Genomic DNA, 57,671 nt, shown 5'->3' with positions numbered 1-57,671 from the left:
AAACCTGTAGGAAGGCAATACCGCCAGGCCGTAAACATTCTCTCCCAGAGAGGTCCCCACCACGCGGAAGCCGGACATGAGTTCCGTCACCATGGAAAATTTCCCCCGGGACATGACCCAGTCCACCGCCGCCACATCCCGGGCGCCAAGCCCGGAGTAATAGGAATCCTCCGGCAGGGAGCGCCCCGCGTAATGGGTGAAGTTGTGGGCATACGTCAGCCAGACGCGGCTTTTCTCCCCCGGCAGAAAGCCGCGGGCGTCCAGATGGACGGAGGCCTTGGCAAAGGCATTGTCCGCCGTATTAAACCTGATTTCATGCGCCAGGCTGTCGCTGGTGTCGTTCAGGAAGACGGAAGCCTCCCACCCCACGGGCACGTCCTGCCGCGGGTTTTCCAGCACAACGCCCCAACTGGAGATGGTCCCGAGCTGGTTGACCAGGTCGGACCGTTCCAGGGTCTTGAGTTCACTGGCCGTCTCCCGGAATTCCGCCGTCATCTTGGAGGTGATTTTCCCGACGCGCGCAAAGAAGGAGGGATTGACCTTGTATTTCAGGTAGAGTTCAAAGATGCTCCAGTCCGTCTTCGTTCTTCTCCAGCGGCCATCCTCCACCTTGTACATGCCGTCCAGCTCCCCCATGTTGGTCAAACTGTGCAGCGTCAGGCGGTTTTTGAAGAAAACGGCTTCAAACCCTATCTGGAGCCTCCGCCATTCGTTTTCCCTGCCATGAGAGCCCTTGCGGAACCGGTTGGCTCCGGAAGGGGAGACCTGAGCCCCCTGGTACTGCCCCGTCAGCAGCAGCTTGAACTGGTTCAGGAACTCCGCGTCCTTGTTGTCATAGAGATAGGGCATCTTCTTCAGACGGGAGTACAAGCCATCCTCCGCCGGATGGGAAGGAGCCCTTACGGAGGCTCCGGGGCCCGCAGGCCCGGACGCCTGCCATGCCGAACCTTCCGCCCATACAGAGCCGTACCCCCCAGCCAGCGCGATCAGGAAAAAACAGCATACGCGGGCAAACATGTCTCATGAAAAGACATGTTCCGGACCGCTACGTGTTGAAGGTATGCCGGAGGATGCCACGCATGCGGCCCAATGCTCCGGACCGGGTTAATGCGGCGTGTGGGGCTCCAGCATCTGCTGGCGTTCCCGTTCCTTGTCCTTGGCCAAGCGGCGGGCCTCCTTGGTCAGGTACTGCTGCAAACGGAAGGCTTTCTGGCCCTTTTTCCGAACGACGTGCTCGGAAGTGCCGTCAGGCAAAATATTGCAGGCCTGCACGTTGTCCCTGAAACAGGCGTCCAGGATGGATTTGAGGCGGCGCGCCAGCTTCCCGTTGGTGACGGGCACCATGAGCTCCACCCTCTTGTCCAGATTGCGGGTCATCCAGTCCGCGCTGGCAATGAAGAGCTGGTGGTTGCCGCCGTGGTGGAAGAAGAAGATGCGCGCGTGCTCCAGATAGCGGTCCACAATGCTGACCACGCGGATCACCTTGCCGTTGGGCCGGGGGCCCGTTTTCAGGCAGCAGATGCCGCGCACGTTCAGTTCAATGTCCACCCCGGCGTCCGCGGCCCTGTACAGGGCGTCAATGATTTCCACATCCTGAAGGCTGTTCATCTTGGCGGAGATGCGGGCCGGTTCCCCCTGCCGTGCGCGCTCCGCCTCCCCTTCAATGAGTTCAATGAGGCGAGCCTTCATCAGCACCGGCGAGGGGTACAGCTTGCGGAAGCGCATGAGCTTGGTGCGTCCCGTTACGGAGTTGAAGAACTGGGAGGCATCCGCCCCCAATTGGTCGTCACAGGTGAGGTAGGAGATGTCCGTGTAAATCTTGGCGGTTGTTTCATTGTAGTTCCCCGTGCCGAAGTGGCAGTAACGCCGCAGCATGCCCTGCTCCCGGCGCACCACCAGGCATATCTTGGCATGGGTTTTCAGGCCCTTGACGCCGTAGACCACCTGCACGCCGGAACGCTGCAGTTCCTCCGCCTTTTCCAGGTTGCGGGCTTCGTCAAACCGGGCTTTCAGTTCCACCAGCGCCGTCACTTGCTTGCCGCTTTCCGCCGCCTTTTTCAAGGCGGCTACGATGCGGGAGTTTTTGGCGGTCCGGTACAGGACCTGCTTGATGGCGATGACGTCCGGGTCTTCCGCGGCTTCCTCCACCAGGCGCAGGACGGGTTCAAAGCTTTCATAGGGATGGTTGAGCAGGATGTCTCCGTTGGCGATGTTTTCAAAGATGCTGACGGCAGGGTCCACGGAGGGTGACGGCTGCGGGGACCATTGCTCCACTTTCAATTGGTCATTGCCGGGGGCAAAGGCCATTTCCATGAAGTCGGAAAGCATCAGGGGGCCCTTGAGGTCATACGTTTCCTCCTTCCCCGCGCCGACGATCTGCATGATCCTGTCATGCAGGGGGACGGGAGCGGAGGATTCTATTTCCAGCCTCACGCATTCGGAGAATTTGCGGGCCACCAGCACTTCCTCCATTTCATCCGCCAGGTCCAGGGCGTCCTCCTCCTGCACGGCAATGTCCCCATTGCGCGTGACGCGGAATACCGCGGCGGAGAGAACGGTTTCACCGGGGAAAACGGTGCCGATGCATTCCCGGACCAGGTCCTCCAGCATCACGTAGCGTTCCGTTTCCGCGGAAGGGACGGGCACGCGCCGCGGCAGGCCGTCCGGCAGGGCCACCACGCTGGCGCGGACCTCCCCGGTTTCATTGTCCCGCAGTTCCACGCCCATCAGCAGCTTGAGGGACGGCAGCGCGGGAGCCTCCGGCGCATCCATGTCCAGCGGCGTCAGCAGCGGGAATATCTGGTTGTTGAAGTATTGCTCCAGCGTCAGCTTCTGGGAAGTGCTGAGGTCCTCCATGGCCAGCGGATTGATGCCGTTGATTTCCATCCACGGCAGGATTTCTTCATGAAACAGGCGGTACTGGTCCTCAATCATGCGGCCCACGCGGGTGCGGATGTCCTTGAGCTGGCGGGTTGGGGTCAGCCCGGAAATGTCCTTCACGCGGGAGCCGGAATGCCGCAGCATCTGGAGGCCGCCCACGCGCACCATGAAGAACTCGTCCAGGTTGGAGGCGGTAATAGCCAGGAACTTCAGGCGTTCCAGCAGGGGAAGGTCCGTTCTCACGGCCTGGTCCAGCACGCGCTGGTTGAATTCCAGCCAGGAGAGCTCTCTGTTGATGTATTCGTTAGACATGGAGAAAATAAGGGATGGAAGTTTCTTGAATCAGCCTACCGCTGGGGCACCAGCACGACGTCATAACCGAAGATGTCCGCAAACAGGTCGCCCTTCAGCCGCAGCGCCAGGTCTTCCACGGCGGTTTCACGCACGCCCTGGAGCTCCAGCTCCAGCATCCGGCCCCGGATGCGCGCCCGGACGCCGTTCACGCGCTGGGCATGGCCGCGTTCCAGGGCGTCCGCCACGCGCAGGATGGCAGCCATCTTGGCTACGCGCATGCGGTCCGTCAGCTCCAGCTCCCCGTACATGGGGTCGGAATTGGCGGGCACCTCATGCCGATGGTAGCGGGCCAACAGGGCGATCGTTTCCACGTCGTCCCGGGAAAGGCCGAAGATTTCACTGTTCAGGATGATGTACTGGGAATGGAGCTGGTGGTCCTGCTGGCTGATGAAAGACCCCACCTCATGCAGGATGGAGGCCACCTCCAGCAGCAGCCGGTCGTGCTCGGAAAGGCGGTGCAGGTCCTGGAGCTGGTCAAACATTTCCATGCACAGGCGCGCCACATGCTCGCGGTGCCCCTTGTCCGCCTTGTACCTGTCCGCCAGAATCCCGGCGAAGTGGAGCACCTCCGCCTCCAGGTCCCCCGGATGCTGTTCCGCCCGGATCAGGCTGCTTGAAAACTCCTCATCATAACCGCTTGCGGGAATAATGACGTCATCCAGGTTCAGGCTGCGGGCAATCATTTCCGTCATCAAGACGGCGGGCAGCAGGGAATCCACCCCGGCGAAATCCGCCCCGTAAACGTTCATGCGCTGTTCCAGAGTGGTGCGGGACATCCGCTCCGCCTCCGCCGCCAGAGAGGAGCACGCCACCTTGCCTTCCGGCGTGGGGGCCAGGCGGTCCCGGAGCTGCTGCATTTCCTGGCCGATGACGATCAGGCCCGCCAGGCCCTTCACGCCCCCGTAATCCAGGCAAATCTGGTCCACCTGTCCGCGCATGTGCTCCCGCAGAATGGAAAGCTCCGCCACATCGTCTCCGTACTCGATTTCCCCGACGGCCTCCCCCGTGCGGTGCGTTCCCAGCCTGTAGCAGGAATAACGCACGATGCGCCCCTTCTGGAACAGAAGCACGCGGGTATTGCCCGGCCCCGTATGGACCACAAGCACCTTTTTCTTGCTGAATCCCGGATACTGGGCCAGAGCCTCCTGCACCTTCACGTAGATGAGGCGCGTCATCTTGCCGTCGTCAATGCGGCGCCCCCGCAGGCCGTGTGCCACGTGCATGCGGTTCACGAACACGTCCACATTATCCGCCTCGGAAATGATGTTGGAAATCATGAACCGGACGGAAAGCTTGCTGCCGGCTCCGTATTCCTTGAGAATTTCCAGATAGTCGCCGATAATTTGCACGCAGCGGTCCATGGTATGCCGGGAAATGCGGTGGAACCGGAAAATATCACGCGCCATCGGGACGGGCTGCTGAAGGAAATCCAGCAGGCGAATCCTGTCCCGGACAGCCTCAGCCACCATCAGGCTCATGGAGCTCGGGCCCAGATAGATCACCGCCTGAGTTGATAATTCCGAATCCTGAACCTGCTCGCCTTGAATCATTGCCATACCATGTATTGTTTCCCGGCCGTGGAGCAAGAACGGCAACGTGACAAAAAAGCCGCTTCCACCCCTTCCAGCAAAGGAAAGAATAAGGGATTTGCCTTTTGACGGCAAGAGATAAGCGCGGCTCCCTTCCCGTCCCGGCGGAACGGCTCTTCAAGACGGCTATTTCCCATAGGCCCCCAGCAGGGGAACCAGCCGCGGGGCAAATCTTTTCATGCAGAAAAAAAGCCCCGCCAGCACGGCGAAAATGACCGGAACCAGACAAAGCCAGAGCATGTCCCACGCTTCCCCCTTCCATGTAATCCAGCCGCTTTCACGCAACAGGATGATGACGATGTAATGCGTCCCGAAAATGAAAAAACACGCCGGAGCCAACCCCGCCACCCATCTGGCCGTGCGCGGAAACCATTCCGTGAACAGAATGGCCAGGGACATCAGCCCCAGCATGCCCAGGGCGATGAGCATCGAGTTGTGCTGGTCCCGGTGGCCTGCCAGCCACCAGGTAAGCGCAAGCGTGGCAGCCAGAAAGGGCACAGCGTACCGGCGCACGGCCTCCGTCAGGAACGGGAGGGAATACCGGGAAACATACATTCCCAACAGGAAAAATCCCAGGCTGTTGGCGATGGGATAATCATGATCCGCCAGATCCAGCGCAAAATAGTTCAGGGACAGCATGACCATGCCCGCCCAGAGCAGATAGTCCCCCAAGCGGTAAAGAAGGGGAGCCGCAGCAGTATAAATAATAATATCGCGCAGGAACCACATAGGCGCGTCCACGGGATGCCCGGCAATGCCCAGGCAGCGTCCGAACGCCGCGAGAGCGGGCCAGAACCCGGCGCCCTCCTCCCCTTCCAGCCATTCATACATAGGCCGGTAGGACGCATAATATTCATGCAGGGGAGACCAGCCGATCAGGACGGCCGCAACCAGCCCCCACACCAGATACGGACGGAGAAGAAACCAGCTCCGCCTCCAGAGGAAAAGGCTTCCTCCATCCAGAGGACCGAACGAGCCTCTCCCCACAAAGTAGCCCGCCGCCAGCAGAAAAAAGGGCGTGCGCGCCGCCAGAAACTCCGCCCATATCCACCGGTACAGCTCCGCCGAATAAAAGGCCATGTGATTCGCAATAATCAGGATGCAGGCGACCACGCGGGCCACATCCACCCACACCATCCGGCGGGCGGCGGTCTTCTCCAGAATCACGGGAACGGAAGATACCGGCGGCGTCATTCCCTGGAGGGGGCTGAAGTTACAAAGGAGCAATGCCGAGCTGTTCCGGCAACGCGATGCGGGGGCGGTCCGTCACAATCAGGGGCGCGCCGTCCGTTACGATAACCGTGTGCTCAAAGTGGGCGGAAGGTTTGCCGTCCGCCGTGACGACCGTCCAGCCGTCATCCAGAATTTTAACGGAAGGCCTGCCCGCGTTCACCATCGGCTCAATAGCCAGGGCCATCCCCTTTTTCAGGCGCGGAAGCTTGTAATGAGGGCGGTAATTGGGAATCTGGGGTTCTTCATGCAGGTGGCGGCCTATGCCGTGCCCCACAAAATCCCGAACCACGGTAAAACCGCGGGGACGCACGAAACCTTCCACCGCCGCGCAGACGTCCGCCAGCAAAGCGCCCGGCCTTACCAGTTCAATGGCGCGGAACAGGGATTCCTCCGTCACGGCCAGCAGCCGCAGTTTTTCCGGATCCACCATACCCACCGGAACGGTCATGGCGTTGTCTCCATGCCAGCCGTCCACAACAGCGCCCACGTCCAGGCTCACAATGTCCCCGTTCTGAATGCGGCGGGGACCAGCGCTGCCGTGCACCACCTCCTCATTGATGGAAATGCAGAGCTGGCCGGGAAACCCGCGGTATTGGTAAAAGGAATTGCCTACCTTGTGCTTTTTAAAGATTTCACGCGCGATATCATCTATTTCCCGCGTAGTGCGTCCCACCTGGACTTCGTCCCCGATCTCCATCAAGATTTCCGCCGTTACAGCCCCGGCCTTCTGCATCTTGGCTACCTCGCCGGGAGACTTGATATGGATTCGTTCTGCCATGGGATTATTCTTTCTATTGCCGGTACTCTTCCAGCTTGCGGGCCAGATCCCGGGAAACCTCGGCAGGTTCCCGTTCTTCGGACACCGTCATTTTAACGACCAGGCCGCGGGCCTCGTAGTACCTGGCTGCGGGCAGCGTCATGGCTTCAAAATCCTTCCAGCGGCGGGCGAAAGCTTCCATGTTGTCATCCTTGCGGGAAACCATTTTCCCGCCGCACTTGGAACATTCCTCTTCCGGCGTCTGCACCACGTAACCGCATGTGGAACATTCCCGGCGGCGCATGATGCGCTGTTCAATGAGCTCCCTGGACACATCCATCCAGACGACCACGTCCACAGAGGTTCCCCGCTGGTTCAGAAAATGGTCCAGCGTTTCCGCCTGCGCAACCGTGCGGGGATAGCCGTCCAGCAACCACGCGCCATGGTCCATCTCTGACAACCAGCCGCGCACCATGTCGTTGACAATTTCGTCCGGAACCAGCATGGCCCTGTCCATATAGCTCAAGGCTTTCCGGCCCAGTTCCGTGCAGGATTCCACTTCCCTCCGCAACAGGGAGCCGGTGCTCAGGGAGTGAAGGCCGAAGGTATCAGCCAGAAACCGGCCCTGGGTCCCTTTGCCGGATGCGGGAGCCCCAACCAGAATGAAATGCTTGAGTTCCTTCATATCTTTACTTTCAGTAAAAAAGGGGGGCTTACTGCATGGCGTTGTAGGCGATGGCTCCGGCCAGCACAAGCAGGGCGATAACAATCCACATGACGGTAACGGTGCGGCTGCCCGCAGCGGCGCCGGTACCCTGGATGTGCCCGTATTTGCCCTTAAGCTTGCCTTTTTTCAGGAAACCGTCGTAATTGCGGGAAAGAAGAGTCGTTTCCACCTGGCGCATCATGTCAAGCAGTACGCCCACCAGAATGAGAAGGCTGGTGCCTCCGAAGAACTGGGTGACCAGGTAGGGGATATTGCCCCCGATATTCAGCAGGGAAGGCAGGAAGTAAATGAGGGTCAGGAATGCGGAACCGGCAAAGGTCAGCCTTTGCATGGTCTGGTCCAGGAAAAGGGCAGTGGGGGGGCCGGGACGGATGCCGGGAATATAGCCGCCGTTGCGCTTCAGGTCTTCCGCGATCTGGGAGGGCTGGAACATGGTCGCCACCCAGAAGTAGGAGAAGAAGAAAATCATGAGTCCGGAAATAATGTAATAGCCGGAAGAAGCGGGATTCAGCCAGTCATTCATCTTGGTCGCGATCCACTGCAGCGTAGTGTTGTAGTGGGCGATCTGGGAGAAGAGGACCTGCGGAAGGGAAAGGATGGCCGTAGCGAAAATGACGGGCATCACGCCGGAGTAGTTAAGCTTGAGAGGCAGGTACTGCGTGGCGCCGTTGAACATTTTATTGCCCATGACCCGTTTGGCGTACTGCACGGGAATGCGCCGCTGGGCCTGCGTCACCGTCACGACGAGCGCCACCACGACAATCAGGAAGGCAATCAGGGCCACGAGCAGCATGGCTCCCATGGGAACAACCGCGCCGTCCTTGTACACCAAGGTTTTCCAGGCCAGGGTGACTGCCCCCGGAAGGGCGTGAATAATGTTGACGGAAATGATGAGGGAAACGCCGTTGCCGACGCCGCGTTCCGTAATCTGGTCGCCTATCCACATCAGGAACATGGTGCCCGCCACCATAATGAGCACCGTCATGAGGGCGAACTGGATGCCGGGGTCAATGACAAGCTGGCAGTCCGCAGGAATGTTGAGACCCACGGCCTGCAGGCGTTCCGGATGTTCCAGCGTGCCGACCAGGAACCAGCCCTGCACAAGGGCAATGACGATGGCGATGGCGCGCGTCCACTTGGTCATTTTCTGGCGGCCGCCTTCTTCCCGCACCATCTTGGCCCACTGGGGAACCACCGCAGAAAGGAGCTGGGTCATAATGGAAGCGGAAATGTAGGGCATGATGCCCAGAGCAAAAATGCCGCACTGCTGGAGGCCGCCACCGGAGAAAATGGTCAGCACGGTAGCCAGACCCGCTCCGGGGCCGCTGGCGTTCGTGGAGGCTTCAATCACTTTCTGCAACTCCATGACATCAATGCCCGGCAGGGGAATCTGTACCCCCAGGCGGACGACGACAATCATCGCCAGTGTGAACAAAATCCGGCGCCTGAGCTCCGGTACTTTCATGGAGTTTGCAAATGCGGATATCATGGTCCTGTAATATAAAAGTTGGCGCGCAGCTTGGCTTGCATGTCGCGGCGGTTTGCACCCGGGGCATCCATGGGAACCGCAACAGTAAACACAATGATGCGAACCGGGTCAAGCTGCATGACCCGGTTCGCCAAATGTGATTAGGCTTCGCTAAGCACGGTGACGGTGCCACCGGCCTGGGTTACCTTCTCGCGGGCGCTGGCGCTCACGAAGTCCACGACTACGTTCAGGTTCTTGGTCAGGGTGCCGTTGCCGAGAAGCTTCACGGCGTCGCAGGGACCTTGGACGAGCTTGGCTGCACGCAGGGTGTTTTCATCAACCGTAGCGCCGGCTTCAAACACGCGTTCAAGCTGGGAGAGGTTGACAATGAGGATTTTATCCTGGAAGCGGGTATTGTTGAACCCCTTCTTGGGCAGACGGCGGTGAAGGGGCATCTGGCCGCCTTCAAAGCCCGGCCGAATCGTGCCGCCGGAGCGGGCCTTCTGGCCTTTGTTGCCTTTGCCGCAGGTCTTGCCGAGACCGGAGCTTTCCCCGTTGCCGAGGCGCTTCTTGCGGTGCTTGGCTCCGGGATTGGGCTTAATCGTATGAAGCTGTAACATGTTATTTACAATGGTTGGATTTCGTGGAGGCGGCGGCGCCGGGCCGCCGCCTCCTGATCAGATTAGATGGCCTTTTCCTTCTTCTTGCCGCGGTCGGCAAGAACCTGGTCGCTCGTGCGCAGGGAAGCGAGAGCCTGCAGGGTTGCCTTCACCACGTTGGCGTGGTTGGAGGAACCGAGGGATTTGGCAACAATGTCACGCACGCCCGCTGCTTCCAGCACGGCACGGATGGTGTTGCCGGCAATCAGGCCGGTACCGGGGGAGGCGGGCTTCAGAAGCACCTTGCCGCCGCCGAATTCGGAGTAGACTTCATGCGGAATCGTGCCGTTGGCGATGGAGACCGGGCGAAGCTGGCGCTTGGCGGCTTCCGTAGCCTTGCGGATGGCGTCTGCCACTTCATTGGCCTTGCCGAAGCCGAAGCCTACGCGGCCTTCCATGTCTCCGCTCACGACGAGGGCGGAGAAGGAGAAGCGGCGGCCGCCCTTGACGACCTTGGCGCAACGGTTGATGAACACAACCTTTTCAGCGAGCTGGGGGCCTTCTTCCACGGGAGCTTCAGCCTGAGGGCCACGGCGTCCGTCACGACGGGGTCCGCGGGGTCCGCGGCCATTCTGGCCGTCACGGCGGGGTCCGCGGGGTCCGCGGCCGCCCGTTGCGGGTTGCTGCGCTTGAGCGGGAGCGGCGGCTTCCGTAGCAGGAGCAGTGTTTTCCGTTTCGTTATTCATTTAGGGAATCTTTCAATTAGAATTTCAAACCGGTTTCGCGGGCGGCATCGGCCAGGGCCTTCACCTTACCGCAGAACTTGAATCCACCGCGGTCGAAAACGACTTCAGTGACATTGGCAGCCTTCGCGCGTTCGCCGATCAGATTGCCCACCTTGGTAGCGGTAGCGCAGTTGGCGAGTTTGGAAGGATCGGCGATGGAAGCATCGGCCGTGGAAGCGGAGCAGATAGTCTTGCCCACCGTATCGTCGATGATCTGGGCATAGACGTGGCGGTTGGAGAAATAGACAGCCAGGCGGGGGCGGGAAGCCGTTCCGGAAACCTTTCTGCGGATGCGGCGGCGAACCTTGGCGCGGATGGCTTTGCGATTGATAGTACTCATCGTGTGTAAATATGTTGTAATAGTTATTACCTGAATTACTTACCGACGCTCTTGCCTTCCTTGCGGCGGATAACTTCACCGACGAAACGCACACCCTTGCCCTTGTAGGGTTCCGGGGGATAGTACGCACGGACTTCAGCGGCAAACTGGCCCACGACCTGCTTGTCGATGCCTTCGACCGTCACTTTCGTGTTTTCAGTCACGGTTACCTTGAGGCCTTCCGGGATTACCTGGTTGATCGGATGGGATTTGCCCAGGTTCAGATCCAGGATGTTGCCCTTGACGGCGGCGCGGAAACCGACGCCGACGATTTCAAGGTTCTTGACGAAGCCTTCGGACACGCCGATGACCATGTTGTTCAACAGGGAACGGTTCGTACCGTGCAGGGCGCGAAGCTGACGGCTTTCGCCGACGCGGTCAACGGAGAGCTGATTGCCTTCAACGGTAGCGGTGATGCCTTCCGGAAGCGTCCAGGAAAGCTTTCCTTTGGGGCCTTCCACCTGAACGGAAGAGCCGTTAACCTTTACCGTTACCTTGTCCGGCAATGTGATGGATTTTTTACCAACTCGGGACATATGTTTAGGAAATGTTAATGGTTACCATACAAGGGCGAGAAGTTCGCCGCCAATGCTCTGCTTGCGCGCCTGCGCACCGGTCATCACACCGCGGGAGGTGGAGACGATGGCAATGCCAAGCCCGCTGAGAACGCGGGGAATGTCCTCGGAAGAAACGTACTGGCGGCGGCCCGGCTTGGAGCTGCGCTTCACATCGGTAACGACCGGCTTGCCCTGCGGGGTAAACTTGATCTTCACCTTGATTTGCTTCTTGGAGCCTTCTCCGGTCACTTCATAGTTCCAGATGTAGCCTTCTTCCTGCAGAATCCGGGCGATTTCCACCTTGATGTTGGAGCAGGGAGCGGTAAATTCCTCGTTGCCGGCCAGGCTGGCGTTTTTCAGGCGGGTGAGGAAGTCGGAAATGGGATCACTTAATACGGCCATGGTAAGAAATAGTTAGGCGTTGGCGGTTTGGGTTTCTTCGGCCTTCTTCGGTTCGCGCATGGGGACGCCCAGGGCGCGAAGCAGGTCGCGGCCTTCATCGTCCGTAGGAGCGGAAGTCACGAAAATGATATCGAAGCCGATCTGACGCTTGATCTGGTCAAGCTCGATTTCGGGGAAAATGGACTGGTCGGAGATGCCGACGGCATAGTTCCCGTTGCCGTCAAAGGACTTGTAGGGAAGACCGCGGAAGTCGCGAATGTTCGGAGCCGTAATATTGATGAAGCGGTCCAGGAATTCCCACATGCGGGCGCCGCGCAGCGTTACGCGGGCTCCCAGAGGTTCGCCTTCACGCACCTTGAAGTTGGCCACGCTCTTGCGGGCATAGGTGACGGAGGGCTTTTGTCCGGTGATTTTGGCGATTTCATTAACGGCATCTTCCACGGCCTGCTTGCGGTCCGGGTGCTTGCCCATGCAGGAGGTGACAACAATCTTCTCCAGGCGGGGAATCTGATGCACGTTCTTGTATGCATGCTTCGCTTGAAGGCCGGGAACGACCTTTTCACGGTAGTATGTTTGCAGTGTTGGTGTACTCATTGTTTTAGCGGGTCAGCTCTTTATTAATGATCGATATGGCTTAAGCGCAGGGTCAGACCGGATGGCCTAGCCTACTTTTTTCACGTTGGAGATGTGAATCGGGCCGTTGATTTCCTGAATGCCGCCTTCCGGGTTCTGTTCGGTCGGGCGCACAGCCTTTTTCAGGGTGCGGGCGCCTTCTACGATGACAGTACCTTTGGAAGCATTCACGGCGAGAACGGTGCCGCGCTTGCCCTTGTGGTTACGTCCGGCGATGATTTCCACTTCATCACCTTTTTTCACGTGGGTCTTCATATATGACTATTTCTTACGCGTTTATGCGATTAAGATCTGCCACCCCCTTGGTGGCAGGGCAGGAAGAGTATGATAGGATAGGCCTTTTCGTCAAGCCCGCATCCTAAAAAAATCGTTTTACCGCCCCTGCGCCAATGCGGAACGATGAACGAAGGACCGTTCCCGGATGCGGGAATTCCGCAGGGGGGAACAGCCCGCCAGGAGCCGGGCTTCCGCGACGGTCTATTCATCATCGGAAGGGATCTCCGCCCCCTGCCAGCGCAGCTTGGCCCTCAGCAGGGCGCCGAAATTCTGCTTCCGGAGATGAACCAGGGAAAGCGTTTCCGGCGCCTTCCGGATTACCAGGCTTTCTCCCACTTCAATGGGATAGGCGGAACGGCCGTCCAGGGAATAGACCATGGAGTCAAAACGGCCGCGGCGCTCGCGGGGCCGCAGGCGTATGGTCATGGTGTCAGGAAGCACCACGGAACGATTGGTCAGGCTGTGCGGGCAAATGGGGGTGACGCATACGACACGGGACATGGGCCAGACCAAAGGCCCCCCGGCGGAAAGGGAGTATGCCGTGGAGCCGGTGGGAGTGGAAACCAGAACGCCGTCCGCATGGTAGCGGTTCAGCAATTCCCCGTCTATCTCCGCATCCAGGTCCACCATCTTGCCGGACTGGGCGCGGATCAGGGAAACTTCATTCAAGGCCAGCTTGCGGGGAGGAGCCGCAACGCCGTCTTCCCCTGCCCGTACTACTTCAAGCATGGAACGTTCATCCGTCAGGTAGGAACCTTCCTGAAGGGCATACGCCAGAAGCGGCAGTTCCTGCACGGAACAGGTGGTCATGAATCCCAGCCGGCCCAGGTTCACTCCCGCCAGGGGAACGCGGTGCATGGCCGCCAGGGAAGAGACGGTCAGCATGGTGCCGTCCCCTCCGAAGGTCACCAGCATGCCGCACCGCCCGATAGCCCGTTCCAGGGCATCCGGCGTTTCAATGACGCAGGAGCCCAGCCCGTGGCGGGAAAGTTCCCGGCGCATGATGCGCAACGCTTCCCCCAGTCCCGGTTTTTCCGCCAGCGCGACCAGGCCGATTACCTTGGAAGAATTCATGCGGGAGATCATACTGCATTTTTCCGAGCCGCTCAACTGGTAAACCGCAACCGGGAAAAGATTGTTCCGCCCTGCTCTATTCCTTAAATTTCAACTCTTGTTCCTTTTTTGTTATACAAAATCATCAATATGTGTTAAACGTAAAAAGCGTGAAATGGTTCTTCCCCGTCCTGCTGTTTTTTCTGATGCCGGGCTGCTCCACTACGGAGAAGTGCGCTCAGAAAACGGAGCCGTCCGTTCAGGAGGCAGAGGCGCATGTCAAAAATGCGCCCTACCGGGTGCGTGGAAAAAGGTATACTCCCATGAGCGTGGCGGATGCCCTGCAATACCATGAGACCGGCTATGCCTCCTGGTATGGCGGCAAAGCGCGCCGCCTGAAGACATCTTCCGGAGAGTACATCAATCCCCAGCGTTCCATGACGGCGGCCCACAAAACCCTGCCGATGCCGTGCAAGGTGAAAGTCACCTGCCTGGAAACCGGCAAATCAACCGTCGTCAGAATCAACAACCGCGGGCCTTTTCACAGCAACCGCCTGATAGACCTCACCACCGCCGCCGCAAGCCGCATCGGCCTGCATAGACGCGGCGTATCCAGGGTCCGTCTGGAAGTCATCTCCGTGGGTGACGGCCCGCATGAGGTTTCCGCCCGTTAATCCCATTTCATCCTTTTCCGTATATTTATCATTTTACCCTGCATGATTCCGCTACGCATTGTTCTTGCCTCCCTGGCATGCCTGTGCCCGTTCTCTCTGGCTCAGGAGCCTAAATCGGATCCCGATAAAACGCTGATTATCATTTCTACCAGCGATATCCACGGCAATCTGGACAATTTCCCAAGACTGGCCACACTGGTAAAACAATACCGCGCTAAATATCCGCACGTGCTGCTGGTGGATTCAGGCGATTATTTCATAGGTAATCCCTATGTGGACGACTGTGAAAAACGGGGCGAACCCCTTACCATCCTGATGAATAAACTGGGGTATGACGTAGTGACCATCGGAAACCATGACCTGGACTACGGGCAGGAGGCCCTGCGCGACCATATCAAGGGAATGCCTTCCACCAAGTTTGTCATTACCAACGCCAATCTTTCCCCTACTCTGGAAAACTGTTTCTCTCCGTATGTCAGCATCCCGATTGAAGGCACGTCCGTTTCCGTAGGGTTCATAGGTCTGGCGGACCTTCAAACCACGGATGTGAGGAAGATGGCCGGCATCTCATGGACGCTGCCGGATGAAGAAGATTACAAGGGCATCACGGACAGGTTCCGGCTTCACCACAACACCATTAACGTCATCCTCAGCCATCTGGGATACGGCAATGATCTGAAAATGATGAAGTATTCGCCGAATATCGACGTCATTCTCGGAGACCATACCCATGTCATGCTTCCCAGCGGTCATCTCAGAACAGGCACGCTGCTCAGCCACACGGGACATAGTTTGAGCCACGTAGGAGTTACGGAAATCATTTTCTCCACGGAACATCCCGTCTCCATCCTTTCCAAATCCACCAGGGCCGTTTCTTTGAATGAGGAAATTCCCAATGACCCGGAAGTAAAGGAAATTGTCCGCCGGTTTTCCGGAAATCCGCTTTTCAACCAGCAGGTGGGCGTCGCCGGAGAAGAAATCACGCACGTCACCATAGGCACCCTTTTCTGCAAGGTCATTCAGCAGGCCTCCCATTCGGACATTGCCATTTACAACCGCGGCGGAGTACGGTCCAAAAACCATCTTAACAAAGGACCCGTTACCATCAGGGACATTTACGAGCTGGAACCCTTCCGGGAAAAGATCGTCACCTGCTCCATGAGTAAAGCGGACATTGAGCAACTGATCCTGTCCAAATTCATGTCTCCGACCGATGACGAAGGAGGTATTCTGGAAGTGTACTGCTCCGGATTCTCCTACCAGATCATGGACGGTGTTACGCCCAGCATTACCAGCACTTTGAAAAACGGGGTCATTTATACTGTCGCGATGGGAGACTACCTGTGCAGCAATTTCATATTTCCCCAACGGGGAAACGGCAAACCGACGGGAATAGATGTCCGCAAAGCCCTGATTGATTACCTGAAACAAATCAAGAAGCTGCTCAATCCTCCGCCGTCCAAGCTGCCCATCATCAGAGATACGACGTTCGCCCTGTGAACTACGGCCGCAAGCACACGCTACATTCCTGCCCGCCATGCAGCCGGCCCCCTATCATGCAGTACCGGAAGAGAAACGGAATATCAATGGTTTCCGCATCCTCCCCTCCGGTGCTTTGGTGACGGACACGCCGCCTTTCGACCGTCTGTTTGAAGAAGGAACCGGAAACGGGCTGTATGCCCTGGCGGTATCCAACTGGGAAACCGTTCCGGATCCGGGCGCCTTCTTTATCAAGAACATGGCGCGCCAGGCGCTTACCCGCATGGCGCACGCTGCCGCAGAAAGGCCGGACGAGGTGGATGCCGTTCTGGACCACCTGCTGGCCTCCGCTACGGAAAAAGCCTTTCTGGCGGAGCAATTCCCCCCCGTGCCGGGCGCGGAATATGCCACTCCGGACATCATTGCCGGATGGTTTGAAGATTTGCGGAAGGCAATAGCAAAGGAAATCCGCGCCCGAGGCATTACCCCCGCCGAATGGTTGAACAGCCTGGGCGCGCCCTGGAACCAGATAGGCAAGGTATTTTTCCACCTTGCGGAAAACCGGGATGACGCCACAGGCTCCCGCCCCTTTGCTTTCATGGCTACCTTTGCGCATCAAAGCGCTGCGGACAACCAGGTGCGCCACCTCCCCCTTGCCACCGCCCTGAAACTTCATGAAGGTAATTACACCGCCTTGCTGGCCGTACTCCAGCCCTTGAAAGAAGCGGCACGGGAAAGCCCCCTGCTGAAGCGCCTGCTGGATAACGGAAAAATTTATACGCCGATGGCCTGGAGCGCTCCGGAGGCCCGGGATTTTCTGCAGGACACGCCGCTCTACGAACGCGCAGGCATCATTGTGCGCATGGTGAATCTATGGAAAAAAACCCCTCCCAAACTACAGGTAAAAGTTACGGCAGACGCATCCGGAAGTGAAAAAACGGTCCATTCTTCCGGGCTTTCCGTCCGCAGTCTGCTGAAATTTTCCGTATCCGCCACTCTGGGAGGCAAAGACCTGACCCCGGAGGAGCTGGGGGAACTGCTCAGCAACGGAGACGGCCTGATCCGCTTCAAGGGGGAATGGGTGCGCGTGGACGCCCGGAAGGTCCGGGACTTAATGGACCGGTGGACTCAAGCGGCACGTATGATGAGCTCCCTCGGCATTCCTCTGGTCCAGGGTCTGAGAATGCTGGTTAACGGCCCTTCCGGCCAGCTTGTACAGATTCCGGAACCGGACGAAGACTGTGTCATGGAACCGGGACAAAACCTCCGGCAGACCCTGGACATCCTGGCGGGGAAAGTCCCAGTCTCCATACCGGAGCTTCCTTCCCGGCTGGACGCCCTGATGCGCCCTTACCAGAAAGAAGGGTTCTCTTTCCTTTACCGGATTACGGAACAGGGTTTTGGCGCCTGCCTGGCGGATGATATGGGGCTGGGAAAAACCCTTCAGGCTATTGCGTGGCTGGACACATTGCGGAGAAAAGGCCGGCTGGAGGGCCTGCCGGCTCTGATTGTGGCTCCGGCCTCCCTCCTGTCCAACTGGAAAGAAGAAGCGCAACGCTTCGCCCCGGAGCTTATCCTGCGCATCATGCACCCTTCCTCCCCGAACCCGTGGCAGCCGGAAAAAACCCTGCGCCGGAAAGACTGCCACGCCGTCATCACTACGTATGGCATGGCTGCACGCACGTCCGCCCTGGCCGACCTGCATTTCCCGGCCATTATTCTGGATGAAGCCCAGGCTATTAAAAACGCAGGCTCCGCCCGTTCCCGCGCCATTCGTTCCCTGCATGGAGAACGACGCATAGCCCTGTCCGGCACGCCGGTGGAAAATAACCTGAATGAACTCTGGAGCCTGATGGAATTTCTGAATCCGGGGCTGCTGGGCAGCAGAAAAAGCTTCGAATCCTTCACCCGTTCCCTGGAACGCGGCTATGCCCCGCTGCGACGCCTGGTGCGCCCCTTCATCCTGCGCAGAATGAAGACAGATCCGGCGCTGGTTCCCGACCTGCCGGACAAAACGGAAATACCGGCCTATTGCTCCCTCACGCCGGAACAGGCCGCCCTGTACCAGACACAGATAGACATGCTGCATGCCGTATTGGACGAACCGGACCCGGCTGCCCGCCTGATGCTGATTTTACCCATTCTGGCACGCCTCAAGCAGATCTGCAACCACCCCGCCCAGTTCCAGGGCACGGACGATTATGCGCCGGAACGCTCCGGAAAATTCCGGCGGCTTCAGGAACTGTGCGCCTCCATTGCCGCCAGGCAGGAAAAAACCATTCTCTTTACCCAGTTCCGCTCCATCATTCCCCATCTGCACGATCTCCTGTCCGGAGTCTTCGGCCGTTCCGGGCTTACCCTGCACGGGGGAACGCCTATTCCGGAACGCCAGAACATCGTCACCGCCTTCCAGAAGGAATCCGGCCCTCCCTTCTGCATCCTGTCCCTGAAAGCCGCCGGCACCGGCCTGACGCTGACCCAGGCATCCCACGTCATCCATGTGGACCGCTGGTGGAACCCCGCTGTAGAAAACCAGGCCACGGACCGGGCCTACCGCATCGGGCAGCACCGGAACGTACTCGTGCACCGCCTGATCTGCCGGGGCACCATTGAGGACCGCATTGACGCCATGCTCAAGGACAAGCGCCGCATGGCGGACGACCTGTTCTCCGGAGGCCCCGAACAATGGCTCATGAACATGAGCGCGGAAGAATTAAACAATTTGTTTTCCGGCAGTCCTTGCTGAACACCCTGCGTAAGAACGGATTCCTTCCTGAACTCCCCGGAAGAGAACAGCGCCCCTTCATCCCCGGCGTTATTCATGAAACCACGGCCAGCGGCATGGTGGTTTTCCAGTCTCCGCGGGTAAAATCCGGAAATTCCACGGGCAACCCGCCCTGGGCGATGGAACGGGCTGTCAAAGGCAGCAGGGAAGACCAGGAAGCTCCTTCGTAAACGTTCTGATCCATTGGCTCTCCGTTCCGGAGGCATTCCACGATGCGGGAAAGCATCACAAAGTCCATACCGCCGTGACCGCCCATTTTCGTGGCCAGCTCCCCGATGCGTTTCCAGAGGGGATGATCGTATTTTTCATAAATAGCGGCCAGTTTTTCCCTGCCTTCAATCCATTCATGATAATTGCCGTTGCCCAGCTTTTCACCCGCCACGCGGGTTGGGAAACCAGCCAGCGTGCCCTCCGTTCCCTGGATCAGGTTGGCGCGGGAGTAAGGCCGGGGGGACGTCTCATCCAGCTGGACAAGAATGGTCCGCCCCAGCTGCGTCTTGACAACAGCCGTATTCATGTCACCGCAGATGAATGGAGTATTGTTCCAGCGGTGATCGGCGGGAAGATGCTTTTTAGCGTAGGCATTGCGCCCGAGAGCAGGAGAAGCGAACGCCGCCACACGGCAGAAACGGTCCTCTCCACGCTCCAAATTCATATATTGAGCCACCGGCCCCAACCCGTGGGTGGGGTACAGGTTGCCATTGATTCTGGTATGATATTCCGGCCGCCAGGCCCCTTCCCCGCGCGTGTCCCCCAGCTGCGTCACCAGGCAATGGATATACGCGGCCTCCCCGTGAAGCAAATCGCCGATGACGCCCTGCCGGACCATGTTCAGGAACATGAGTTCATCCCGCCCATAGTTGACGTTTTCCATCATCATGCAATGTTTCCTGGTGGCCTCGCTGGTATCCACCAGGCTCCAGAGCTCCTCCAGAGAGACGGCCAGAGGAACTTCCACAAAGGCGTGAGCGCCGTGCTTCATGCTGTCGCAGGCGATTCTGGCATGCGAACTCCAATCCGTACTGATGATGACGGCATCCGGCTTCAGCTCCTTCAGCATGGTCAGGTATTCCATATCGCCGCCGGAATAGCCCAAAGGGCTTTTCCCCATTCTGGAGAGCACGCGATCCACGCCGCGTTTCGTCAACTCTTCCTTCAAATCACATATGCCCACGATTTCCACTCCATCCATCACGCACATTTGCGCCAGGTGGGAGAACCCGCGCCCTCCCACGCCGATGAAGGCCAGCCTGATGCGACCCAGCCGGGGAGCCTTGAACCCTCCCATGTATGTGGAACCGGAAGGCCTCGGAGCCGCCGGAGAGGCGGATTTCCAGAGATGGTCTCCGGCAGGGATTTCCACAGCCTTCCCAGGGAGGGCATTTCCGGCGGCAGCCGCTCCGGCCGCAAGCCCCAAAGATTTGAGAAATTGTCTGCGTGATGAGAAAATAGACATGGCTTGAAAGTATGGCTTCAAGGAAAACTACGCCCCCTCCGGAGTGAATTTATCATCATTCTCCCTATTGAGGGGAAAAGCTCCGGATGGCTGATTTTAGAGTTTGCAAAATCCGGCGGAACTCCCACTATGAGATTTGCTTCTGCCTCTACCCTTTTTTTCATTGATGCGTTACCTACTTCTCATCCTGTTGCTCGCCGGGGGATACTACGGCTGGGATTATTATCAAAACAGCCTCGCACCCAGGCATGAAGCCCTCAAAGCCATGGAGCAGGAACCCTGCCCGGAGCTGGATGCGGCCCAAGCCCGTTTTGATGAAGCCGCGGAACTTCACGAACAGCAGGCGGTGCGTCTCCAGAAAGCTGTTCAACGGAAGGAAGAAGCCGTCCGCAAATACTGGGATTCCCGAATCAAACAAGCCGACCAGGAAAAAGACGGGAAAAAGACGCCCTCCCCCGTGAACGGAAGGCCCAATGCCCGAAGCGCGGAAGCCCGAATAGCCTATCTGCTGGAACAATATGACCGCCGCGTTGCAGAAGTGGAAAAACTCAAAAGCAGGCGGAACGCCACCAGACAACAATTGGACAGCGCCCGAAACCGGATTCAGGAACAAATACGCCAGGTGGAGACCCGTCTGGACATCAACCGCATCCAGCGCGCGGAGGCATCCAACAAGAAAAGCGGGGATTTTAAAGTGACGGAGAACCGGGCGGATCTGCTCAAACTTCAGGCCAGCCTTCCGCAGGAACTGGAACGCATTACCGACCAGGGGGAAGCCGCTCTGCGCGACCAGACGGAAGCTTACGAAAAGGCCAAAAGGGAGCTGGGCCTGTTCCAAAACAACGTGGACCGGCAGATCGCCAGCCTTCGGGACTCCATGAATTCCCCTCTGGCGGAAGATTATGATGAGACGGAAATACTTTCGGAAGACCCCGAATTCCGCACAATGATTGCTCCTTACGACCAGGCCGTCAGCCATGAGGAAACGATTGTCATGCGAACGGAGGCGGATGTAGAGGAAAAGGCCAAAGCCCTGCACGGGCTGCAACGCGTCAGAGACGCGAAAATCGAAGAAGAGCGCAGCCGGCTCAGACAGGAAGAAGAGATTTTTTTCACGGCGGCAACCGTCATCGGCGTAATATTGCTGATCTCCATTCTGCTCTCTTTCGCCAGAAGGAGATGATGTCTTTGAAGGTTGACACTGCACTGCAAACCTAGTTTACTGGGTGGGCCGCCGGGAACCCCGTGGAGGCACGACTGGCAAACCCCGCCAGGACCGAGAGGTAGCAACGGTAGCTTGTTCGTGTTTGCCGCGTCTGTTCCCGGCGGTATTTTATGGCTCTCCCCGCCATACCGGAGTTGAACGGGAGTTTTCCCGTGGTAGAATACCGCCCATGAACGTATCCGCCGCCCTTGACTGGCTCTTTTCCACCCAATTTTTCGGGATCAAGCTGGGGCTTGACAACACAGAAAAACTGTTGGCGGCAGCCGGGGCGGACCGTATCAACGCCACCGTGGTCCATGTGGCCGGCACCAATGGCAAAGGCTCCACCTGCGCCATGATTGAGGCCCTGGCCAGGGCACAGGGTTATGTCACGGGCCTGTTCACCTCCCCCCATCTGGTAGATTTTTCCGAACGCATCCGCGTCAATGGGAACATGATTACTCCGGATGCCCTGGCGGAGGAAATTTCCTTCCTGAAACAGCTGGCGGAAGGCTGGGAACAGCCGCCCACCTTTTTTGAGCTGGCTCTGGCCGTCGCCCTGCGCCATTTCCGTAAAAACAACGTGAACTTCATCATTCTGGAAACAGGGCTAGGCGGAAGGCTGGACGCCACTAACGCCGTGCCCAAAGACATTGCCGTACTGGCCCCCATCGGTCTGGACCACCAGCAGTATCTGGGAGATACCCTGGAAGAAATCGCCGCGGAAAAAGCGGCCATCATCGCCCCCGGCAAACCGTCCGTAACCGCCGTGCAGCACCCGGACGTCATGGCCGTCATGGAACGGACGGCGCGGAACCGCCGTTCTCCCCTCACGATTGCCCGGGCGGACCGGAACACGCCCCGCCCATGCCTGCCCGGAGCCCATCAGCGGGAAAACGCAGCCCTGGCGCTGGAAACCATGAGACGGCTCCATGCCCTTCCCTCCCCTGCCGCAGCCGCCGCTGCCCTGGCCAGGGTACAGTGGCCCGGACGGTTCGAACGCCTTGAGACGCCCCCTCTGGTACTGGACGGCGCTCATAACGAACATGCGGCGCGCGTGCTCGCGGCCACGTGGAAAGAGGAATTCCCGGGACGGAAGGCGGCGCTGGTTTTTGCCGCATCCGCAGACAAGCATATCCGGGAAATGATTCCGGTTTTGCGGGAAATTGCCGGAGAATGGCACCTGGTTCCCTGCACTTCCCCCCGCATCATGCCGGCGCAAGAAATGGCTGCCCTGCTGGCCGGGCAGGAAACCGGCCCCGTTTTCATTCATTCCACGCTTCCGGACGGGCTGCAGGCGGCGCTGGCTTCCCCGTTCCCCGCTCTGGCGGCAGGTTCCCTGTTCCTTCTGGGAGATTTGAAAGCATTGCTCCGCCATGCGGAAAAACGCAGCACCGCCCAATAACCCCTACAGCCTCTTTGCTTTTCCCCGTGACTTCCGACGACATGACCCTTTCCGCCCTCCGGCCCGGAGACCTGCGTCCCGAACTGCTGGCTCCCGCCGGGGACATGGACTGCGCCCGCGCCGCCGTAGCCAATGGCGCAGACGCCATTTATTTCGGTCTGGACCGTTTCAACGCCCGTCTGCGCGCAAACAACTTCACGCTGGATTCCCTTCCGGAACTGATGCGTTTCCTTCACGCGCACGGCGTGAAGGGGTACGTGACCATGAATACGCTCATTTTCACCTCCGAGCTGGCGGACGCCCTCTCCTACCTGGGCCACCTGAATGCCGCCGGCGCGGACGGGGTCATCGTGCAGGACATCGGACTTGCCCGCTGCCTGACGGAATGGGGAAGGCAGGTTCCCGGCATGAAGCTGGAACTGCACGCCTCCACCCAGATGACGCTTTCCTCTCCGGACGGGCTGGAATTCGCCTCCGGATTCCTGGACCTGAAGCAGGCCGTCCTGGCCCGGGAACTGAGCCTGAAGGAAATCGGGCAATGCGTACGGCATACGGACATACCCCTGGAAGTATTTGTTCACGGGGCGCTCTGCGTGGCCTACTCCGGCCAGTGCCTTACATCGGAAAGCCTGGGCCAGCGCAGCGCCAACAGGGGGGAATGCGCGCAGGCCTGCCGCCTGCCCTATTCCCTGGTTGTAGACGGCAAAGCCGTTCCCCTGGGAGAACGGCGCTACCTGCTCAGCCCCCAGGACCTGTGCGCCATTGACCGCATCCCGGACCTGGTCCGCATGGGCGTAAAAAGCTATAAGATAGAGGGTCGCCTGAAAAGCCCGGAATACGTTGCGGCGGTGACGGCGGCCTATAGAAAAGCCCTGGACGCCGCCTGCGCTGGAATATCTGTGGATGAAATGGTGACCGTACGCGACCGCTACGCACTGCAAATGGTATTTTCACGCGGCTTCTCCACAGGCTGGCTGGACGGAACGGACCACCCGCGTCTGACCCACGGCCGCTACGGTAAAAAGAGGGGCGCTTACGCAGGCGTCATCATGAACAGCGGTCAGGGCTGGCTGGATATCAGACCGGAAGGAGGCATTCCGCTCGCGCCCGGTGACGGCTTCGTCATTGATGCAGGGGAAGACCGCAATGAAGAACAGGGCGGTCGTATCTGGAAAGTGCAGAGAAACCGCCTTTTCTTTCATGGAAAAGCATCCCGCATTGACTGGAGCAGGGTCAGGCCGGGGCAGAAGCTCTGGAAAACGGATGATCCGGCCCTGAACGCGGAGTTGAAAAAAATGCGGGAACACCTGCCGGAAGCCTCCGTACCCCTCCATTTGACATGCACCGGATCCGCCGGGGAGCCTCTGACGGTTTCCTGCCCGGAATACGGGTGTTCCGTGCAGTCCGCACAGCCCCTGCAAACGGCGGAAAAACGCCCGCTGACTCCTGAAGCGCTGAAACAGCAGCTTGGCAGACTGGGAGGAACGGGGTTCCGCCTGGCTTCCTGCGAATGCCGGCTGCCGAACGGGTTGATGCTCCCGCTCAGCATCCTCAACCAGGCAAGGCGCGCCCTCGTGGAACAAATTCAAACGGTCCGGCAGGAGAGGGAAGCCCCCGTTCCCTCCCGTCTTTCTGCGGCTTTCACCCCTTCCGCGCTTCCGGCGGGGGCGGCAGCTCCGGACGCACCTCCGCACCTGTCTGTGCTGTGCCGCAGACCGGAACAGATACCTTCCGTTCTGGATGCCGGGGCGGATGCCGTTTATCTGGACTTTGAAGACCTCCGGGACTATGCGGCGGGAGTGAAAGCGGTTCGGCAGCACGCGGACAGCATCCCCGTCTTTCTGGCGACGCCCCGCATCCAGAAGCCGTCTGAAACCGGTTACTTTAAGCTCATGGAACGGGCGGAGCCGGACGGCATCCTCATCCGCAACCTGGGCGCGGCGCAATACTTCCGCCATTCCCCCCTGCGCCGCATTGGGGATTTTTCCCTGAATGTCGCCAATCCGTATAGCGCGGCTATCCTGAAAGAACGGGGGAGGCTGGAATATCTCACCCTCTCTTACGACCTGAACGCGGAACAGGTGGCGGACCTGCTCCGCGCCACGCCGCCGGAATGGTTTGAACTGACTCTGCACCAGCATATGCCCATGTTTCACATGGAGCATTGCGTGTTCTGCACCTTCCTGTCGGACGGCACCAGTTATAAGAATTGCGGACGCCCCTGCGAACGGCATCATGTGCAGCTGCGTGACCGCGTAGGCCAGCTTCATCCCCTGCTGGCGGACGCCGGGTGCCGGAACACGCTGTTCAACGGACGCGCTCAGACGGGAGCCGGCTTCCTCCGGGGCTTCCGCCGCCTGGGTCTTTCCCGCTTCCGTCTGGAACTGCTGGATGATCCCCCGGAAAAAATACGCCTTCTGGTGTCCCGCTACCGGGAATTGCTGGACGGCTCCTGCACGGCGGCCCGGCTCATCCGGGAACTGGATGTCGCGGAACAGCTCGGCACCACGGAAGGTACGCTCCGGCCCAGATAATGTCCCTTTGAACAATGGTCAATCCCTATTCGGATTCCCGGTTTTGACCATACATGTTCAATATTTTATCATTCTTTAAAAGGATACCCATTTTTCTACCCATGCCGGCCATTTCCTTTTTCACCTGGTCGCTGGTAATGCCTTTTAAATGGTCCTGCACAAATTCATGCGCCTGCATCATATATTTCTCATCATTCCACATGATGAGAAACCGGCGGTAGCTTTTCATCATTTTAATGCAAGTTTTTTCCTTGCCGGTCAAAACCAGCAACGCCTGTTGAAAAGCTTTGCTGGTTTTGCTCTTCATTTTGGAATTCCATTTGACATTTTTTGATTTTTCCAGCCATAAATTTAAGAAATTACCGGTAGTCCCTTCCTTGTAAACAGCATGGAGTTTAACCTCAGGGCAGTCGGCAATCAGCTTTTTCCAAAATTGCCGGATGAAAAGTTCCTCTGCTTCGGGCGTACTGTCCGGGCTGACCCCGCAGGCGTACAATTCATAGGGATTCACCTTTTCAGGGTTAATCTTCAAAACATGACCCGCCACGTAATCAATCAGGTTATGTTCATGGGGCATCGCCTTGCTGAACTGGATGAGGTACTCCAGCTTCTTCTTATCGCCCGCACCTCCCGCCTTGATGCCCAAATAACGCGCCCAGGCCGGATAATTGTAAGGATTGGCCCGGCACGCCTCCTGAAGCAGCAGTTCCACATGCTGCGGATTCCGGGAATAAAAAGATAAATCGTACATCAAGGAAGATTCACGGGCCTGGGGACCCTGCCAGAAAGCGCAGAGGGCGGAGATAATCTGCACGGGGCCTTTCCACGGCAGTTTATTTCCACCATTGGCCCAGTTCCATCCTCCAATGTTGTTGCCGATCAGCCATTGCCCTTTGGGGTGCTTCCAAATAAAAGCGCAATGCCCCGGCTGCCCGATGGGGTACGCCGGGACGCCTTTGGCTCTTAAAAAACCCGCGGCCCCCTTGGAAACGGCTCCGCACACGCCTCCATATTCCGTATAAAGCTGAAGAGTGATGGGCTTGTTATCGTAAAACGCGGCCCCGGCATGGATGCTGATTCCTCTGTGATTCTTTTTACGGTAGGGAATAAATCCGGTAAATTTACCCCCTGCCTGCTCGGGTTTGATATTTTTCCCTTCAATAAATTGCTGGGCCCATGCCAGATCTTCCAGACTCTCTTTTCCTCTCAGAACCACGGCCCACTCCCACGGTTCAAGGCTGTCGGCCTGCGGATAACACCTGCCATGATGATGGGAATCATGGTAAAATCCATACCTGGCTATACATTCCTCTGCCGTGAAAACATCGGCGATGAGACAGGCCCCCAGGGCGATGTTAAGGTCAACTCCGCACAAGTCCCTGTCTGCGCTATTCCACAGACGGTAAAGAATAGCCAGACTGCTCTGCTGAGCATACCCTGCATGGGCCAGTTTCCGGAAAACTTCCGGATGGGAGACAAGCCACCTGGTAAACGTCCGGTCCCGGAGCTCTCTTGTTGAAAACGCCTTTTCCTGGCTGGCATAACGGAAAAATTGTCCGATATGGCACAGTTGCTCCAATTCCGGATGATGTACTATCCGCCGGATTTTTTCCGGTGAAAGAGTACCGGAATCAAGATGTTTCCGGAGTTGATTCCGTACGCCGTCAATGATGACTGAAGAATAATCCGCCCTCAGCAAACTCTCCACGGCGGTGGCATCCCGGGCCCGGGAAACGCCAGATACCAGTAACAGGACGCAGCACAACAGCATTCTCAGCAGAATATTCGCGGCCATGGCGGCTAATCCTCCTTCCCGAGTTTTCTGTGTTCCCGGAGCATCCCGGGAGAGTACAGGAATTGAACTCTCTTTCTCATGCCTCCGGTCCTCTCCAGAAACTCCACCAGCTCCCGGTCCGTCTTGTAGCCGCATTCCCTCAGCCTTTCCAGCGCGCGGCTCCGGTTCCCGGGGTGAAGCTTCAGAACGATATTCAACAGTGCACCCTCCCTGTGTTTAATATACCAGCGGAAGGACTGCCGGAGGCGGACCAGCTCGTCCACGTTCCGCTCGTACAGGGCCTTCCTGCGCCGTTCCTCTTCCGCACCGCAGGCAGCGAGGTTTTTCGTCTCCCGGTAACGCCAGTAGGGCAGCGTGTCGACCGGCCTCACGGGATGGAACTTCCCGTGCTCCGCCTCCAGCCCGGCGATGTAGCGGTAAACGGCGGCGCCCTGAAGCATCATCCGCCTGATATATTCGAACTCCGCCTCCAGGCAGAACCTCGCGAGCTCCTTCCCTTGCCTGAGCCTCTTGTTCTCCCTGACATAGGTTTGAATTTTGGAAAGATTACAACATGCTTTAAATTTGGTTTCCAGCTCACTTCCGTTGATCCAGATGGAAAAGTTGTCCAGCCGGTAGTCCTGATAGGGGGCCTTGACGACCATGTTGTTGATGAACAGGGCGTTTTCCAGCTCCTCCGGGGTCATTCCGCCGTCCTCGTCAAACAGCTCCCTGTTGAGCACGGGCAGCGCCTGCTGGTAAAAGTCGCCCAGCTTCCCCTGGTCCAGCAGGCCCTTCAGATGCCGCGCGTCCCCGCTAAGCCGTTCAATCCGGATGTCCATGAAGGAGGGCAAATCGTCGTACACAGCGGCTTCATCCGCGCGGCCCCCGACGGAAAAGAAGAGAAACACGGAAAGACAGAGGGAAAGGTAATAGTTCATAAAGAAAATCAGTTGCTTGTTGCGGTGACGATGCCCGGGTCATTTTTGTTCAATCCCTTGAACTTCTGGATCCGGTAGTGCACCGTTCCCGTATCGGGATCGCGCCTGATGGAGAAAACCTGATCCGTGTTGAAATCCCAGAGCACTTTTTCTTTCGTGTACCTGCCGCCTTGGGGTTTATCCGTGCATCCGAATATCTGCCAGCGGCACTTCCACGTCCAGCCGATGGACCCCGAGAATGCGTCAATGAGCGCCGGCGGATACAGGCAGTTGGTGCTGTCATAGACTTCATTGGTGACGGAAACCCGTGCGGGCTCCGGCAAAGGCGCATGCTCGCTGACCAGGGGATGGTCCGGAAGAGGGTCGGGCTCATAACCGGCATGCTGCTCCAGGGAGTAAAGATTGGTGAAGCTGACGTTCAAGGGATACACGCGCAGGATGCGGAGGGCGCTCAGCCCCGCGGTGCATCCCACCTTGGCCGCTTCTTCCTCCGCCTGCCGGAAAGGGCTCTCCGCCCCCGCGTACATCAGCCCCTGGGGCGGGATGAGGGTGAATTCCACCACCTGCTCCACCCCGTCCACCTCAGCTTTCACCTTGAGCGTCTGCCGCGCTTTGGCCAGGGTATTGATGTTGACGATGACTTGATCCGGTTTATTATCTATACTATCAAGCTTGAAATATTCCCCTCCTTCCACGGCGGACCAGTCACACCGGGTGCCTTTGGGAAGTTTTTTGCCGTCCAGCGTGGCGGTCAGGGTGATGTATTCCCGGAGGGTGACGGTCGTTCTTTCTCTGTTGCTTTTGTCTATCTCCTCCTGGGGAGGGTTGCGATCTGGATACCTGAAATATACTTCCGCCGCGCAGAACTGGGTTTTATGCCGTATTTCAACGCCCTTGGACGCCAGCGCGTTGAACGCCAGGAAACAGCAGGCCAAAAACGGGAAAATAAATGTTTTCATAAAAAAACGACCAAACATCGTTAAATCCAAAAAACAGATCATTGTCAATCCATATGCCACATAATTAAAAAAATTCCTAGACGGACTGCGGTCCCGCACAACGGCATGCCCGGCAGCAGGCCAAAAACCGCTGACGAACGCGGCATGCACCGCCCGCGCCTTGAAGCGGCGCGCAAACCGCCCTATGATGGTTCCCATGGGAATGGGAGACACCTTTTCCCGGAACTTCCGCAAAATGAATCATTCCCTTAAAGACCGCCTGATCCGTCACATGGAAGACGGACGTTACGAACCCCAGAGCAAATCCGAACTGGCCCGCGCCCTGAACGTGGATTCCCGGCAGAAGCTGGATTTCCGCGCCCTGGTGGACCAGATGGAGGAGGAAGGAAAACTCGTGCGGCTACAAAAGGGCAGATACGCTTTAAAGCGGGAACGCCGGAACCTGGTGCATGGCATGATCCGCATCCTGCGCTCCGGCAAGATTCTTTTTCTCCCCAGAAAAGGGGATCCCGCCGCTGCGGCCCTGGGATGGGACACGGAAGCCATTCCGGAGCTGGAACTTAAACCCAACCGTCTGGGTACTGCCCTGGACGGGGACCGGGTGGCCGTGCGCGTGGAACGCAAGGCGGCCAGGGGCCGGAGGAATATCCGCAGGGACCGCTTTTCTTCCCCGGATGCCGGCATGAAAGCCCGCGTGGAGGAAGTGACGGAACGCGCGCGCTCCCGCTGGCTTGGCGTCTTCCGCACCGGAAAGAACAAGCCGGGCCGCGTGCTGGGAGACGGCGTAAGCTCTCCGTCATCCATTGAACTGGCGGAAAAACCCGCCATGGAGGTGCTTCCCGGCCAACTGGTTTCCGTGGAACCCGTAACCTGCGGTGAGGAAAAGAAAGCCCCGCGCGGGAAAATCGTGGAGGTGCTCGGCTATCCGGACGAGCCCCACGTGGACATGGAAGCCGTTATCAGAAAATATGGCCTTTCCGCGGAATTTCCCGCCTCCGTGCTCCGGGAACTGGAAACGCTGCCTCAAAACCCTTCCCCCGGGGAACTCGCCCGCCGGGAAAACTGGACGGACCGTACCGTCATCACCATTGACCCGGCAAGCGCCCGGGATTTTGACGACGCCATTTCCATCACGGCCACTCCGTCCGGCTGGACGCTGGCCGTTCACATTGCGGATGTCTCCCATTTCGTCAGGCCCGGCGGCGCGTTGGATGGGGAAGCCCTGCGCCGCGGCAATTCCACGTACCTGCCGGACCGCGTCCTTCCAATGCTCCCGCCCCGCCTTTCCGACGATTTGTGCAGCCTGCGGCCGGATGTCGTGCGCCTGACAAAAGTATGCGAAATGAAATTTGATCAAAAGGGGAAGATGCTCCGTGCACGCTTTGCGGACGCTTTCATCCGCAGCAAGGCGCGCCTGACCTATCAGGAGGCCTTCGCCATGCTGAAGGGAAACGACAAGGGGGAAGTTCCCTCCACGGTGCGGGAAGCCTGGAATCTGGCCTCCATCCTGCGCCGCAACCGCTACGCCAAGGGAGCCCTGGATCTGGACTTCCCGGAAGTGAGAGCCGTTATGGACAAGGACGGCCGCGTGACGGGCATCATCACGGAAGAGTACGATGAAAGCCACCAGCTTATTGAGGAGTGCATGCTGGCCGCCAACGAAGCCGTGGCCCTGGCCCTGAAAAACGGGAACCGTCCCACCATCTACCGTGTCCACGAAGAGCCGGATTCCTCCAAACTGTTTGAATTCGGCCAGTTGTGCAAATTATACGGGCATCCCGTCCACGATATCGGACAACGCCAGTACCTGAATGAACTGATGAAGTCCATCAAGGGTTCCCCGGACGAGCAATTACTTAAGCTGGCGCTCCTGAAAAGCCTGATGAGGGCCAGGTACGACACGGAGCCCCTGGGCCACTACGGCCTGGCCACTCCCAATTACTGCCATTTTACCAGCCCCATCCGCCGTTACGCGGACCTGGTGGTTCACCGCTCCCTGAATCCCCTGCTGGCTAATCCTCCCAAAGGATCCAAAGGAGCAGGCAGCGCAGGCAGGCTGGAGGAAGACGCGGAACACATTTCAGAGACGGAACGCATTTCCGCCAGCGCGGAAAAGGACGCGAACCGGATGAAACTCTTCGAATGGCTGGAAGGCCAGTGCTACACGGAGCATCCGGAAGTGCACGAAGCTCTGGTTACGGAAACGCGCCACTTCGGCGTGCTGCTGGAAATACCGCGCCTCCAGATTAAGGGGCTGGTCAAGCCGGACAAGCTTCCCGGCGGCCGCTGGGTGTATGAGGCGTTCGCCAGCCGCTGGAAGAACGACCATGGTTCCGTGCTGTGCGCTGGGCTGCGCGTTCCCGTCATTCCCGTGAAAGTGGACAGGGAGCAGCAGTGGGCGGATTTCGCCATCGTCTCACGGGAGAAACCGCGGCAAACGGGAAAAACGGCCTTCCCCGCCAAACAGGAGAAGGGCACATCCGGCCACGGGCGGCGGAACCGCTGACGGCATACGCCCGTATATGGAAACAATCCCATACGGGAGTCAAATCCGATTCTCCCTGCAGCAGAATCAAATCTGCATTATCCTACACAATTTTTCTTGAAGTAAATTGTATTTTTCATGTATAGAATAACTGTTGTTTACTTGTGAATCCGACCTCACGCCTATGAATTCAGGACGCTGACTCCGTAAGTAAGCACCATATGAATGCTGAATGCCAAGGTCCGCTCCCGGGTCTGGAGCGGACCTTTTTCCCGGAAGCCTGTCATGAAGAAACGGGAAGGGCCAACAAGGGTGTCCAATTTACATGACAGCCATTCAGCGCCTCCCCGAACGCACTCCCTTTAATTACGCCGATCTGACCGATTACCGCGAAGGGCAAATCACCAGTCTGGCCCTTATTCGCTCCAAAGGAGTCAACATGACCATTCTGGCCTTTGACAACGAACAGCTCCTTCCCACTCACCAGACGCCCGGTCCTGCACTGATACAGATTCTGGACGGGACGGCGTACTTCACCGTGGGCAATGAAGAAGTTATTCTGCCCCAGGGAAAGAGCCTCCTGATTCCCGCCGGAGTGCCTCATTCCGTCATTGCCCGGGAACGGTTCAAAATGCTGGTTACTTCCATCCTGCCGCTGGACTGATCGGGAAGCCCTCCCCTGAAAATAACGAAGAACCATTCCGGGGAATTGCCACCTGGACATGGATCTGCGGCAAAACCATTCTTTCCAGGCTTCTCCTGACACGGGAATCGCGCAGATACGCAACATGCCGGAACAGGAGGACGGGCGGAAACGGCCTGCTCAGGCCTGGATCTTTTCCCCTGCGGCCAGCGCCTCAAAACGGGCCAGCACCCAGCAGAGATCGGAAAGGCGGTTCAGGAACAGGGCCGTGTTCACGTTGCTCAGGGCATGATCCAGCCTCAATGCCACCACACGGCGTTCCGCACGGCGGCAGACGGAACGGGCCAGGTCCAAATACGCGGAGCCCAGCGATCCTTCCTTGCCCGGGCGGGCCCAGCCTTTGAAACGGATGTCGCATTCCTTTTCCAGCAAATGGGCCTGTTCCTCCAGCCATGCCACATCCTCCGCTTTAATGCGGGCGTACCCCTTGGCGTCATATTTGGGCAAATCCTCCTCCATCGTGGCCAGTTCCCCCATGGCACCCACCAGGCGAGCCTGGACGCCGTCCAGCATCTCCACCGTCCGGGAGCTTACCCCGGAATGGCGCACCACGCCAATCAGGGAATTTAATTCATCCACCGTTCCGTAAGCTTCAATGCGCGGCGCTGTCTTGGGACTACGCCTGCCGAACATCAGGTCCGTTTCTCCGCTGTCTCCACGCTTGGTGATTACGCTCATACCATGTACCCTACCATGCCCGCGCCGTCCTGCACGCAAAAAAGAAGGCATATTCCGGAGCGGGAGCCAGCGCCATCTTTCCCGGCATGTACCGCACTCTCTATTCTTTTGACATGCAATAAAAACTATATAAGAAGAATGAATAAATGCTTCTGCTTCGTCTTCCTGCCGTTTTCCTCCCTCTCTTCATCAGCTTCCTCTTCGGGGCATGCTCTAAAAAGGAAAGCGCCTTGCTGCCCGGAGAAATAATCGTGAACGCATCGGAACTGCCCGGCCCCATACAGGAATGGAAGACGGATTCGGCCTGTGAAAGATGCCTGACCATCAATCTGGACAATCCGTCCCTTCCCTGGTTCCGCATCGCTGAGGGCATATCGGAGGCTTATGCGCATGGCGTGAATAATCTCCGTTTGAAAAGAGGGGATGCCATCGCGTCCGCCTTTGAAAATGGAATTTGCTGGGATCTTCCCGTCTCCACGGATATGGCCCCGGAATCTGATCCAGAATCTGAAAAAGGCATGAACCCGGACATTCCCTGCCTTCCCGACGATGCCGTTCTGGAACATCCTTTCCGTGAAGATGACTTTCTTGTTTTCAACAAAACACCTTCCCGGAAACCCGTTTATCCCATCGTGAAATTCATCCGGTCCCCTTACCCGGAAAGAGGGAACTACCAGCTTGTTTACTGGCGTATCCAGAAAAAACCATCCGGTCCATCCCGGAAAAACGACCTTCAGGCTTTCGCCAATATGGCAAATGAACATATCAACCAGCGCAGAGCATTCATTTTCCTCATTGAGAACGAAACACCCTGCGGAGAAGTATTCGACTATCTGAATGCCATTGACGGGAGAGACACGCTGGTGGGCGTAACCTTTTCCCGTGAAAATGAATAACGTCTCCCAACAAGGATTCATCAGGGCCTTCCTCCCTCCGCTCATCATCATGACACGTCAGGCCGTTTGAAACTTTTCCCAACGGCTGTACAACCCCTGCATGACTCGGACAAGAGATGAATTGGCGGCGGAAACCGCACCATCCGTCAAAGCGCCTCTCTGGACGCGAGACTACATCCTGGCCTGTTGCGCCAACTTAATGACGGGGCTGGCCTTCTATGAACTGGTGCCCGTTCTCCCGCTGTATCTGACGGGGCAATTGCAGGTCTCCTCCGGCTGGCTGGGCTGGATTATGTCCATTTATGTTCTGGCCGCCATTATCTCCCGCCCCTGGTTCGCACACCGGGTGGATACCGGAGACCGCAAGAAGATTTACATCACGGTTTACATTATGCTGGCCCTGTCCTTTTCAGGGTATGCTGCGGCCGCCACCGCCCTGGCGTTTTTCCTGACGCGCTTCATACAGGGCCTGATCTGGGGAGGCATGACCACCTCCGGCCCGACAATGGCAGTAGATATCATCCCCCCTGCCCGCCGCGGGGAAGGCCTGGGCTTCTTCGGCATGACAATGACGCTGGGCATGTGCCTGGGCCCCGTCATCGGCCTTCAGGTATACCAGCAGTACGGCTTTTACGTGATTACCTGGAGTTCCCTGCTCCTGTGCCTGGCCGGGGCGGGCATTGCATCTCTCATCCGCGTTCCCGGGAGCCCTGTTCAGGAGCCCGTGTATGAAACGCCTAAAAAGGTACTGGACCGTCTGGTGCTGCGCGTGGGCATTCCGCTGGCGGTGAACGTGATGATCGCCACCTTCTCCTATGGCGTGGTGGCCGTGTATTCCGCCCTGTACGGAGAAATGCACGGGTTCAAATACGCCGGGCTGTTTTACGCGCTGATGGGGCTGGGCATGCTGGTCTCCAGGTTCATGGTAGGCAGGCAAATCGACCGCGGACGCGTGGCGGAGCTTTCCGTCATCTCCCTGAGTATCCTGACCGTCAGTTTCGGCGCACTGGCGCTGGCGCCGCTGGAATGGATCTATTACGCTTCCGCCATCCTCATCGGCTTTGGCTTCGGCATTTTCATCCCCACGTTCCAAACCATGAAACTGAACATGGCGGACCGCGGCCACCGGGGAGCCGTCAATTCCACATTTTTCACCGCTTTTGACATCGGGGTGGGAACAGGCATGTTCCTGGGAGGCAAAATTTACGCGTACCTGAACCTGAACTGGGCCTTCGGAACGGGAGCCCTGCTGAATTTGCTGGCGATCGTATATTTTTACCGCATCTCCCTGGACCACTACCGTAAAAATAAATTGGGCGTGGATTCTGATTGATTTTCCTTCCATCACTCCCGTTCCGGGATGGAAAAAACATCAATTACCCGTTTGGCTGAAGGCCTCACGCGCAGCAACCGCGGATTCCAGGCCAGGGAAATACTGCGGGACAGCCCGTCCAGCGCCGGATGAGTAACCTTGACAAACCCTTCCCCCAGTTCTTTTTCCGCCATGCAGGGCAGGATTGCCATGAACGCTCCGCTCTTCAACATGCGGGCCGCAAAAGGAAAAGATTGCGTTTCACAGTGCACCCGCAGCCTGATGCCGAACTCAGCGCAATTCCTTTTCAGCAACGCATGAAACCCGGAACCGCTCCCCAGCGTTGCTAGGGGGAACATTTCCAGCAGGCGGAGAAAATCCTCCTTCTTCCCCCGCGCCTTTTTCCCGGCCAGGGCTGCAGGAACGTACAGCGCATAATCCATGGAGCAAATGACCCGGCTTTCCAACCCTTCCGCCTCCAGCGCGCTGGTACGCACAATACCGAAGTCTATATCCATATTCTGGAGCTTATAGGGAATCTCACTGTTGCGGAGGTTCTCCAGCGCGAAAAGCCACGGCAGCCCCCGTTTCTGGATACTCGCCAGCACGGGAGCCACCACCCAAGCATGCAGGCTGTCCCCGGCTCCGATAGTGAACCGGTAGGGCAGATTCCGGCTCCGGCTTTTAAAATCATCCAGCAGGCACAGGCTTTCACTGGCCAGCCTCACCAGCTCCCACCCGGCTCCGGTAAGAGCCAGCACTTTCCCGCGGCGGCTCGCCAGTTCCACACCGAAGAATTCCTCCAATTCCTTAATCTGCCGGGAATACAGGCTCTGCCGCGCACTATCCCCCCGGGCGGCAGCGGCAATGCTCCCGGCCTTGGCCACTTCTATCAAGGTTTTCAATCGGTCCAGGGACAGTCCCCGTTCTGCGAAAAGATGCTCAAACATAACTTTATAGTTATATAATATGAATACTTATATAATGCAAGAGTCAACAAATGCGTTATGGTGACAAGGTCACAGGGCGCGAAGGCGCTTTCCGCATATCTCCGCGCCCCTCAACCAAAAGAATAAAACCATGATCACCATTGACGGAAAATACACGGAAGCCCGCGTGTTCACGGATGAACTGGAAGACCTGGCCCGCACCCAGATCAGGGACGTCTGCAACCCCCCCGCCTTTGAAGGAAGCCGGGTGCGCATCATGCCGGACGTGCACGCCGGAGCCGGCTGCGTCATCGGGTTCACGGCGGAATTGAAAACGGATAAGGTAATTCCCAACCTGATCGGCGTGGATATCGGCTGCGGAGTGCTTACCGCCAGACTGTCCGGACTGCCGGATTTTTCCAGCTTTGACGCACGCCTGCGCGAGCGCGTCCCGTCCGGGATGCATGCCCGTCCCTCCGTTCATCAAGCCTTGCTGGACGACCCGGAACTGGATGAAGAAATCTCCCGCATCTGCATGGACGTGCTGAGAACGGACAAAGACAGGCACCGCCGCTCCGTAGGGTCTCTGGGAGGAGGCAACCACTTCATTGAAATAGCGCAAGGGAAAGAGCACGCTTTCCTGTGCATCCACTCCGGTTCCCGCAATTTCGGTCTGAAGATTGCGGAACGCTACCAGAAAATCGCCGTGGATACTTGTCCGGACGCCTATCTTAAAGAACGCAAAAAAGGACTCTGCTACCTTCAGGGAGAAAATACGCTGAACTACATGCGGGATATGAAGGTGGCTCAGCGCTTCGCAGCCCTGAACCGCCGCGTGATACTGCATGAACTGCTGGATGATGCAGATGATCTGGAAAGTTTCGACACCGTGCACAACTACATTGCGGAAGACCAAATCATCCGCAAGGGAGCCGTCCGGGCCGGACGCGGAGAAAAACTCATCGTTCCCCTGAATATGCGTGACGGCTCCGTCATCTGCATCGGCAAAGGAAATGAAGAATTCAATTCCTCATCTCCGCACGGCGCAGGCCGCAGCATGTCCCGCAAAAAGGCTAAAGCCAATCTTTCCCTGGAGGAATTCGAGGCTTCCATGCAGGGTATTTTCTCCACCTGCGTTTCCCGCGCTACGCTGGATGAAGCGCCAATGGCCTACAAGGATGGCGAGAGCGTGCTGGACAACATCCATGAAACGGCGGAAATCGTGGAACGCATCAGGCCCGTATATAACTTCAAGGCACCCGAATAGCAGGCGGCCCAATACCCGCCCCTCCCGGAATATGATTTTCCGGGAGGCTTTTCCCAAACCTTCAAAACACGGTCAGGAACGCCCGGCAGCATAAATCAACTTATAAGGTTCCGCCGTCTGAATCGGGATGGCGTACACTTTAGAGGTATCATTCCATTCCACGCCGGAAACGTCAAACTTCTGACGGTCATAATAACCTACCACCTTTCCATTGGTCACTACACAGAAAGCGGCTGCATTTTCCCCATTCCGCACAATAATCATGTTATCCTTTTTGGAGGCGCTTACAGACGGGCTGAGTTTTGCGTTCTGCTTGTATTTGGTCCAATAGCCGTTGAGCTGGGACCCATGCAGATTCTGCCCCCACAAATTGACCGTCTTTCCATGCTGATGCAGGAAGGCAATGCGGAATTTCGGTTTGGGGTACCGTTTGGCGGCAATGCGGGCCTTGGATGCCCGGGCCATTTCCTCTGTCATTTTAAAACTGTAATCCCCATATTGATGCCCCTTGCGGTCAATCGGGACAAACCAATTAAAAATTTCAAAGTCATCGGTAAAGTCCGTCCTGCTGATATTGCAAATGCGTTCATACAAGGCCAAATGGGCTTCGGAAACCTCATACGCCTGCCTGGAAAGCGGCTTGCGCCGCAATGATTCAAACAGCCTAGGATAAAATTCGGGATTGATTCCCAGCTTATGGAAATACAGATAAAAGGAATATTGAGCAAAACCCCATTTGGCCCAGCCGTTCAAATCATGGAACGGCATGCCCTTTACCGCTTCTGAAAGCAGGTATTTGCACGGGTTTTCCATATCGGAGGCCTGCTCATTGCCATTAATGGCATTGGTCACCTGGTCCAGAATCAGCTGGGCAAAAAAATTGTTGGAACTTTCCGACATGCTGCGCCAGTTGAACGGATGCTGGTAGCAATGACCGATTTCATGCCCGATTCCCCAAAGGCGGTTTCCCTGAAGAACTCCAGGAGCGAGCACTTCATTTTTCAGCGTATTTCCCTGATCTCCAATACTGTAGCCGCAGTAATACCAGGTTGCAAACATATGGGCTCCTCCTTCTACGGAAACGCCAAGCTGCCGGTTATTGTGCGGCTGGGGATACTTGTCAAATCCCATGATTTTCCACATGGCCTTGACGCTTTCATCCCATACCCTGACGGATTTCGTAATGGAATCCGGACTGTAATCTTTCAGGTACTTTGTGTGAAGAATCATCATGGAATTCCGCCCAACGATATCGAACATGCTATGCGGGGCGTTGCTGATCATACGCTTCCAGTCCTTATCCGTGTGCCTCGTCACGTCAAAATATCCATTCACTATGCCGCTTCCCACAGGAATATGCACCGTTATCGGCTTCTTGGGCGTGCTGATATCGGTGTGATACATCACGTAAAGCAATCCCGAACGGTTGATTCTAATTTTGTTTACCCCTTCGTTCAAAGGATAGGAGGAAGACTCTATTCCCGCTGGAGAAACGGAGGCCAACCCAATATCTTCTCCATGGGTAGGTCCTACGAACACAAGAATTTCATCTCCTTTCTCCGCGACAATTCCGGTAGGATTGTCAAATTTGTTCAGGGCGTTGATATTTCTCACCTTCGCAGCAAACTCCGGATGGCTGTAAGCCTTATAGGAAGCAATGCGGAATTCTTTGTCTTCATAATCGCCGGATTTTATTTTCTTCGCAATCATCTGCAAAAACTCCGGAAGAGCCTTGAGGTCCGTCAAGGTACACCTGGGATTGATGGAGGAGCAGCTCGTGTCCTTAAATACTTTCAGCAATTTCCGGTTAAGTACGGACTCCACCCTTTTGTAAAAGCTGATTTCCCGTACGGTAAAAGACGGAGAGGAACCTTCGGGATAATCAACCGTCAATCTGATTTTCCGAACCTTTTGAAGAGGCTTTTTAAATCTGATCATCCTGGAGCCGCCGATATCGAATTTTCCAAGGTCCTTCCAAGACGAGCCGGACATGGCGGACACGGCAATTTCATTGAAATCGGCTCCGGAAAAAATGATGTAATGAATGGTCTCCGGCACTTCAAACACAAATTCCCCCTCCACATGATGCACTCCGGGAACATGCCAGTTGGCGGATTCCATAGAGCCGTCCACAGCCTGCTTTACAGAATGATTGCCGGAATAGGGGGACTGGGAGGAAGCAGCTTCTTTCACGTGGAGCAAAATGTCTTTCGGAACATCCAGCGAAGGATATTTTGCCGCGAGGGATTTATTTACGGAGATTGTCAGAAAAAGGAAAAATAAAAAAATGGAAAGAAAAATGGAATCTTTTCTCATACACTACATTAATATTTAATGATACTATACATGATTTCCAGCGTTTTTTTTCATGCTTTTCATGTTATAGTACAAAAATTCCCTCATGCGGGGACGGGAATTCCCATCTGCTTCCTGGCAAATTCTTTCATGGATCACCATGGAATATTATGCCATGCTTCTCTCCATGAACGAAGGCCGGCCCTGTCATCAATCAGTAAACAAACGGGTCAAATGGCTTGGCGCTCTGGCCGTCCTTCTTTTTCTCCTGGGCACGGGGCTGTTTTCCTTTTTATGGAATGTTCCGCTGAATACGTTAAGGCCCGCCCACGCCATCGCAGCTCCTTCCGCCATTCTTGTCAGGGAAAATTCTTCCCCGGAACGCTGCCGCATGGCTCTGGAACCCTCCTTCCTGGCCAGCATCCAGCCTTTCCTGAAACACTATGTGGAAACCGTCACCAATGCCGGACGCCTCGACTTCTCCAGCCATGTCCCGCAAGAGGTGGAAATACGGATGGAGGGGCTTTCCATCGGCCTGAGCCCTTCTCTGGCCGTTTTCAACTTCCGAACCAAATACGGATTCAGCATGCAGACAAGCAGAAAACCGGACGCCTCCGACCGGGCTATTTACCAGTGGCTGAAAAACAGGATGAAGGCGGAAAAACGGGAGAAATAAGGAAATATGGACACAGGTATCGAACGGAATGAACCCGCTGTTGTCTAATCATTTACCTTTCCGGAAAAGCCGGGGGACAGCAGTTGCCCGGCCCAGGGAGCCGCTGCTCCCGCACCGGAAGGCGACTCCATACAGCGTTTATGAAGCGTATTTACCACGGACCATGGACACTGGCCGGACTGGCATGCGCCATTTTGGCCGCAGTCGCCATGCTCTCCTTTTTTTCCTGCGGGGAAAAAGGCCAGGCAAGCAGTAATGACAAACCTCATATGGACAACAAGGATTTAAAAACGATTTACCTGGCGGGAGGCTGTTTCTGGGGAGTGGAAAAATACTTCTCCCTGATGCCCGGCGTTAAGGAAACGGAAGTGGGATATGCCAACGGCTCCACGGCTTCTCCCACGTATGAAGAAGTATGCAGCGGGAAAACGGGCCATGCGGAAACGGTAAAAGTAGTATTTGACCCGGAAGAACTCAGTCTGCCCTTTCTTCTGGAACGGTATTACTCCATTATTGATCCTGTTTCCGTCAACAAACAGGGAAACGACAGGGGAATTCAATACCGCACGGGCATTTATTACGCGGATGAGAAGGACAAACCTGTTATAGAAACGTCCCTGAAAAGGCTCCAGCAGCACTTCAGGCAGCCTCTGGCAATTGAAGTTCAGCCCCTCCGCCAATTTTCACGGGCGGAAAAATATCATCAGCGCTATCTGGATAAAAACCCTGGCGGATACTGCCATATTCCACCCGCCAAATTCCGGGAAGCGTCCCAGGCCCGCGAAAACGAACCTGTTTACCGGAAAAAATCGGACGAAGAGCTGCGCCGCGTCCTGACACGCGAGCAATTTGCCGTCACGCGGAATAACGCGACGGAACCTCCCTTCCGCAATGAATATTTCAATAACGACAGACCCGGCATTTATGTGGACGTCACGACAGGCGAACCTTTATTCCTGTCCACGGACAAGTTTGATTCAGGCTGCGGCTGGCCCAGCTTCTCCCGCCCCATCAAAGAAGAACTGATTCAGGAAAAACAGGATTTCTCCCACGGTATGAGGCGCACGGAAGTCCGCAGCAAAACGGGAGACGCCCACCTGGGCCACGTTTTCACAGACGGCCCGAAGGAACAGGGCGGACTGCGCTACTGCATCAACAGCGCCTCCCTGAAATTCATTCCTGAACAGGACATGGAAGCACAGGGTTATGGAAAATACCTTCCCCTGCTACACCGGGAAGGAACAGACAGGAAAGCTGCGGAAAAATAATCCGGAGAAAAAGCAGGGGAGGCCAATCCTTCTTCTCCATTAATCTTTTACAACACGGAGGAACAAATGCGGCCCCGGGAGAACAAGCACCATGTCCTCTTCACGAAATACGGGCAGCCCGTTCATTCCCCAAGTTCTGCGGTCAAGCAGACGGCTTCCCTCCATGCCGCTGCCGACTGTATCGTATTCATTCATCGGCAGCGGCATGGAGGGTTCGGGTTGCTAAGGCAATGCGACTTGCGGCAAGTACCGTTTATCTACATGTCGTTTATTAAAATAGCGGCGGATGACGTTTTTTTGTTTAAAAAAATGAGTTTTTAAAAAATGCGGGGAATTTTTCTTCCGGAAAAGCGCCCGGAAATTTTCCGGGCATTACTGTACAATCGTAACGGGCGTGCCTACCTTAACAGTTTTGAAAAGCGGCACGCAGGAAGAGCGGGTCATGCGGATGCACCCATGGGACTGCGGCGTCTGGAAAACAGGGCCTACGTGCATCCCAATTCCGCTGTCCGTCAGCCGCATGAAGTAAGGCATGGAGGCATCATACAAATTGGAAACATGATGCACTGCCTTTTCCGTAATGCGGAAATGGCCCACGGGCGTGCGGTGGGAAGCCTTACCCACGCAAACGGGAAAATCCATGGCTACCTCATCCCCCACCATCAACTGGCCCCTTTGGCGACCGCGACTGATCACCACGCGCGTATTGCCCGGGGTAGCCTTTTTCATGATATCGGGATTCATCCATTCGTCGTGCACCTCCGTATAATCAATTCCTGCTACAACCACCCTCGCGTGCGGTCCGTAGGAGGTCATGGGTACGGTTGCAGGCACGGTCAGGGGCACCATGCGCAAATTCTCTTCCTGCGGGCCAGAACAGGCAGCCAGCGCCAACGCTCCCGCTATGATTGATAAGATGTTTTTTGCGTTCATCATCTTGAAACCTTTCACAGGGTTGGACAATACTGCGAACTCATTTTCAATGTTCCATGACGCACTCCATGATTCCTGCGGCGTGCATGGAGAAAAAATGCCGGAAAAAGCGGCCGCCCCGGTTCAGAGAAAAATTTCCCCGGCTTCGGAAGGGGGGGGAAAAATCCGCCCTCCGTCACACAGAGTCCTTGCCTTATCACATTTGGCCTGTATAGTACCCGCGACTGCCAGGAGGGCAGCCGCCTGTTTACAGTTAACCCTCTATTCCGCATCATGACCAAGATTGCCAAGAGTACGTTCATCACGGGAGCCGGAACCCCGGGACAGTTTTATTCACTGCCAGCCTTGGCGGAAAACGGCTATCCCCGCCTGAACCGCCTTCCCGTTTCCATCCGGATCGTTCTGGAATCCCTGCTCCGCAATTGCGACGGCCTGAAAGTGACTGAAAAGGACGTGGACAACCTGGCTTCCTGGAATGCCAACAATCCCGGTTCCTATGAAATCCCGTTTACGGTAGCCCGCATTGTCCTGCAGGACCTGACAGGCGTCCCTCTTCTGGTGGATCTGGCGGCCATGCGCTCCGCCGTAGCAGGATTGGGAAAAGACGCCTCCGTCATTGAACCTCTGGTCCCCGTGGACCTGGTGGTGGACCACTCCGTCCAGGTGGACTGGGCAGGATGCACGGATGCTCTGGAAAAGAACCTGGACATTGAATTCCAGCGCAATGCGGAACGCTACGAATTCCTCAAATGGGGCCAGCAGGCCTTTCAGACTTTTTCCGTGGTTCCTCCGTCCGTGGGCATTGTCCACCAGGTCAATCTGGAATACCTGGCGCAGGGCGTGATGGAAAAGGATGGCGTTTACTTCCCGGATACCCTGGTGGGAACGGATTCCCATACCACGATGATTAACGGCATAGGCGTTGTGGGCTGGGGTGTTGGCGGCATTGAGGCGGAAGCCGGGATGCTCGGCCAGCCCGTCACGTTCCTGGTGCCGGAAGTAGTAGGCGTCCATATGACGGGAGAACTCCGCGAAGGAGTGACCGCCACGGACCTGGCGCTGCATGTCACCCAGATGCTGCGCAGCCACGGAGTCGTAGGCAAATTTGTGGAATTCTTCGGAGACGGGGCGGCGGCCCTGCCTCTGGCAGACCGGGCTACCGTAGCAAACATGGCCCCGGAATACGGCGCCACCATGGGCTTCTTCCCCATGGATGAACGCTGCTCCGACTATCTGCGCCAGACAGGCAGGAGCGAAGAAGCCATCACTACGTACGAAAACTACTTCAAGGCACAGAACCTGTGGGGAATGCCCCGTAACGGAGATCTGGACTACACGGACCAGCTGGAACTGGACCTGTCTGCCGTGGAACCAGCCGTCTCCGGCCCCAGACGCCCGCAGGACCACATTCGCCTGAACTCTATCAGGGACAGCTTCCGCAAGCTTGTCAGCATGCCCGTGGCGGAAGGAGGTTACGGCAAGAAGGAATCTCCGGAGGTCACGGTTTCCATGCACTCCCCGGCGGGCGTCCCCGTTCCGGTGGACGGTTTCAGCCAGGAAGCGAAGCTGAAAGACGGCAGCATCCTCATCGCCGCCATCACCTCTTGCACCAACACGTCCAACCCGGCGCTGATGCTTGCCGCCGGGCTGCTCGCCAAAAAAGCGGTTGAACGGGGGCTGAACGTGCCTCCGCACGTGAAAACGTCCATTGCTCCAGGTTCCCGTATCGCCTCCGATTACTTTGCAACCAACAGCCTCCAGGAATCCCTGGACGCTCTGGGCTTTGAAACCGTCGGCTACGGCTGCACCACCTGCATCGGCAACTCCGGGCCGTTAAATCCGGAGCTGGAACAGGCCGTCCGGGACAATGACATTGTAGCGGCTTCCGTCCTGTCCGGCAACCGCAACTTTGAAGCCCGCATCCATGCCTCCATCAAGACCAACTTCCTGATGTCCCCTCCCCTGGTCGCCGCCTTTGCGCTGGCCGGCCGCGTGGACATCGACTTCCAGACGGAACCGCTGGGCACGGACCGCAGCGGGAACCCCGTATTTCTGAAGGACATCTGGCCCAGCTCCGGGGAAATTGCGGAAGCCGTTGCCAAATCCCGCAACCCGGAAGCATACCGGGAGCTTTACACCATCACGCCGGACAAGAATCCCCGCTGGGCGGCCGTATACGCGCCGGAAGGCTCTGTCTTCCAGTGGAATGAACAATCCACCTACATTCAGGACCCTCCTTTCTTCAGCGGCTTCAACGGCCAGCCCCGCACACTGGCGGATATCACGGATGCCCGCCCCCTGGGCATTTTCGGCGATTCCGTAACCACGGACCACATCTCCCCTGCCGGAGCCATCCGGGAAACAGGGCCCGCAGGGCTGTACCTGCAGGGCATGGGAGTGGACAGAAAAGATTTCAACTCCTTCGGCTCCCGCCGCGGAAACGACCGCGTGATGACCCGCGGTACCTTCGCCAATGTCCGCATTAAAAACCTGATGGTAGACGGCACGGAAGGCGGTTACACACTGTATTTCGGCAACCGCGCCGTTCCCGCCCCGGACAAGGAAATAACCCCTACCGCGGGAACGCCCGCCTTCATCTATGATGCGGCCATGGCCTACGCTCAGGACGGCGTTCCGCTCATCGTCATCGGCGGAGAAGACTACGGCATGGGCTCTTCCCGCGACTGGGCGGCCAAGGGCACGAATTTGCTGGGCGTCAAAGCCGTCATCACCAAGAGTTTTGAGCGTATCCACCGCTCCAACCTTATCGGCATGGGCGTCCTGCCCCTCAACTTCGCCAACAAGGCGGATTATGACCGCATCACTCCGTTGAAGGACGCCACCTTCTCCATCCTGGGCCTGAACAACGGCATCGCTCCGCGCCAGCAGGTCACCCTGCGCGTACAGCCCGCGGATGCGGAAGCATTTGACGTGCCTGTCATCGTCCGCATTGATACGCCTATTGAAAAAGAATACTATCTGGCGGGCGGCATCCTGCAATATGTCCTTACCCAAATCCTCAGATAACGGGATATGTACCGGGCGTTCCCGGTACGGCTTCCCCTCGCGGACGGGCCCCTTCCTCCCGAAGGCGCGGCCCCGTCCGTCTCATCCGCACCGGATATACCTGCAACTTCACAACACGGCCTGATTAGTTCATCCGAACTAATTCCAAATTCTTCTTGCAATCCTTCCAGGCTGTTCCTAGAACAAACGCATGGAATATAGATTTGTCTGGACGGGCTTTTTTGCCGTATTCGCCGCCCTGACGTTCTGCAGCTGTTCGCAGAACGACAAAATGAGGCCGCCGGCCGTCTCCTTTAAAATTCAAAAGGCGCCGGTAGTTCCCCGCACACCCGGCCAGATGGGCCGTGAAGTAGGCATTAAAGTTTCCTACATGCCCAAAAACACGTATGCCCGCAAGCGCGCATCCTCCATGCGCCCCCGCTTCATCACCATCCACAGCACCGCCAACCCCAAAGGAGACGCCAATGCCCACTCCCGTTACCTGAACAGCGGCAAGTCCCGCAGCCTGAACTGGCACTTCACTGTGGACCAATTCGGCGCCTACCAGCACATCCCCACTACGGAAACCGGCCACCATGCGGACCATTCCGGACCGGGAGACCAATACTCCGTAGCCATTGAAATGTGTGAATGCACCACGCATAACCCTGTCGTCATCTACAACAAGACGGCCAAGCTGGCGGCGCTGCTGATGATGCGCTACAACGTCCCCCTGCGCAACGTAGTGCCTCACAACTACTGGTCCGGCAAGAATTGCCCCGCCCCGCTGATGACTAATGGGCGCCCCGGGTACAAATGGAGCTGGTTCATTTCCCGCGTGGATTATTACTACCGCTGCCTCCAGGCAGGAAGATAATACTGCCGCATATGCCGCACGCCCCTTTGCCGCTTCCGGCATAAAGAAGGCAGGAAATGTTTCAGGAAAGAACAGGAATCACTTCTTTCCCTGAAAATATGCATTGGCTGAACACCGGGAATTCACCGCATTTCCGGCTCGCGGAAAGCAGGATCCGCCTCCATTGATACGGCTAATGTACACGGCCGTAAAAGACGGCAAATAACACCCGTCCGGGAACAATCTTCATCAACATCAAAATCCGGAACACGGACCGGGAATAAGAAATAGTGCTGAAAGCTTTTGATGCCTCCTGAACCACCCCGGAACAGGTTATTTGACCTGAATCCGATTCACCGGTCCCATCCTCTCCGGATGGATCGAAAAAGACTGCGGGAGACTCAACATCAACAGGGAAACTTGAAAACCATGAAGCGCTTTCACAGGATGCTCAGATGCGGACCATCGAAGCCAGCAGCTTCTTACCCGCCATATGGAAGCATTGAGGGAACAATCCGGCACCATGTTCATGGAAAACCAGCAGGAACTCAAACTGAAAGGCTCCAGAGAAAACAGCCTCCTCATGCCAGAAACATGGCATTTTAGTGGAATCCCGGCCCCTCGGCATACCAGAATCTCCCATTTTATCCCGTATGGCGGATAAATATAAAGGGCCCGCAGCTCAACTGTGCCTTTGCTGAACGCCGCAGCATGGCGGCATGCCCCCGGTAAAATCCACGCCTTCGGGCGGAATTAAAGCCAATCCGGGCATTTTCAACTTCTCCCGAGATGCGAAGGCGTTGTTTCTCCGTTGGAACGCCGGACACTCCTATTCAGCGCCTCATCCTCCCCGGGGTCTTTCCCGGATAATCATTATTTTGTTAGATATTTTTGTAACTATCTATCAAGCAATCATTATATAAAACATATTAAAAATATGTTTACATATATCAAAATTGTCCCATAATTTTAGGATGAATAAGATATTGCAGTTATTGGGCATTTTGACCTTTGTTATTTGCAATTATGGGAATGCAAAGGAATTAAAATGTGAATACGAATTAAAAAATTTAAACATAGAGCCAGTCAGGGTAGCCAACGCCAAACGCACTTACACAGTCTATATATCCTGTAAGTATACAAGCGTTCATCACACGGGTGAGACAGGGGGGCCAATACCGCTGCGAAAGACAATTACCCCGGTAGTAACCGGTACAGATGATGAAAAAGAGGGCAAAGCCGAGGCATATGCAGAAGGAGAAAGCACAGTCATCGCAATGGCCCGGCTGCGTTTGACAGAAGAATGCGGTTTGCAATGCGGCAACTGCAACGAAGTAGGCTGCACCTGCGTCGGCTGCAATGACAACATAAATAAATAAAACTGATTAATAAATAAACTGATATGAAACCATTACTGAAAATTGCCTTTTTGTCGATAGCCTGCTTTCCCTGTTTTTGCATTAATAATGCCGCCGGTTCGGAGGATGTAATTCCCGGCAGTCAGAAAATTGACAGGGAAAATTCAATCATCAATCCTATTATTCTTACAGGAATCAAGAAAACAGACGATATCAGGGAATCTCAGAAGGAATATATCAGGAAACACTATGAGGGATATGGCATACTAGGGTACATATATACCATGCATGATGGCAAATATATTCAGATTATTTCTATTAGAAATGATCAGGGTCAGGAAAAATTAATCTACTTTGACATGACCGATATTTACAGAAAGCTAGGAAAATCGAGAGATAAAAAAACAAGAAAAGATATCAAAAGATTGATAGAAGATCACAAACCGCTGGAAAAAGAGCCAGCCGAATCCGTGTGATGGGTTTGTTCCGCACCGTGGAACTCTCAGATAACGGATAACAACAGCGTTTTTTAATTATTTCGGATAGTTCTGAAAAATTCCCCGGCAGGAATAAATAATCAGCCTTTCTGAAAGACTGGAAAATCCGGAAATACGCCAGGGCTGCGCTCCTGAGAAGAACATTCACGGGCGCTTTCCAGAAAAGAAGGATACCCGTCGCGAAAAGACAGGAACTATTTTCAGGTATTACGCTTCCTGGCGGATTCCACCAGGCGCCGCCGGGCTTCCCGCCTGGCCCGGAATGCCTGTTCACGTCTTTTCTCCTCCGCCAGAGCCGCCTTTTTCTCGGAATCGCGTAGTTTCCCGTAAAGCAGCGGGTTCATGGCGGCCTCATCTTCCGGGCCCTCATGATAATACACGGGCAGGCCGTCTGCAGCCAGCGCCACATGGTAGTAACGGCCTTTCTCCTTCAAGCCCCTGCCTTTTTTATCCAGCCGGGAAAGAATCACGGCATATCCAAGCCCAGGGGCGTTCATCAGCTTCCGCCGTCCATCGAATAATGCGGCCACGCGCATGTTGTCGTAGTCCAGCTTCATGACGCCGCAAACCATTTCACCCTCCGTATTCCAGTACATGACCAACTTTTTTCTTCCCAGGGAATTGGGCTTGCACGTTTCATAGGCTCCCTTGACGGGGCGGTTTTCCACAAGCAGGGAGTAATCCGCATTCCTGTAATTTTTTGATTCTCTCGCGGCAAGCTGTTCTGCCGGAGGGAGCAGAGAGGAAACGGGAGCGCGCATTTCCGTCCGTTCCTCAGACAGGCATTTGGAGGGAATAAGAACACCCTTATCCATATCATAATAAGCGCAGCGGCTCCCCTGCTCCAGAACCACATCGAAATTCTTCTGCCCCCTGCCGCTTTCCGGACGCGCCTGCGGACGGAAGTATTCCCGGATACGGAACGGAGGCCCCTGAATGATGGAAAGCGATGTGGCACAAACCAGTCCATCCACTTTTCTGGTTCCCGTTAAAGCTCCGGCATTCTTCTTCCGGGCCATTTCATGATACCGGGGCGAGATATTCTTTTCTGCCGGCGTCCACGTCACCTTCTGCAGTTCCTTCATCAGGAAAGGCCAAAGCATCGCGGCCAGTTTCAGGTTCCGGCGCGCCTCCGCTCCCGTCAGAGAAGCCGCAAGCGCAGCGTCTTCCTCATCCAGACGGGTTAACGGAATTTCCACATGCCTTCGCCCTATTTTCAGAACTGCCCCGGCCCCTGTGCAGGAATGGAAACTGCCCTTCACCACATCTCCAAATTTGGAAATCCATTCCCGTTCCCCCGGAAAGGCATATTCCTCCGCCGGCGCACAAACCGCGCCGCACCACGCCAGCACAGCAAATAAAAGGCATTTCATCGTCAGGAATCCAGGGGTGCGCTTTCAAGCTAACATACGGGAACAGCCGGGAAGAAGCTTTTTCCCGGCTCTTTTCCCAATCTTCGTTCCCGGCGGAATGTTTCCGCTGCCGTTATTGCTTGCGCCCCTTTTTGGCAGCCCCCCCGGATTTGGAGTCTTTCCCGGCAGTTTTGGCGGCGGTCCGGCCCGTCTTCTCCGCCTTGCCTTCCGTTTTTCCGGCAGCGTTTTTAGCGGGATATTTCCTTTCCCGCGGCGGGAATTCAAAACCTATTTTCCCCGTCTTTGCATTGAAGACCAGATAAGCGTCAAACGGACGCTTGGTACGCTGCGAAATGAACCCCTTCATCAGATCGGATTTTCCTTCCGCCAAAATCTTCAATACCTGGTCCAGCGGGATTTCACGTCCCAAGATAGTCCGGGAAACGGAGACGGCGGCATGTTCCTTTCCAAGGGTCAGGGAAGGAATTTTCCAAGCCTTGGCCGTTTCCATCACATCATGCTCTCCCATGTCCGGAATGGCGACGGAAGCCACTTTCACGGCTTCCTCCACCCCTGCGGCTTCATCTTCCTCCCGCGCCGGGAAGTAAAGCGTGGCCCGGAATTTGTCGTTGAGTTCCAGCCCCGCCTCAAAGGGCTTGCCGAACCGGGAGGTAAATCCGTGGAGAATTCCCGTCCTGCCGTCCACAATAAGGGTCTTCAATTCTTCATCCGTCATGTCGCGGCCGGAGATAACTTTGCGGATGCTGAACTTGCAGGAACGGCAGGAAACGGCGTCCAGCGTGTTTTTCAGGCCGTGGGCATGGCAGGAAGGGCAGTCCAATTCCATTTCCGGCAGTTCCACCTGCTGCTGGGCTTCCCGGAAATCCTTCACCCTCTTCACGATTTCCCCGGTCAGGGTCTTAATGCCCTCCATGAAGGAATCCCTCGGCAGGGCGGCCTGTTCCATCTGCTTGAGCTTGTATTCCCATTCCCCGGTCAGGCTGGGGGAGGTGAGCGTTTTCAGGCCGATGCGTTCCAGCAGGGCAATCAGTTCAATCCCGCGGCGCGTCGCCAGAAGTTCGCGGCCGTCCCGGACGATGTATTCCTGGGAAATCAGCCCTTCAATGATGGAGGCGCGGGTGGCGGGAGTGCCCAGGCCGCGTTCGCTCATGGCGGCAGCCAGTTCTTCGTCATGCACCAGTTTTCCTGCCCCCTCCATGGCAGCCAGCAGCGTGGCTTCGTTGTACCGGGCGGGCGGCTTGGTCATGGCGTTGCGGATTTCAATCTCACGCAAGGCGGCCTGCTCCCCGTCGCGGACGGGCACCAGCTCCTCCTTGGAGGAAGTGCCGGCCTTCCGTCCGTAAACGGCCTGCCAGCCCGGCTCCACAAGCACCCGGCCCGTGGTCAGGAAAGCGTCCGTCACGCCGTCCTGGTGGGTAATGAGCGTGGTTCTCCGCGTGTCTTCAAACACGGCAGCGGGGAAGAAGACGGCCAGGAAACGGGCCATGACCATTTCCAAGAGTTTCTGCGCGTCCCCGGTAAGCTTCTCCATCTTCCCGGTCGGGATGATGGCAAAGTGGTCGCTCACCTTTTTTGTATCAAACACGCGCCGGTTGGGCTTGATGCGCTTGTTGTCCAAAATGTCCCTGGCAAAGGGGGCGAATTCCGGGTTCTGCTCCGCCACCGTGCCTACGATGCCGTAAACCTTGCCCAGATAATCTTCCGGCAGGTAGCGGGAGTCCGTACGCGGATAAGTGAGCACCTTGTGCTTTTCATAGCATTCCTGGGCCAGCTGCAGCGTGCGCTTGGCGGAAAAACCGTAGCGGTTGGCGGCTTCCCGCTGAAGGGAAGTCAGGTCATACAACAGCGGAGCGACCGTCGTGACCGGTTTCTTTTCTTCCGTCACCGTGCCGGCTTTTCCACGGCAGCGGTCGCGGATGACGGCCGCCTGTTCCGGATCCCAGATGCGCTCCGCGCGGGAGTGGGGATGATCGTTTTTCTTCCAGTCACGGTCAATCCAGCGGCCGGAGTAAGAGCCGGACTGAACGTCGAATTCGGCCCATACTTCCGAATAGGGCTCCGGTTCAAACGCCTGGATTTCCAATTCCCTCTGCGTCAGAATAGCCAGCGTGGGCGTCTGCACGCGCCCGGCGGGGGTGACGTTGAAGCCGCCGCGGGATTGCAGGATCGTCAGGGCGCGGGTGCTGTTCAGCCCCACCAGCCAGTCTGATTCGGAACGGCAGACGGCGGCATTCGTCAGGGGCTTCATGTCAGCTTCGCTGCGCATGCCATGCCATGCGTTGAGGATGGCCTCATCCGTCATGGACTGCATCCATAAGCGCCGCGTAGGCTTGGTCCATTTTCCGTAACGCACCAGATTGTGAAAGATCAGTTCCCCTTCACGCCCGGCATCGCATGCGTTGACGATTTCCGTGACGTCCTTGCTCCTGGCAAGCTGAAGAACCTTTTTCAAACGGTCTTCCGACTGCTTGATAGGTTCCAGTTCAAACTTCCTGGGGATGACGGGCAGATAGTCGAATTTCCACGGCAGGGACTTTCCTTCTTCCGTCATGGGTTTTTTCTGTTCCAGCAGATGACCTACGGCAGAGGTGATGATGGCCCGGTCATTCTGGTAAAATGCCCCGGACTTGTCCCGGGTGAATTTTCCAAGCTCTTTGCCGAGCACTCTCGCCAAATCAGTGGCGACGCTCGGCTTTTCTGCTATAATTAACGTTTTGGACATATCGGCGGCTCGGAAAAAAGTGCTGAACAATAAAAGCGACGCTGCCCGCACGGGGAAGGGGGCGTTGCATTTGGAGCTGAATTCCTACTCCCCTACCCCCCATGCTTGTCAATAACCAATTATGTATTTACGGGAAAAGCGCGCTTTTATGTCAAAATAACGGATTCCCTCATCCCCATTTTTCCGAAAAGCCGCTCTGCCACCTTGCCAGCCATCCGCTGCCGTGCTATTTACGGGATGATGAAAACTGGTTTTTCTTTCGTCCTTCTTCCTTCCTGCCTCATGCTGCTGGCAGCCTGCTCCCCTACACCGTCCGACCGCATTGCGAAGAATATGCCGGCTTATGAACAGCTCCCGAAGGAGCATCAGGCCAAAGTGGCGCGCGGGGAGCTGGAAAAAGGAATGTCTCCCATGGCGGTTCTGCTGGCATGGGGGGAACCCGAACAGAAAATGGCGGGCAGGATGAACGGGAAAAATACGGAACGGTGGATTTACACGCGGAGCGGCACGGGCTGGTCCCTGGGCCTGGGCGGAGGAGGATTCCGGGGCAGGGATTCCGGCATAGGCACCGGGATAGGCGTCACGATGCCTCTGGGCAGCCGCCCGCCCGTCTCCTGCAATGTCCTGTTTGAAGACGGGAAGGTCATCGGCTGGGAAGCCGTCAATGGCTTTTAAACGGCGTTCCCCGCCTTGTATTTCCCATCTGCCCGGCTCGGCGTTTCACGCCGTCCGCGCCGTTTTCCCTATTTGCCGGCGGCCTTGACGATGGCTTCCACCAGACCGTTGATATCGTGTGTTTTCGCCGTAATTGAAGGGGTATGCCCCAGTTCCTTGAGGGTTGCCGTGGTTACCGGGCCGATGCTGGCGGCCCTGCATCCTTCCGGCCATGGAAGCCCCAGCTTGAAGAAATTCTCCGCTGTGGAGGAACTGGTGAACGTCACGATGTCCGCTCCGCATTCGCGGAAAGCCGCCTGGGCTCCCGCCACATCCTCCGTTTCCGCTTCCGTTTTGTAGGCGATGCATTCGTCCACAATGGCGCCCAGCGCATTCAACCCGTCGTAAATCACGCGGCGCGCTTCTTCTCCGCGCACCCACAGGAATGTGCTGTGCTCAATGGTTCCTATTTCTTCGCGTGCGTCCCTGAACGCTTTAACGAGGCCCTCCGCCACAAACTTTTTAGGCATGATATCCACGGCCAGCCCGTATTCCCGGAGCTTCGCCTCCGTCCCTGGCCCGATAGCCGCAATCCTGGCCCCTCCAATGCTCCGGATGTCCCTGTACACGGCAAAAAACGCCTGGAAGAAGCGTTCCACCCCGTTGGGGCTGGAAAACACCAGCCAGTCATATGTGTGGGCATGCACCACGCTTTCCGCAAATTCCCTCCTGTTGGAGGGTGGGGCAATGCGTATGACAGGCATCTCCAGCACTTCCGCCCCCAGACGGCGCAGGCGCGCGCTCAATTCCCCGGCCTGGGCACGGGTGCGCGTCACCACGATGCGCTTGCCGAACAGAGGCAGTTTTTCAAACCAGTTCAAGGACTCGCGTTCTTTCACCACATCCCCGATGACAACTACTGCGGGAGCGCCCACCCCGGCCTTTTGCACCCTGGCGGGCAGTGTTTTCACAGTTCCCGTAACCGTACGCTGAATGCCCGTGGTGGCCCACTGGACGGCGGCGGCAGGCACAGACGGTTCCTGCCCGTACCCGATCAGGGCTTCGCACACATCCGCCAGTTTCTGCATTCCCATCAGCATGACTTTCGTGCCCTGCGCTTCGGCTATTCCCTTCAAATTCAGGGAAGACGCCTTCTTATTCTCGCCTTCATGGCCCGTAAATACGGTAAACTGCGTGCAGTACCCGCGGTGCGTCACCGGAATGCCTGCGTAAGCAGGCCCCGCAATGGCGGAAGTTACGCCCGGAACAACTTCAAAAGGGATGCCCGCTTCATGCAGGGCGTCAGCCTCCTCCCCCCCGCGCCCGAAGACGTAGGGGTCGCCCCCTTTCAGGCGCACCACTTTTTTCCCGGCACGGCCCAGCCTGACCAGCAGGGCGTTGATTTCCTCCTGCGGCAGGGCGTGGCGGGAAGCCCGCTTGCCCACAAAAATCCTTTCGCATGCAACAGGAACCCAGTTCAGCATTTCCGCCGAACTCAGCGCATCATATACCAGCACTTCCGCCATTCCCAGCAGTTCCCGCCCGCGGACGGTTATCAACCCGGGGTCGCCGGGACCCGCTCCAAGCAAATAAACAATACCCTGTTGCATGCCGCCATTCAACTCCACCATCCGCTTTTTGGCGACAAGAAACCCCGCCATGCCCGGATTCATTTCATTGATGGCTGAATTGTCACAAAACATCCATATATGTTGCTTTTCATAAAAAATATCTCCCCGCTATAAAACTTCACTGCATTTTAGCCTTGATAAGGAGGGTATTTCCCATTATTTAATAAAATTATTTAACTATTTTGAAAAAATATGGATCCTTTGCATTCTCCGACAGTAACTCTTGTTGAGCCTACCAAAAAAGAAAAAAGCACCCTCTTCAAACCATCTTTGTATGGAGGGCGTATGACGAGAAAACAATACTGGGTACGCTATTTCACATTTATCATGATAGGTAGAATTATATGTAATAGTTTCATAGAAACTGCATTTGACCTGACAGAATTTATTGTCTCCGTAATATTACTATTGTTGTTCGAGATATTCTACACCTTGCCTATTACAATAAAGCGTTACCATGATGCTGGGTATTCCGGCAGTTTAGCCGTATGGCTGGCGGTAATTAGTACAATAATGTTATTTCTTGCCATATTCACCTCGCCATCATCTGCTGTTGGTGTGTGCTCTTTATTGATGTGCATCATTCTTGGAATTGTCAATTTAGTTATCCTTTGTAAGGATTCCGAAATAGATGACAATAAATATGGTCCTTCCACCAAGTACCCGGATTTGGTTAAAAAGGAACAATAACCATTCCCGTCATAATTTCATTTTCTATTCTATCCTCTGTTCTGGAAATGGGATTTTTTCGATCAATCTACTTTGTAAATATCTTCTCCGCATCAACAAGAAAATCACGGACAGGAGTCCTAAAGTACCGGGTGGACTGCCGGTCCGAATCCCCCGCCGTGCGCAAAGTGGAGCTTTATTATTCTCCGGACGGCAAGCTCCTCTCTCAAAAAACGGATGATTGAATTCGCCGTTTTTCCGCATATTTCCGTATGACAGAAGCCGGGGAACTCCCCCCGGAGGCTGACACGGCGCCCTCTGGATTCAACAAAGCCTGATGATATAAGGTCAAATTTGCAATGATTGAGTTATTCAATATCGATCTCCTTTCCTATACGGTACAGACGGCGGAAACCGCCCCAACGCATTCCTATACCATTTACTGGTTGATTCTGCTGGGCTCCATGCTTCTGAGCTGGCTGGTCAGCGCGCGCATGAAGAGCCGCTTCAGCGAATATTCCCAGATTTCCATTCCCGTAACAGGGAGGCAGGTGGCGGAGCAGATGCTGAAGGACAACCATATTACGGACGTGAAAGTGATTTCCACGCCCGGCCATCTGACGGACCATTACAATCCGGCAGATAAAACCGTCAACCTGAGCGAGTCCGTTTACAATTCCAACAGCATTGCCGCCGCTGCCGTCGCCGCCCATGAAGTAGGGCATGCCGTACAGCATGCCCAGGCTTACCACTGGCTGGGCTTGCGGTCCGCGCTGGTTCCCATCGTCCAGCTCTCCTCCAATCTGGTGGGCATTGTGCTGATGATCGGCATTGTGCTGCTGGCCATGGGCGGCTCTCCGTGGGTGCTGGGGCTGGGCATTGGCCTGTTTGCCGTGACCACTGCCTTCGCGTTCATCACGCTTCCCGTGGAATTTGACGCCTCCGCCAGGGCCCTGAAATGGCTGGACCGCTCCCACCTGATGAACTATTTCGACCATGGAAGGGCCAAGAGCGCCCTGTTCTGGGCCGCCATGACTTATGTGGTAGGCGCGCTTTCCTCCCTGGCCATGCTGCTGTATTACGTGTTCATTTTCCTGAACGCCCGCGGCAGGGAATAATCCCGTGCCCTGCTGCGGAGGGAAACCCCGAGGCGTTCCGTCCGGAACTGTCCGGACTGCCTGGCCCGGCCGCCAGCCCACAAACTCCACTTGGGCGCATGCCGCACCGCGCACAGGGAAAATGGAAAAAACAAATGCCAGCGCCCCCGTGAGGCGATGGGATTTTTTCAAAAAAGCGCCGCCCTGTCAGGGCTTTTTACCTGACAGGGCGGTGCCGGTTTCCGGCTGTATGGCCAGAGCCGTTTCATATTCCACGTCAAGAAGAGAGCGCCATCCGGGGCCGGCAAAATATCGTCATCGTCCCGACGATCGCCCATCAATCAGAAAGGGGCGTCTCCCGCGGCCCGCGCGGAAAACGCCCCTCTCCTTACTTCCTTGATGACTTCAGGTTATTACTGAAGAATTGTTCTCGGAAACTCCGGGCCACACCGGCATTCACCCGGCAGGACACGGAGTTCCCTTATGGGCGGAGCCATTTATTGGTCAATGTAAAGGATCGTGCCGTCCGGAGTCAGCAGAATATCGTAATCGTCCAGATTGTCCATTACCTCCACCTTGTAACGGATGAGTTCTCCCTGCGTCACTTTGTCCGCCTCCCTGATTCTGCCGCCGGGGTACGGTTTCAGGGCGGCCGCGCGAACCGGCTCAGGAAGGGAAGATACCGCTATTTCTTCCTTCACCCGGACAATCTTTCCTTCAGGAGTCACTTTGACGTCAAATTCAAAACCGTTGATTTTGAACTCGGCCTCATAAAGTTTTCCTGACCCGCTGGCGTCCCATTCAATGAAGCCGGCCCTGGGCCAGGCGCCTTTAACGGCAGAGACGGCCGCGACGGGTACGGAGGATTCCGGAATATCCGCCCATGATGAAGGAATAGCCAGCGCCATGACGGCAAATATCACTTTCTTGCGTATATTCATGCTGAAATAATAGGATGATGTTTATAGTTGAGTTCCTCGAAGAGCCTTCTAAAAACTCCGGGCCACGCCGGCGTTGACGCGGTGGTACAGGGAGTTCCCCCTCGCTTCCAGGCTGTAGCCTCCGTACACGCTCCAGCGCTCATTGCACTGCAGGGACGTGTTGTACTCCGCGCGGAAACCGTGCCGTTCCGGGCTCACCGCCCTCCCCCTCCAGCTCATGTCGCTGTACGGGCTGTACACCGTTCCTTCCGGCACGTCCTGCAAGACGTCTCCCACGTAGGATACGCGCAGGGCCTGCGCCCACGGCCTTCCCTTCCATTCGTCCGTCCTGCCTATTTCCAGCCCCACGGGAATGGACAGGCGCTTCAGCGCCGCCCCTCCGAAATCACGCCCATACCCTCCCTGTTCCCGGAAGGCGTCCTGCCGGCCATGCGTGAATTCCACCCTCAGGAAGGGCGTCAGCCTCCATCCCCCGGCATAGTCCGCCGTCCGGGACACTTCCGCCTGCGCCAGCCACGTCTC

General features: G+C 56.6%; 49 protein-coding genes and 1 other RNA gene (1 of these 50 running past the window's edge). 21 read left to right on the top strand and 29 right to left on the bottom strand.

The genetic code is table 11. The features are described 5' to 3' along the window. The 15 genes from WW58_RS00590 to WW58_RS00520 form a co-directional block, all read right to left on the bottom strand. Nucleotides 1–1,017, bottom strand: partial view of a hypothetical protein gene (locus WW58_RS00590; protein ID WP_022396886.1) — the 5' portion only. It extends 279 nt beyond the left edge of the window; only the first 1,017 of its 1,296 coding nucleotides appear in the window; the start codon lies at nt 1,015–1,017; the stop codon falls past the left edge of the window. Nucleotides 1,018–1,104: 87 nt separating this feature from the next. Next, nucleotides 1,105–3,192: a polyphosphate kinase 1 gene (ppk1, locus tag WW58_RS00585; protein WP_046434442.1), complete on the bottom strand. Its 2,088-nt coding sequence runs from the start codon at nt 3,190–3,192 to the stop codon at nt 1,105–1,107. Between the two features lie 35 nt (nt 3,193–3,227). Beyond that, nucleotides 3,228–4,790 (bottom strand): HD domain-containing protein, encoded by a 1,563-nt coding sequence (locus WW58_RS12645; protein WP_288143380.1) that lies wholly within the window; start codon nt 4,788–4,790, stop codon nt 3,228–3,230. Nucleotides 4,791–4,949: 159 nt separating this feature from the next. Beyond that, complete coding sequence (locus tag WW58_RS00575) at nt 4,950–6,017, bottom strand: acyltransferase family protein (protein ID WP_046434440.1); 1,068 nt, start codon at nt 6,015–6,017, stop codon at nt 4,950–4,952. 19 nt (nt 6,018–6,036) lie between these two features. Continuing rightward, entirely contained in the window at nt 6,037–6,834 is a 798-nt protein-coding gene (map, locus tag WW58_RS00570) for a type I methionyl aminopeptidase (protein WP_046434438.1), read from the bottom strand. A 13-nt stretch (nt 6,835–6,847) separates the two neighbouring features. Continuing rightward, a complete protein-coding gene (locus tag WW58_RS00565) occupies nt 6,848–7,498 on the bottom strand; it encodes an adenylate kinase family protein (RefSeq protein ID WP_046434437.1) in 651 nt (216 codons plus the stop codon). 28 nt (nt 7,499–7,526) lie between these two features. Next, complete coding sequence (gene secY / locus WW58_RS00560; RefSeq protein WP_022196959.1) at nt 7,527–9,005, bottom strand: preprotein translocase subunit SecY; 1,479 nt, start codon at nt 9,003–9,005, stop codon at nt 7,527–7,529. Between the two features lie 164 nt (nt 9,006–9,169). Continuing rightward, nucleotides 9,170–9,628: a 50S ribosomal protein L15 gene (gene rplO / locus WW58_RS00555; RefSeq protein ID WP_012419978.1), complete on the bottom strand. Its 459-nt coding sequence runs from the start codon at nt 9,626–9,628 to the stop codon at nt 9,170–9,172. Nucleotides 9,629–9,690: 62 nt separating this feature from the next. Further along, the gene (gene rpsE, locus WW58_RS00550; protein ID WP_031930630.1) at nt 9,691–10,353 is read right to left on the bottom strand and encodes a 30S ribosomal protein S5; all 663 of its coding nucleotides are present in this window, start codon (nt 10,351–10,353) and stop codon (nt 9,691–9,693) included. A 16-nt stretch (nt 10,354–10,369) separates the two neighbouring features. Beyond that, nucleotides 10,370–10,732 (bottom strand): 50S ribosomal protein L18, encoded by a 363-nt coding sequence (rplR, locus tag WW58_RS00545; protein WP_046434433.1) that lies wholly within the window; start codon nt 10,730–10,732, stop codon nt 10,370–10,372. Nucleotides 10,733–10,767: 35 nt separating this feature from the next. Continuing rightward, nucleotides 10,768–11,307 (bottom strand): 50S ribosomal protein L6, encoded by a 540-nt coding sequence (gene rplF, locus WW58_RS00540; protein ID WP_046434432.1) that lies wholly within the window; start codon nt 11,305–11,307, stop codon nt 10,768–10,770. Nucleotides 11,308–11,328: 21 nt separating this feature from the next. Continuing rightward, nucleotides 11,329–11,730, bottom strand: coding sequence for a 30S ribosomal protein S8 (rpsH, locus tag WW58_RS00535; protein ID WP_012419974.1), 402 nt, complete (start codon nt 11,728–11,730; stop codon nt 11,329–11,331). 12 nt (nt 11,731–11,742) lie between these two features. Continuing rightward, entirely contained in the window at nt 11,743–12,324 is a 582-nt protein-coding gene (gene rplE, locus WW58_RS00530; RefSeq protein ID WP_012419973.1) for a 50S ribosomal protein L5, read from the bottom strand. 66 nt (nt 12,325–12,390) lie between these two features. Continuing rightward, a complete protein-coding gene (rplX, locus tag WW58_RS00525; protein ID WP_012419972.1) occupies nt 12,391–12,618 on the bottom strand; it encodes a 50S ribosomal protein L24 in 228 nt (75 codons plus the stop codon). Between the two features lie 222 nt (nt 12,619–12,840). Then, entirely contained in the window at nt 12,841–13,713 is an 873-nt protein-coding gene (locus WW58_RS00520; protein WP_161994145.1) for an NAD(+)/NADH kinase, read from the bottom strand. A 149-nt stretch (nt 13,714–13,862) separates the two neighbouring features. On the opposite strand from WW58_RS00520, the gene WW58_RS00515 reads away from it, so the two are divergent. The 3 genes from WW58_RS00515 to WW58_RS00505 are packed head-to-tail and all read left to right on the top strand — an operon-like array spanning nt 13,863 to nt 18,591. Then, nucleotides 13,863–14,366 carry a septal ring lytic transglycosylase RlpA family protein gene (locus tag WW58_RS00515; protein WP_102732922.1) on the top strand — a complete coding sequence of 168 codons (504 nt, stop codon included), beginning with the start codon at nt 13,863–13,865 and terminating at the stop codon, nt 14,364–14,366. Nucleotides 14,367–14,408: 42 nt separating this feature from the next. Further along, nucleotides 14,409–15,866, top strand: a complete 1,458-nt coding sequence (locus WW58_RS00510; protein ID WP_046434430.1) for a bifunctional metallophosphatase/5'-nucleotidase — start codon at nt 14,409–14,411, stop codon at nt 15,864–15,866. Between the two features lie 37 nt (nt 15,867–15,903). Then, entirely contained in the window at nt 15,904–18,591 is a 2,688-nt protein-coding gene (locus WW58_RS00505; RefSeq protein ID WP_288143379.1) for a DEAD/DEAH box helicase, read from the top strand. Nucleotides 18,592–18,664: 73 nt separating this feature from the next. Here WW58_RS00505 and WW58_RS00500 read toward each other — a convergent pair whose 3' ends face one another. Beyond that, nucleotides 18,665–20,086, bottom strand: coding sequence for a Gfo/Idh/MocA family protein (locus tag WW58_RS00500; protein ID WP_046434426.1), 1,422 nt, complete (start codon nt 20,084–20,086; stop codon nt 18,665–18,667). A gap of 166 nt (nt 20,087–20,252) precedes the next feature. On the opposite strand from WW58_RS00500, the gene WW58_RS00495 reads away from it, so the two are divergent. The 4 genes from WW58_RS00495 (at nt 20,253) to WW58_RS00485 (ending at nt 25,229) form a co-directional block, all read left to right on the top strand. Further along, nucleotides 20,253–21,269, top strand: a complete 1,017-nt coding sequence (locus WW58_RS00495) for a hypothetical protein (protein WP_046434424.1) — start codon at nt 20,253–20,255, stop codon at nt 21,267–21,269. A 51-nt stretch (nt 21,270–21,320) separates the two neighbouring features. Then, an RNA gene (ffs, locus tag WW58_RS12640) (signal recognition particle sRNA small type) lies at nt 21,321–21,415 on the top strand. 65 nt (nt 21,416–21,480) lie between these two features. After that, the gene (locus WW58_RS00490; RefSeq protein ID WP_102747676.1) at nt 21,481–22,695 is read left to right on the top strand and encodes a bifunctional folylpolyglutamate synthase/dihydrofolate synthase; all 1,215 of its coding nucleotides are present in this window, start codon (nt 21,481–21,483) and stop codon (nt 22,693–22,695) included. 26 nt (nt 22,696–22,721) lie between these two features. Continuing rightward, complete coding sequence (locus WW58_RS00485) at nt 22,722–25,229, top strand: U32 family peptidase (RefSeq protein ID WP_288143378.1); 2,508 nt, start codon at nt 22,722–22,724, stop codon at nt 25,227–25,229. A 25-nt stretch (nt 25,230–25,254) separates the two neighbouring features. Here the strand turns inward: WW58_RS00485 and WW58_RS00480 are convergent, their stop codons facing one another. From WW58_RS00480 to WW58_RS00470, 3 genes are read right to left on the bottom strand one after another with little or no spacing between them, the layout of a single operon-like run. Beyond that, complete coding sequence (locus WW58_RS00480; protein ID WP_046434422.1) at nt 25,255–27,024, bottom strand: hypothetical protein; 1,770 nt, start codon at nt 27,022–27,024, stop codon at nt 25,255–25,257. Nucleotides 27,025–27,029: 5 nt separating this feature from the next. Then, nucleotides 27,030–27,944 carry a hypothetical protein gene (locus tag WW58_RS00475; RefSeq protein ID WP_046434420.1) on the bottom strand — a complete coding sequence of 305 codons (915 nt, stop codon included), beginning with the start codon at nt 27,942–27,944 and terminating at the stop codon, nt 27,030–27,032. 8 nt (nt 27,945–27,952) lie between these two features. Next, on the bottom strand, nt 27,953–28,903 hold the full coding sequence (locus WW58_RS00470; RefSeq protein WP_102736015.1) for a hypothetical protein: 951 nt from the start codon (nt 28,901–28,903) through the stop codon (nt 27,953–27,955). A gap of 235 nt (nt 28,904–29,138) precedes the next feature. Between WW58_RS00470 and WW58_RS00465 the strand changes: the two genes are divergently transcribed. Next, nucleotides 29,139–31,409 carry a ribonuclease R family protein gene (locus WW58_RS00465; protein ID WP_179219245.1) on the top strand — a complete coding sequence of 757 codons (2,271 nt, stop codon included), beginning with the start codon at nt 29,139–29,141 and terminating at the stop codon, nt 31,407–31,409. Nucleotides 31,410–31,713: 304 nt separating this feature from the next. Further along, nucleotides 31,714–32,052 carry a cupin domain-containing protein gene (locus WW58_RS00460; RefSeq protein WP_046434413.1) on the top strand — a complete coding sequence of 113 codons (339 nt, stop codon included), beginning with the start codon at nt 31,714–31,716 and terminating at the stop codon, nt 32,050–32,052. Between the two features lie 159 nt (nt 32,053–32,211). Here the strand turns inward: WW58_RS00460 and WW58_RS00455 are convergent, their stop codons facing one another. Continuing rightward, entirely contained in the window at nt 32,212–32,769 is a 558-nt protein-coding gene (locus WW58_RS00455) for a cob(I)yrinic acid a,c-diamide adenosyltransferase (RefSeq protein ID WP_012419960.1), read from the bottom strand. A gap of 146 nt (nt 32,770–32,915) precedes the next feature. On the opposite strand from WW58_RS00455, the gene WW58_RS00450 reads away from it, so the two are divergent. Continuing rightward, nucleotides 32,916–33,665, top strand: a complete 750-nt coding sequence (locus WW58_RS00450) for a hypothetical protein (RefSeq protein WP_046434411.1) — start codon at nt 32,916–32,918, stop codon at nt 33,663–33,665. Between the two features lie 100 nt (nt 33,666–33,765). Beyond that, nucleotides 33,766–34,998, top strand: coding sequence for an MFS transporter (locus WW58_RS00445; RefSeq protein ID WP_022197261.1), 1,233 nt, complete (start codon nt 33,766–33,768; stop codon nt 34,996–34,998). Nucleotides 34,999–35,009: 11 nt separating this feature from the next. On the opposite strand, the gene WW58_RS00440 is transcribed toward WW58_RS00445, so the two are convergent. Beyond that, on the bottom strand, nt 35,010–35,927 hold the full coding sequence (locus WW58_RS00440) for a LysR family transcriptional regulator (RefSeq protein WP_046434407.1): 918 nt from the start codon (nt 35,925–35,927) through the stop codon (nt 35,010–35,012). Nucleotides 35,928–36,057: 130 nt separating this feature from the next. Between WW58_RS00440 and WW58_RS00435 the strand changes: the two genes are divergently transcribed. After that, the gene (locus WW58_RS00435; RefSeq protein ID WP_046434406.1) at nt 36,058–37,173 is read left to right on the top strand and encodes an RtcB family protein; all 1,116 of its coding nucleotides are present in this window, start codon (nt 36,058–36,060) and stop codon (nt 37,171–37,173) included. A 72-nt stretch (nt 37,174–37,245) separates the two neighbouring features. On the opposite strand, the gene WW58_RS00430 is transcribed toward WW58_RS00435, so the two are convergent. Beyond that, nucleotides 37,246–39,366, bottom strand: a complete 2,121-nt coding sequence (locus WW58_RS00430) for a M60 family metallopeptidase (protein ID WP_161994147.1) — start codon at nt 39,364–39,366, stop codon at nt 37,246–37,248. Between the two features lie 262 nt (nt 39,367–39,628). Here WW58_RS00430 and WW58_RS00425 point away from each other — a divergent pair, with 262 nt between their 5' ends. Both WW58_RS00425 and msrB read left to right on the top strand, forming a co-directional pair. Then, entirely contained in the window at nt 39,629–40,144 is a 516-nt protein-coding gene (locus WW58_RS00425) for a hypothetical protein (RefSeq protein ID WP_046434402.1), read from the top strand. A 140-nt stretch (nt 40,145–40,284) separates the two neighbouring features. Next, on the top strand, nt 40,285–41,412 hold the full coding sequence (msrB, locus tag WW58_RS00420) for a peptide-methionine (R)-S-oxide reductase MsrB (protein ID WP_046434399.1): 1,128 nt from the start codon (nt 40,285–40,287) through the stop codon (nt 41,410–41,412). Nucleotides 41,413–41,451: 39 nt separating this feature from the next. Here the strand turns inward: msrB and WW58_RS12635 are convergent, their stop codons facing one another. Both WW58_RS12635 and WW58_RS12630 read right to left on the bottom strand, forming a co-directional pair. Then, the gene (locus tag WW58_RS12635) at nt 41,452–41,619 is read right to left on the bottom strand and encodes a hypothetical protein (protein WP_153816459.1); all 168 of its coding nucleotides are present in this window, start codon (nt 41,617–41,619) and stop codon (nt 41,452–41,454) included. A 165-nt stretch (nt 41,620–41,784) separates the two neighbouring features. Beyond that, on the bottom strand, nt 41,785–42,348 hold the full coding sequence (locus WW58_RS12630) for a L,D-transpeptidase (RefSeq protein WP_022197255.1): 564 nt from the start codon (nt 42,346–42,348) through the stop codon (nt 41,785–41,787). 270 nt (nt 42,349–42,618) lie between these two features. Between WW58_RS12630 and acnA the strand changes: the two genes are divergently transcribed. From acnA to WW58_RS00390, 4 genes are all read left to right on the top strand, one after another. Continuing rightward, nucleotides 42,619–45,372, top strand: a complete 2,754-nt coding sequence (acnA, locus tag WW58_RS00405) for an aconitate hydratase AcnA (protein WP_046434395.1) — start codon at nt 42,619–42,621, stop codon at nt 45,370–45,372. A gap of 190 nt (nt 45,373–45,562) precedes the next feature. Further along, on the top strand, nt 45,563–46,228 hold the full coding sequence (locus WW58_RS00400) for a peptidoglycan recognition protein family protein (protein ID WP_012419950.1): 666 nt from the start codon (nt 45,563–45,565) through the stop codon (nt 46,226–46,228). Between the two features lie 953 nt (nt 46,229–47,181). After that, nucleotides 47,182–47,586: a hypothetical protein gene (locus WW58_RS00395; RefSeq protein ID WP_046434394.1), complete on the top strand. Its 405-nt coding sequence runs from the start codon at nt 47,182–47,184 to the stop codon at nt 47,584–47,586. A 23-nt stretch (nt 47,587–47,609) separates the two neighbouring features. Further along, nucleotides 47,610–48,041, top strand: coding sequence for a hypothetical protein (locus WW58_RS00390; RefSeq protein WP_012419948.1), 432 nt, complete (start codon nt 47,610–47,612; stop codon nt 48,039–48,041). Nucleotides 48,042–48,262: 221 nt separating this feature from the next. On the opposite strand, the gene WW58_RS00385 is transcribed toward WW58_RS00390, so the two are convergent. Further along, nucleotides 48,263–49,435, bottom strand: a complete 1,173-nt coding sequence (locus tag WW58_RS00385; protein ID WP_046434390.1) for a hypothetical protein — start codon at nt 49,433–49,435, stop codon at nt 48,263–48,265. Nucleotides 49,436–49,547: 112 nt separating this feature from the next. Continuing rightward, nucleotides 49,548–52,157: a DNA topoisomerase gene (locus WW58_RS00380; protein WP_046434613.1), complete on the bottom strand. Its 2,610-nt coding sequence runs from the start codon at nt 52,155–52,157 to the stop codon at nt 49,548–49,550. Nucleotides 52,158–52,361: 204 nt separating this feature from the next. Between WW58_RS00380 and WW58_RS12625 the strand changes: the two genes are divergently transcribed. Beyond that, on the top strand, nt 52,362–52,832 hold the full coding sequence (locus WW58_RS12625; RefSeq protein ID WP_143247084.1) for a hypothetical protein: 471 nt from the start codon (nt 52,362–52,364) through the stop codon (nt 52,830–52,832). A gap of 68 nt (nt 52,833–52,900) precedes the next feature. Here WW58_RS12625 and cobA read toward each other — a convergent pair whose 3' ends face one another. After that, the gene (gene cobA, locus WW58_RS00370; protein ID WP_241653802.1) at nt 52,901–54,472 is read right to left on the bottom strand and encodes a uroporphyrinogen-III C-methyltransferase; all 1,572 of its coding nucleotides are present in this window, start codon (nt 54,470–54,472) and stop codon (nt 52,901–52,903) included. Between the two features lie 162 nt (nt 54,473–54,634). Here cobA and WW58_RS00365 point away from each other — a divergent pair, with 162 nt between their 5' ends. Together WW58_RS00365 and WW58_RS00360 are read left to right on the top strand one after the other, a co-directional pair. Then, complete coding sequence (locus tag WW58_RS00365) at nt 54,635–55,132, top strand: DUF805 domain-containing protein (RefSeq protein WP_046434389.1); 498 nt, start codon at nt 54,635–54,637, stop codon at nt 55,130–55,132. Nucleotides 55,133–55,470: 338 nt separating this feature from the next. Further along, a complete protein-coding gene (locus tag WW58_RS00360; protein WP_206646788.1) occupies nt 55,471–56,229 on the top strand; it encodes a zinc metallopeptidase in 759 nt (252 codons plus the stop codon). Nucleotides 56,230–56,705: 476 nt separating this feature from the next. Here the strand turns inward: WW58_RS00360 and WW58_RS00355 are convergent, their stop codons facing one another. Further along, nucleotides 56,706–57,149, bottom strand: coding sequence for a hypothetical protein (locus tag WW58_RS00355; protein WP_046434387.1), 444 nt, complete (start codon nt 57,147–57,149; stop codon nt 56,706–56,708). A gap of 48 nt (nt 57,150–57,197) precedes the next feature. Beyond that, the coding region (locus tag WW58_RS00350) for an autotransporter outer membrane beta-barrel domain-containing protein (RefSeq protein WP_046434385.1) at nt 57,198–57,671 on the bottom strand (474 nt) is incomplete at its 5' end.

The sequence above is a fragment of the Akkermansia sp. UNK.MGS-1 genome (genome assembly GCF_000980515.1).
Classification (GTDB): Bacteria; Verrucomicrobiota; Verrucomicrobiia; order Verrucomicrobiales; family Akkermansiaceae; genus Akkermansia; species Akkermansia muciniphila.
Note: the sequence above shows the minus strand (reverse complement) of the source record. Positions and strands in the feature narration are given on the sequence as shown.

What these genes read in the sequence shown, in the direction of transcription:
- WW58_RS12635 (WP_153816459.1), bottom strand. Translation starts at nt 41,619, where the DNA reads ATGCCGCTGCCGATGAATGAATACGATACAGTCGGCAGCGGCATGGAG.
- rplO (WP_012419978.1), bottom strand. Translation starts at nt 9,628, where the DNA reads ATGTTACAGCTTCATACGATTAAGCCCAATCCCGGAGCCAAGCACCGC.
- WW58_RS00495 (WP_046434424.1), top strand. Translation starts at nt 20,253, where the DNA reads ATGCGTTACCTACTTCTCATCCTGTTGCTCGCCGGGGGATACTACGGC.
- WW58_RS00450 (WP_046434411.1), top strand. Translation starts at nt 32,916, where the DNA reads ATGCTTCTGCTTCGTCTTCCTGCCGTTTTCCTCCCTCTCTTCATCAGC.
- rplR (WP_046434433.1), bottom strand. Translation starts at nt 10,732, where the DNA reads ATGAGTACTATCAATCGCAAAGCCATCCGCGCCAAGGTTCGCCGCCGC.
- WW58_RS00475 (WP_046434420.1), bottom strand. Translation starts at nt 27,944, where the DNA reads ATGAACTATTACCTTTCCCTCTGTCTTTCCGTGTTTCTCTTCTTTTCC.
- WW58_RS00455 (WP_012419960.1), bottom strand. Translation starts at nt 32,769, where the DNA reads ATGAGCGTAATCACCAAGCGTGGAGACAGCGGAGAAACGGACCTGATG.
- rplE (WP_012419973.1), bottom strand. Translation starts at nt 12,324, where the DNA reads ATGAGTACACCAACACTGCAAACATACTACCGTGAAAAGGTCGTTCCC.
- WW58_RS00355 (WP_046434387.1), bottom strand. Translation starts at nt 57,149, where the DNA reads ATGAATATACGCAAGAAAGTGATATTTGCCGTCATGGCGCTGGCTATT.
- rpsE (WP_031930630.1), bottom strand. Translation starts at nt 10,353, where the DNA reads ATGAATAACGAAACGGAAAACACTGCTCCTGCTACGGAAGCCGCCGCT.
- WW58_RS00395 (WP_046434394.1), top strand. Translation starts at nt 47,182, where the DNA reads ATGAATAAGATATTGCAGTTATTGGGCATTTTGACCTTTGTTATTTGC.
- WW58_RS00575 (WP_046434440.1), bottom strand. Translation starts at nt 6,017, where the DNA reads ATGACGCCGCCGGTATCTTCCGTTCCCGTGATTCTGGAGAAGACCGCC.
- msrB (WP_046434399.1), top strand. Translation starts at nt 40,285, where the DNA reads ATGAAGCGTATTTACCACGGACCATGGACACTGGCCGGACTGGCATGC.
- WW58_RS00425 (WP_046434402.1), top strand. Translation starts at nt 39,629, where the DNA reads ATGGAATATTATGCCATGCTTCTCTCCATGAACGAAGGCCGGCCCTGT.
- WW58_RS00500 (WP_046434426.1), bottom strand. Translation starts at nt 20,086, where the DNA reads ATGTCTATTTTCTCATCACGCAGACAATTTCTCAAATCTTTGGGGCTT.
- map (WP_046434438.1), bottom strand. Translation starts at nt 6,834, where the DNA reads ATGGCAGAACGAATCCATATCAAGTCTCCCGGCGAGGTAGCCAAGATG.
- WW58_RS00445 (WP_022197261.1), top strand. Translation starts at nt 33,766, where the DNA reads ATGACTCGGACAAGAGATGAATTGGCGGCGGAAACCGCACCATCCGTC.
- WW58_RS12645 (WP_288143380.1), bottom strand. Translation starts at nt 4,790, where the DNA reads ATGGCAATGATTCAAGGCGAGCAGGTTCAGGATTCGGAATTATCAACT.
- WW58_RS00465 (WP_179219245.1), top strand. Translation starts at nt 29,139, where the DNA reads ATGAATCATTCCCTTAAAGACCGCCTGATCCGTCACATGGAAGACGGA.
- cobA (WP_241653802.1), bottom strand. Translation starts at nt 54,472, where the DNA reads ATGGCGGGGTTTCTTGTCGCCAAAAAGCGGATGGTGGAGTTGAATGGC.
- rplF (WP_046434432.1), bottom strand. Translation starts at nt 11,307, where the DNA reads ATGTCCCGAGTTGGTAAAAAATCCATCACATTGCCGGACAAGGTAACG.
- WW58_RS00470 (WP_102736015.1), bottom strand. Translation starts at nt 28,903, where the DNA reads ATGAAAACATTTATTTTCCCGTTTTTGGCCTGCTGTTTCCTGGCGTTC.
- WW58_RS00565 (WP_046434437.1), bottom strand. Translation starts at nt 7,498, where the DNA reads ATGAAGGAACTCAAGCATTTCATTCTGGTTGGGGCTCCCGCATCCGGC.
- WW58_RS00380 (WP_046434613.1), bottom strand. Translation starts at nt 52,157, where the DNA reads ATGTCCAAAACGTTAATTATAGCAGAAAAGCCGAGCGTCGCCACTGAT.
- WW58_RS00360 (WP_206646788.1), top strand. Translation starts at nt 55,471, where the DNA reads ATGATTGAGTTATTCAATATCGATCTCCTTTCCTATACGGTACAGACG.
- WW58_RS12630 (WP_022197255.1), bottom strand. Translation starts at nt 42,348, where the DNA reads ATGATGAACGCAAAAAACATCTTATCAATCATAGCGGGAGCGTTGGCG.
- WW58_RS00365 (WP_046434389.1), top strand. Translation starts at nt 54,635, where the DNA reads ATGGATCCTTTGCATTCTCCGACAGTAACTCTTGTTGAGCCTACCAAA.
- acnA (WP_046434395.1), top strand. Translation starts at nt 42,619, where the DNA reads ATGACCAAGATTGCCAAGAGTACGTTCATCACGGGAGCCGGAACCCCG.
- WW58_RS00440 (WP_046434407.1), bottom strand. Translation starts at nt 35,927, where the DNA reads ATGTTTGAGCATCTTTTCGCAGAACGGGGACTGTCCCTGGACCGATTG.
- WW58_RS00460 (WP_046434413.1), top strand. Translation starts at nt 31,714, where the DNA reads ATGACAGCCATTCAGCGCCTCCCCGAACGCACTCCCTTTAATTACGCC.
- WW58_RS00505 (WP_288143379.1), top strand. Translation starts at nt 15,904, where the DNA reads ATGCAGCCGGCCCCCTATCATGCAGTACCGGAAGAGAAACGGAATATC.
- rpsH (WP_012419974.1), bottom strand. Translation starts at nt 11,730, where the DNA reads ATGGCCGTATTAAGTGATCCCATTTCCGACTTCCTCACCCGCCTGAAA.
- WW58_RS00390 (WP_012419948.1), top strand. Translation starts at nt 47,610, where the DNA reads ATGAAACCATTACTGAAAATTGCCTTTTTGTCGATAGCCTGCTTTCCC.
- WW58_RS00480 (WP_046434422.1), bottom strand. Translation starts at nt 27,024, where the DNA reads ATGGCCGCGAATATTCTGCTGAGAATGCTGTTGTGCTGCGTCCTGTTA.
- WW58_RS00385 (WP_046434390.1), bottom strand. Translation starts at nt 49,435, where the DNA reads ATGAAATGCCTTTTATTTGCTGTGCTGGCGTGGTGCGGCGCGGTTTGT.
- WW58_RS00400 (WP_012419950.1), top strand. Translation starts at nt 45,563, where the DNA reads ATGGAATATAGATTTGTCTGGACGGGCTTTTTTGCCGTATTCGCCGCC.
- WW58_RS00435 (WP_046434406.1), top strand. Translation starts at nt 36,058, where the DNA reads ATGATCACCATTGACGGAAAATACACGGAAGCCCGCGTGTTCACGGAT.
- secY (WP_022196959.1), bottom strand. Translation starts at nt 9,005, where the DNA reads ATGAAAGTACCGGAGCTCAGGCGCCGGATTTTGTTCACACTGGCGATG.
- WW58_RS00490 (WP_102747676.1), top strand. Translation starts at nt 21,481, where the DNA reads ATGAACGTATCCGCCGCCCTTGACTGGCTCTTTTCCACCCAATTTTTC.
- WW58_RS00520 (WP_161994145.1), bottom strand. Translation starts at nt 13,713, where the DNA reads ATGAATTCTTCCAAGGTAATCGGCCTGGTCGCGCTGGCGGAAAAACCG.
- ppk1 (WP_046434442.1), bottom strand. Translation starts at nt 3,192, where the DNA reads ATGTCTAACGAATACATCAACAGAGAGCTCTCCTGGCTGGAATTCAAC.
- WW58_RS00510 (WP_046434430.1), top strand. Translation starts at nt 14,409, where the DNA reads ATGATTCCGCTACGCATTGTTCTTGCCTCCCTGGCATGCCTGTGCCCG.
- rplX (WP_012419972.1), bottom strand. Translation starts at nt 12,618, where the DNA reads ATGAAGACCCACGTGAAAAAAGGTGATGAAGTGGAAATCATCGCCGGA.